Raw genomic sequence first — 51,444 nt, forward strand, 5'->3', positions numbered from 1 at the left:
GATTACGTCGCGCTCGTGCTTGCGGTGACCGCGATGGTGGGCGTCATCCAGCTCGCCGTCGGCGCGTTTCGCCTCGGCTTCGTCACCGACTTCATGTCGCCCTCCGTGCTGCTCGGCTTCACGAGCGGGGCGGCCGCGCTCATCGCCTGCTACGCGCTGCCCGAACTGCTCGGCCTCCAGCTCAACGCCCACGGGCCCTTCGGGCTCGTCGAGGCGGTGTTCACCTATTGGCGGCTCATCAACCCCTCGGCCGTCGCGATCGCCGTCGTCACCCTCGCGGTCACGTTCCTGGTGCGGCGTCTCGTGCGGCCGGCGCCCTTCATGCTGTGCGGGCTGCTGGCCGGCTGGGCGCTCTCGGAAGCGATCGTGCGGCTGTGGGGCGACGCCGACGTCGCGCTCGTCGGCGGGATCCCGGCCGCGCTGCCGGGCTTCACCCTGCCGATCCCGCCGCTCGGGCGGCTCGGCGAACTGCTGCCGATCGCGGGCGCGCTCGCCATCATCGCGCTCGGGCAGTCGGTCTCGATCGCGAAGGCCATCGCGGCGCGATCTGGCCAGCGCGTCGACGTGAACCGCGAATTCGTCGGCCAAGGCCTCTCCAACATCGCGGGCGGGTTCTTCTCGGCCTATCTGTCCTGCGGCTCGCTGAACCGTTCTGTGCCGAACTTCGAGGCCGGCGCCCGCTCGCCGCTCGCGGCGGTGTTCTCCGCGCTTTTCCTGATCGCGCTCGTGGCGGTGGCGGCCCCCTGGCTCACGCGCCTGCCGGCGCCGGCGATCGCCGCGCTCCTCGCCTACACGGCCTGGAGCCTGTTCGACGCCCGGCGTTTCGCCGAGATCGCGCGGATCAGCCGGGGCGAATTCGCCATTGCGGCCGCGACCTTCGCCGCCATGCTGGTCGCGCCGTTCCATGTCGCGATCCTGACCGGCGTCAGCCTGTCGGTGCTCGCCTATCTGCACCGCACGTCCCGGCCGCGCATCCATGCGCTCGCGCCGGACCGCGACACGGAGGCCGGGCGCCTCACCCCGCTCGACGAGCTCGCCGCGCCGGTCGAGTGCCCCCAGCTCAAACTCGTGCGCATCGAGGGCTCGGCCTATTTCGGCGCCGCGCAATATGTCGGCGACCGGCTGCACGAGATGCGCCAGCGCAGGCCGGGCCAGAAGCGGCTGCTCGTGATGGCCAAGAGCATGAACTTCATCGACATCGCGGGCGCCGAGCTCTGGGAGCTCGAGGCGAGCCGGCGGCGCCAGGCGGGCGGCGACCTCTATTTCCATCGCCCGCGAAGCGCCGTGATCGAGACCTGGAAGAAGTCCGGCTTCCTGACGCGGCTCGGTCGCGACCACCTGTTCGACTCCAAGCGCGAGGCGATCGCGACGATCTTCTCCCAGCTCGACCCGGCGATCTGCGCCGGCTGCACGGCGCGCATCTTCAAGGAGTGCGGCCCCGCGCCGGCCTCCGCGACGGTGGGTGACGCGCGCGGGGAGGGGACGCGGTGACGCTCGAACAGCTGCGCATCTTCGTCGCCGTCGCCGAGCGCGAGCACGTCACCCGCGCGGCCCACGACCTGCGCCTGACGCAGTCGGCGGTGAGCTCCGCGGTCTCGACGCTCGAGGGACGCTACGCCACCAAGCTGTTCGACCGCATCGGCCGCCGCATCGCGCTCACCGACGCCGGCCGCGTCTTCCTCGGCGAGGCGAGGGCCGTGCTCGCGCGCGCCGCCGCCGCTGAGGCGGTGCTCGGCGATCTCGCCGGCCTCAAGAAGGGCCGGCTCGCGCTCGCGGCGAGCCAGACGGTGGCGAGCTACTGGCTGCCGGCGGTGATCCACGCCTTCCAGGAACGGTTCCCGGGCGTGGCCGTCACGCTCGACATCGCCAACACCGAGATCGTGGCCGAGGCGGTGATGGACGGCGCGGCCGATCTCGGCGTGGTGGAGGGCGCGGTCGACGAGCCGGCGCTCGAGGCCACGCCCGTGGCCGAGGACGAGATCGTTCTGGTGGTCGGTCCGGGCCACCCCTGGGCCGACGGGCGGACGCTCACGGGCGTCGACCTCGTCAAAGCGCGCTGGGTGCTGCGCGAGCCGGGATCAGGCACCCGCGCGGTGCTCGAAGCGGCGATCGCGGAGGTGGGCGTCGGCGTCGGGGCGCTCGACGTCGCGATCGAGTTCCCGTCCAACGAGGCGGTTCGCGCGGCGGTCGAAGCCGAGGCCGGAGCCGCGGTCATGTCGCGGATGGTGGCCGCGGCCTCGCTCGCCTCGGGCAAGATGACGGAGGCCGCCTTCGCGCTGCCCAACCGCCGCTTCTTCGCGCTGCGCCGGCGCGACCGCTACGTCACCAAGGCCAGCACGGCGTTTCTGGAGATGATGGCCGAGATCGGCGAGGCGCCGTCGAAGCCGGCTTCGGCGCCCAGCCTGTAGCCCATTGGTTGCACGAACATTGGGCTTACGTCGCCGTGATATTTGAGTTCTTCTAGCTCCAGAGCGCCGCGCGCGCCGGATCCGAGATGTCGGCCGGCCGTGACAAGAGCGTCGACGAAAGCCGTCACGCTTCGGAGGGAGCCATGAACGAGATCGCAAAGCCCGAAACCTTTTTCGGCGCCTGCCCGCACGACTGCCCCGACACCTGCTCCATGCTGTTCGAGGTCGACGACGGCAAGCTCCTGAGCGTGCGCGGCAATCCGGACCACCCGATGACGCGCGGCGGCCTCTGCGTGAAGGTCAAGAACTACGAGGAGCGCCACTACCACCCCGACCGGCTGCTCTACCCGATGAAGCGGGTCGGCCCGAAGGGCTCCAAGCAGTTCGAGCGGATCTCGTGGGACGAGGCGCTCGGCACGATCGTGGAGCGCTGGACCGACATCATCGAGAAACACGGGCCGCAGGCGATCGCGCCCTACAGCTATCTCGGCCATCAGGGGCTGGTGCACGGCCTCAACGGCGGCGACGCCTTCTTCAACCGGCTCGGCGCCTCGGTGATGGAGCGCACCTTCTGCGGCGAGGGCTCCTGCACCGCCTGGCTGCTGACGCTCGGGCCGACCGCCGGCCTCGATCCGGAAAGCTACATCCACTCGAAATACATCGTCATCTGGGCGTGCAACTCGGTCTCCACGAACCTGCACCACTGGGCGATCGTCCGCGACGCGCAGAAGAAGGGCGCCAAGGTCGTGGTGATCGACGCCTATGCGTCCCGCACGGCCAAGAGCGCCGACTGGCACATCTGCCCCAAGCCCGGCACCGATGGCGCGCTCGCCATGGCGATCATCAACTCGATCATCGAACAGGGGCTCGTCGACCAAGATTATGTCGACAACTACACGGTCGGCTTCGAGGAGCTGAAGGAGCGCGCCGCGACCCGCACGCCCGAATGGGCGGAAGAGATCACCGGCGTCCCGGCGGCCGACATCAGAAAACTCGCCTATGAGCTCGCGACCGAACAGCCGGCGGCGATCCGCATGGGCGTCGCGCTCGAGCGGCACTATGGCGGCGGCCAGACCATCCGCGCGGTCTCCTGCATCCCCGGCCTTACCGGCGCCTGGCGGCATGTCGGCGGCGGCGTCACCCAGTTCCCGGTCTGGGAGCATCCCTACAAGTTCGACGTGATCTGCCGGCCCGACCTCATCCCCGAGGGCACGCGCGTGATCTCGAACCTCCAGATCGGCCGCGCGCTGCTCGGCGAGGGGCTCTCCGACGGCCCGCCGATCATGTCGCTGATGTGCTGGAACTCGAACCCGGTGACGCAGGCGCCCGAGACCGACAAGATCGTCGAAGGCCTGATGCGCGAGGACCTGTTCATGGTCTCGGCGGAACACTTCATCTCCGACACCGCGTCCTACGCCGACATCCTGCTGCCGGCCTCGATGGGCGCCGAGATGGAGGACATGATCCTCTCCTGGGGCCACCTTTACCTCACCTACAACACCAAATGCGCCGACAGCCCCGGCGAGGCGATCCCCAACAACGAGATCTTCCGCCGCCTTGCGGCCCGCTTCGGCTTCGAGGAAGAGAACTTCAAGTGGTCGGACACGGAGTGCCTCGAGCGCTATGTCGACTGGTCGTCCCCGGCCTGCGAGGGCGCGGACCTCGACTACATGAAGAAGCACGGCTACTGGCGCCTGAAGGTCGGCACCCCTGACGACCGCGCGCCGCACAAGGAAGGAAACTTCCCGACCGCGACGGGCAAATGCATGTTCATGGTCGAGGGCGCGAAGAACTTCGTCGCGCCGCCGTTCCGGCAGATGTACGAGGCGTTCCAGCCGGGCGAGGACCTCGATCCGCTGCCCGACTACATGCCTGCGCGCGAGAGCCACACGGCCGACCCCGAGCTCGCCAGGCGCTTCCCGCTCAACATCGTGAGCCCGAAGAGCCACGCCTTCCTCAACAGCTGCTACGCCAACATGAAGGACAAGCAGCAGGTGCAGGGCGAGCAGTTCGTGCTGATCAGCCAGGCCGACGCCGACGCCCGCGGCATCCTCGACGGCGACCGCGTGAAGGTCATGAACGACCGCGGCGCCTTCAAGGGCGTGGCGCGGATCTCGGACGACGTGCGGAACGGCATCGTGGTGGCGACGCTCGGCTACTGGCGCCAGCTCAACGACGGCACCGTGAACTCGATCTCCTCGCCGAAGTTCGGCGACATGGGGCACTCGCCGACGTTCTCGGACAATCTGGTAGAGGTCGCGCGGGCAAATTGAACGCCGCGGGGTAAGAAAAAAGGCCCCACCATTGTGGGGCCTTAGTCTTTTGACGATGCCGAGCGCTTATTTATAAAACTGAATGCTGACACCGTCGACCAGATCATCAAAGTTCATTATTTCAAGGTCTCGATAGTCTGAAGCTATTTCACGCCACATTTGAGGTGTGAAATCTGACCTGCGACCCACAACAAGCCATCTGCGCGGTTTGAGAACGCTGAAGCCATATCTATTTTCAAACCAGCGTCTATTGTTAGGATCGTCGAAATAGGAGGCATAAACCCTTGTCTGAGAAATATATGAGTTTAACCAAGATGCAAAACTCTCCCTGTTTAGTTCACCTACCACTCCCTTCGATGAAATATACGGGAGTTTGAATTCAACTATATCTGCAAATCCATTAGGTTGCACCACAAAAAAGTCAGGCTTTATTGGTGGCTTGGACTCGCTCTGCCACTCGCAGGTGAGTTCGGAGTGCGCGTCGGCTGCGCCAAAGCGCATCGTTATTAGGAACTTATTTTCATCTTGAGCAATAAAAGATGTTATTTTTGTTTCCCTATTTTCCCTATTTCCCCAAATCTCAATAAAGCGATTGATTATTGGCAATTTTCTATACTTATATTCGGTTGGAAGTGGATATCTGTAGTCAGCATCATGCTCAACCAGCTTATTCAGCGGACCTAAATTGAGTTTTATATTATAATAATCGTCATCTCTATCTTCGATAGAAATGGGAAGCGCATCAAGCCATTTAATATGTCTAGTAATTAATCCAGCATCATTTGCATCGAAAAATCTGCCATTCACTATTCGACAAAAATGGCCGGGCTCTAGAACCGGTTTAGGTGCATTAAGACTTATGATGCTCTCTTGTGCGGCAAAATTCCACCCCAATTCGTATAACTTATCGTGTCCTCTATTAGTTGGCCAAATATAATCTTGAGAAAATGTTGGCATCTTGAGTTCAAAATCGACCGTCGAGTCTGATCCAAATCCTATGATCTTTTCGAGGAGATTTCCTTTGTCATCAATAAGGTCAAAACATTTCACGTTCATATTTATACCGTCAGGCATCTCGTCAAATAATTCAGAACCTAGGTACTCGATCGCAATATGAGTCCTGCCGACATAAACTGCAATCTCTTTGAAGTTAACAAGAAATCCAGTTACGGACCCCCTTAATCTTGGGTCAGCCTCCACCTTCTTGCGTAAGGGACCCCAATAGCGCTTTGCGAGAGCTTCAAGGAAACCATTTACCGTTGGCCATATTGTTAGATCTCTGTCGAATTTATCCTTATCACTTTCATCCATAGAGCTGCTCCGGAGAGTTTTTCGCGATTGGTCATTAACATGAAGTCAGTTCGCCAACGCCACCATTAGTGGCCGTTCCAATGTCATGATTACAAAAGCTCTGAACCGATCACCCCATCAGCCACCGCCCCGCCACCAGCACCGCGGCGCCTGCGAAGAACATCGTCATTAGCCCCGCGCGCAACGCCACCAGCGCGGCCACGATGATCGCGCAGAACTCCAGCGGGCCGGCGGTGGTCAGCGCTGGCGCCACCAGCGTCGTCAGAACCGCGGCGGGGACGGCGTCGAGCGCGGCTTCGAGGCGCGGCGGCACGCGCTCGAGGCGCGACAGCGCCAGATGGCCGCCGATCCGCGTGAGATAGGTGACGACCGCGCCCGCCAGGATGATCCAGAGGGTCTGCGTCATCGCGCGCCGTCCTTGCGGGGAGGCCAGAGCGCGGCGAGCGCGACGCCGGCCAGGCCCCCGATCGAGACGTGCCAGGGCGAGCCGACATATCTGTAGGCGAGCATCGAGGCGGCGGCGCTTGCAAGCATCACCGGCCCCCAGAGCGGGCGGTCGCGAAAGCCCATCACGAGGCCGAGGAAGTAGATCGGCAGCAGGAAGTCGAGGCCGAGCGCGTGCGGGTCCTTGATCAGCCCGCCGAACGCGGCGCCGACCGCCGTCTGCGCCGTCCAGCAGGCCCAGAGCGAGAGGCCCATGGCGAAATACCAGCCGGGCTCGACCGGAAGCCCCGCGCCGGCCTTGCGCTCTCCTTCCGCATAGACCGGGTCGGTCAGCAGGAAGAAGGCGGCGGCTTGCCGGAGCTTCGGCCAGTGCGCGATGCGCCGGCCGATCGCGGCCGAATAGAGCACGTGGCGGAAGTTCACGGCGAAGATCGCGAGCACGATCAGCGCCGGATGGGCTTTTTGGCCGAAGAGCTCGACGCCCACCATCTGGCTCGCGCCGCCGAGCACCGCGGCGCTCATGAGCGTCGCCTCGAGCGGCGTGAGGCCGTTCGCGACGCCGAGCGCGCCGAACAGCATGCCGAAGGGCGCCATGGCGGTGACGACCGGCAGGCTGTCCTTCAGGCCGCGCAGCACGGGGCTTGGCGCATCGTCGGCGCGCATGGGCGAGGGGGAGGGCATGCGGAACTCCGGCGGGAAGGGCGGTTTAGCGCTCCGTTGGCCGGAAGGACACCCTGTGCGGGACTTCCCCTCCCCCTGGCGGGGAGGGGAGCGGAGGAGGCGCGGGAGACCTCAGCCCTTGGCGTCTTCGGCCGGTTCTTGGCCCGCGCCTTCCGCCTGGTCGGCGGCCTCTTCGGCCTCATGCATCATCAGCGTGACGTCGTTGGGCGTGAGGCCGTATTTCGCCATCAGCCGCAGCGTCATGGCGACGGCGCGGGGCGCGTCCTTGCGGTCCTCGTCGCTCGCCCAGCGGCGCGTGGTGCGCTCGTCGGTCTGGAAGAACTTGCTGGCGGAGGCGAGCGACAGGCCGACCTCCTGGAGGGCGGCGCGATATTCGGCGGGCGTCATGGGGCGTCTCTTTCTCGAAGCGCGCGAGCCTGCGCCGGTCATCCTGGCCGAAGAGCCCGGATCCGGAGCCGCGAGGCTCGCGCGGTTTCGCTGACGTCCGCGTTTCCGGCTCCCGGGTCAAGCCCTGGGATGACGGCGGAGGTTCAGGCGCTCTGTCGGCGCGCGATCCCGGCCCGGCTTCGGCCGCCCGGGGTGACGTCCATCGCCCTCAATGCGCGCGGGCGGTGACGAACTCGACCACGTCGATCAGCGCGCGGGCCTCCGGCTTCTCGCGGAAGAGGCCGAGCGCGTCGCGGGCGATCGCGCCGTAATGGCGCGCGCGCGCGATCGTGTCGTCGATCGCGCCGTGCTTGCCGAGAAGGCGGATCGCCTCCTGGAGATCGGCGTCGTCGGCCTCGCCGTTTTCGAGCGTGCGCTTCCAGAAGGCCCGCTCCTGCGCGTCTCCCCGGCGATAGGCCAGCACGACGGGCAGCGTGATCTTGCCCTCGCGAAAATCGTCGCCGACCTTCTTGCCGAGCTTGGCTTCGCGCCCGCCATAGTCGAGCGCGTCGTCGACGAGCTGGAACGCGACGCCGAGATTCATGCCGTAGGAGCGGGCGGCGGCCTGCTCCTCCTTCGGGCGGCCGGCGATCACCGGCCCGACCTCGCAGGCGGCCGCGAAGAGTTCGGCGGTCTTGCCGCGCACCACCGCGAGATAGTCGTCCTCGGTCGTCGCGGTGTTCTTGGCGGCGGAGAGCTGCATCACCTCGCCTTCGGCGATGACGGCGGCGGCTTCGGAGAGAATGCGCAGCGCCTCGAGGCTGCCGACCTCGACCATCATCTTGAAGGCCTGGCCGAGCAGGAAGTCGCCGACCAGGACGCTCGCCTCGTTGCCCCAGAGTTTTCTGGCCGCGAGCTTGCCGCGCCGCATGTCGCTGTCGTCGACGACGTCGTCGTGGAGGAGCGTGGCGGTGTGCATGAATTCGACGGCCGCGGCGAGGCGCACGTCGCCGTCGCCCTCATAGCCGCAGAGCGAGGCGGTCGCGAGCGTCAGCATCGGCCGCAGGCGTTTTCCGCCCGAGGAGATCAGGTGGTTGGCGACCTCGGGGATCATCGTCACGCTCGAGCCGGTGCGCGACAGGATGAAGGCGTTGACGCGCTCCATGCCCGGCGCGACGAGCGCGACCAGCGGCTCGATGCCCGCGGCGCCGTCCGCCGGCGGACGCTTCTCAAATGATGCGACTACGCCCAAACCTCGCCGCTCCTTCAGGCCGGCCCCTCACGAGGGCCGGACCGTATCGACCGCCCCATCAAGGAGCAAGCCGGAAAGGAGGGGGCGGAGCTGGGGCCCGCGTCAGCCGCCGATCAGCGCGCGGGCGGCGAGCAGCTTTTCGGAGGCGAGCACGAGGAGGAGCAGGGCGAACAGCAGGGCGGCGAGCTCGGTTCGCATTTTGGGCTCCCTCGACTTCATGCGGCGACGGCGATCTAAATGCCTGCGTCGGCGGGCCGAAGTTGGGCCGATATGGGGCCTTTTTCGCCTTATCGATGAAGCTTTGCTAACCACGTTTCCCGACCCGCCGCGAAAGGCCGCCTCGCCGTGCATGAGCTGATCCGCACCAACGACCTCGTCCTGCTCTCCTTCGTGCGCGCGGCGCTCGAGGACGAGGGGATCGAGTTCATCGTGGTGGACAACAACATGAGCGTGCTGGAGGGCTCGCTCGGGATTCTGGCGGCCCGCGTGCTGGTGCCGGAAGCGGACGCGGCGGAGGCGCGCAAGGCGCTCGGCGAGCGCGGGATCGCGCATGAGCTCAGGCCCGAGACCCCGTGATCGGATAGGCCCGGCGAGGCGTCATGAACGAAGAGGTCAGCGACGACGGATTTCTGGGCGGGCGGCTGCGCCTGCTCCAGCCCAGACGCGGACACCGCTTCGGCGGCGACGCCGCGCTGCTGGTCGCGGCCGCGCGCTCGCTGATGGTCGAGGGCGCCGTGGTCGCGGATTTCGGGGCAGGCGTCGGCCCGGTCGGGCTCGGCCTCGCGGCGACGGGCGCGGCGAGGGTCGCGCTGGTCGAGATCGACCCGACGCTCGCGGCGATCGCGTCCCAGAACGCGGCGCGCAACGGCCTTGCGGAGGCGGCGAGATCCTGCGTCTGCGACGTCGCGGATCTCTGCCGGCCGGGCGCGCCGCAGGAGATCGCCGAGGGCGCCTTCGACCTCGTCGCGGCGAACCCGCCCTTCGACGACGCTTCGCGCTTTCGCGCTTCGCCCGATCCGGCGAAGGCGCTCGCGCATCAGGACGACGGCCTGTTCGCGCAATGGGCCGAGGCTGCCCTGAGGGTGCTGAGGCCCGGCGGCGCGTTCGTCGCGATCCACCGTCCGCAGGCGCTCGGCGACATCCTGTCCGGGCTCGGGCGCGGCTTCGGCGACCTCCGGATCAAGCCGATCCAGCCGCGCGCCGACGCGCCGGCCGCGAGGCTGCTGGTCGCGGGCCGCAAGGGCGGACGCGGGCCGCTCGGTTTGCTCGCGCCGTTCGCCCTCCACGGGCCGGACGGCCGTTTCACGCCCGAGGCGGACGCCGCCCAGCGCGGCGAGAGCGTCGTGGAGCTGACCGGCTGAGCGGACACGGAAAAGGGCCGGCGCCCTTTCGGACGCCGACCCTTGCGCATGCGTGGCCGAGCGAGATCAGCGGCAGACGCGATAGCCGCGCTTGTTGATCCAGCAGCGGCGGCCATAGACCACGCGCGGCGCGATCACCACGCCGACGCGCGGGCCGCGATAGCCGCCACGATAGCCCCAGCCGGCGCGGCGATAGCCCCAGCCGCGGCGATAGTAGCCGACCGGCATGATCTGGGCGTGGGCAGTGTCGAGCGTCACGCCGACGGAGACCGGGGCGGCGGAGGCGGCGCCGGGGGCGAGGGCGAAAGCGCCGGCCGCGAGAGCGGCGCCGAGAACGTAATTGCGGACCATGACGTGGCTCTCTCCAAGGCGCCCGTGGGACGGCGGCGGGATCGTTGTCCGCCCGGTCGTCGTTCCCCCCTCCGCACCTTGCGAAGGCGAAAACGGGGCCCAATTGATCTGGAGGCTAGCGGCCGTCGTCTGAACCGGCGCCGAGCGGGTCGTTCAACAGGCGTTCATCGCCTCTGGTCGCCCCGTGACGCCGGCAGGCGCCGACGCTATCTCCTGAGCCCATGAACGCACCCAGAGACATCTCCCTGCGCGAAAAACTCAGCCCCTATCTCCCGTCATGGTTAAGCAAAGACCGACCCGTCGTGCCGGTGGTGCGGCTGCAGGGCGCGATCGGGATCGGCACGCCGTTCAAGCCCGCTCTGACGCTCGCCTCCGTGGCCGGCCCGCTCGAAAAAGCGTTCAAGACCAAGGGCGCGAAAGAAGTCGCGCTGATCGTCAACTCGCCGGGCGGCTCGGCGGCGCAGGCGCATCTGATCTACGCCCGGATCCGTGAGCTCGCGGAGGAGCACGACATCGGCGTCGCGGCCTTCGTCGAGGACGCGGCGGCCTCGGGCGGCTACATGATCGCCTGCGCGGCCGACGAGATCGTCGCCGATCCGGCCTCGATCGTCGGGTCGATCGGCGTGGTGTCGGCGGGCTTCGGCTTCGACCGCGCGATCGAGCGCCTGTCGATCGAGCGCCGGCTCTACACCTCGGGCGAGAACAAGGCGATCCTCGATCCGTTCAGCCCGGAGAAGGCCGAGGAGGTCGAGCGGCTGAAGGATCTCCAGCGCGAGATTCACGAGCTTTTCATCGCCCTCGTGAAGGAGCGCCGTGGCAAGGCGCTGGCGGAAGACCCGGACCTTTTCACCGGCGCGTTCTGGACGGGGCAGACCGGTCTGACGCTCGGCCTCGTCGACCGGCTCGGCGACGTGCGCAAGACCATGCGCGAGCGCTGGGGCGACAAGGTCGAACTCCGCCCGATGACGCCCAAGGTCTCGCTGCTGAAGCGGCTGACCGGCCGGGGCGGGCAGGGGGCCGAACTGACCTCGCTCGCCGCCGGCCTCGCCGAGGACGCCGTCTCCACGCTCGAGGCGCGCGCGCTCTGGGCGCGGTTCGGGCTTTAGCGGAAGCGCTCGGGCCGTCATGAGCGCGCCACCATCGCCGCCGACTCTCACCCCGTTGACGAAACGCCCTGCGGAGCCCAAGCCGAATGCCGCCCTTGATCGTTCTCGCCGCCGCGGCCGCCGGCGCCCTGTTCGGCGCGAAGGCGCTGAAGCGCGAATGGGCGCGCGTCAACGCCCGCCTCGACGAGGCCGAGCGCGCCGACGCCGCCCGCGACCGCACGGCGCGCCCGACGCTCAAGAAAGATCCGACAAGCGGCGAGTGGCGCCCCGAGTGACCTCGCGCCGTCGCCGGCCCTACGACGCCCTTCCACAAGGAGACTTAACCACCATGCGTTTCGCCATCCTCGCGGCCTTCGCGCTCGGCGCGGCCCTCGCGCCCGCCACGGCGTTCGCCCAGAACGCCAAGGGCCCGGCCAAGGCGTTCGAACGGCTGGACAAGAACAATGACGGCGTGGTCGACGCCGAGGAGGCCAAGGGCCAGGCCCAGAAGTTCTTCAAGCGCGTCGACAAGAACAACGACGGCGTGATCGACGCCGAGGAGTGGAAGGCCTTCGTCGAGAAGGCCGCCCAGAAGAACGACAAGGCCAAGGAGCGCGCCGAGAAGCGCCTCAAGCGCCTCGACCGCAACGACGACGGCAAGATCACCGAGGCCGAGGGCGTGCGGGCGCCGGGCTGGTTCAAGAAGGCCGACAAGGACGACGACGGCAAGGTGAGCAAGGCCGAGATCGACGCCTTCGCCGAGCGCCGCGGCAAGAAGGACGACGACAAGAAGGGCAAGAAGAAGGACGACGAGGCCGCGACCGAGCAGCCGAAGTCGGAGGCCCCCAAGACCGAGGCTCCCAAGACCGAGGCCCCGAAGACCGACGCGCCGAAGACGGACGCCTCCAAGCCCGCGCCGGCCGCCGGCGCCGCGTCCAAGCCCGCCGATCCGGCCGCCGACGACGACGATGAGGACGACGACGACGACGACGACGCGATGTGATCGCCTCGCCGCATCGCCCGCCGGCCGACGCGTTCGGCCGGCGGCTTGACCCTCCCGGGCGCCGCAACTAGCGTCCGCGCGCCTTCCGCCGCCCGGACCCGATGACCTTTTCCATGACCGACGACCCGCTGAGCCCCGCCCGCTCGTTCCAGGGGCTCATCCTCACCCTGCAGCGGTTCTGGGCCGCGCAGGGCTGCGTCATCCTGCAGCCCTACGACATGGAGGTCGGCGCCGGCACCTTCCATCCGGCCACGACGCTGCGCGCGCTCGGCCCGCGCCCCTGGAAGGCCGCCTATGTGCAGCCCTCGCGGCGCCCGAAGGACGGGCGCTACGGCGAGAACCCCAACCGGTTCCAGCACTACTACCAGTTCCAGGTCATCCTGAAGCCGAGTCCGGAGAACCTGCAGGAGCTCTATCTGGAGAGCCTGAAGGCCATCGGCCTCGACCAGAGCCTGCACGACGTGCGCTTCGTCGAGGACGACTGGGAGAGCCCCACGCTGGGCGCCTGGGGCCTCGGCTGGGAATGCTGGTGCGACGGCATGGAGGTGAGCCAGTTCACCTATTTCCAGCAGGTCGCGGGGGTCGACTGCTCGCCGGTCTCGGGCGAGCTCACCTACGGGCTCGAGCGCCTCGCAATGTACATCCAGGGCGTCGACCGCGGCTTCGACCTCAACTTCAACGGCCAGGACGGCGCCGACAAGATCACCTATGGCGACGTCTTTAGACAGGCCGAGCAGGAATACTCCCGCTTCAACTTCGAGCACGCCGACGTCGAGCTGCTGAAGCGCCATTTCCGCGACGCCGAAGGCGAATGCGAGGCGCTGCTGAAGGCGGGCGAGGCCGAGGGACGCCACCTCATGGCGATGCCGGCCTACGACCAGTGCATCAAGGCCTCCCACGCCTTCAACCTGCTCGACGCCCGCGGCGTGATCTCGGTGACCGAGCGCCAGAGCTACATCCTGCGCGTCCGCGAACTGGCGAAGGCCTGCGGCGCCGCATGGCTCAAGACGGAATCCGGCGGCGCGGCGGCGTAAGTTTTATACGAAAGCGGCTTCTCGTATAAAATCAATGGTGCTAATTGCACCCAGCGACATAAGTTCGGCGAAGAATTCTCGAAAACGCCGGTTTGGTATCAAACGCGGGCGCAGTTTTGCACCGATGGACAAAACGGCTTTCGGGTCTTCACCGGCGGGTTCGCTCGCGCCCACGATCGGCGGACAGTTCGCCTTCGTGCCGCATGATCTGCCCCCGGAACTCGATCTGTCAGCTCTTCTCGTGCCGCTGACGCAGGCCACGCAGGCGCTCGGCCAGCTCAACGGCGTCATGACGACGTTGCCCGATCCCTATCTGCTCATCCGGCCGCTCGAGGCGCGGGAAGCGCTCACCTCGTCGAGCATGGAAGGCACATACACGACAGTCGACGCCTTGTTGCTCGCCGAGGCGGGATTCGAGGGCGCCAGACAGACGGCCGACACGCGCGAGGTCCACAACTATGCAAGGGCGCTTCGCAACGCCATCAAGAGCCTCGACGAACTGCCTCTGTGCCTGAGAACGATCAAGTCGGCCCACGCCGATCTTCTCAAGGGCGTCGGCCGGGGCCGCGGCGCCGCGGCTGAAGCCGGCGAGTTCAAGTCCAGCCAGAACTGGATCGGCTCAGCTTCGATCAAGAACGCGCGATTCGTCCCGCCGCCGCCCCAGATCGCTCGCGATCGGATGCATGCGCTCGAACTCTATATTCAGCGGGAAGACCGCCAGGCGCTTCCCGCGCTGCTCGACGCAGCGCTCATCCACTATCAGTTCGAGACCATTCATCCGTTCGCCGACGGCAACGGACGCGTCGGCCGCATTCTTATCCCGATCGTCCTGGTCGACCGGAAGACGCTCAGTCATCCGGCGTTGTTCATGAGCCCCTATCTCGAGGCCCGGAAAGACGACTACATCGACCGAATGCTCCTCGTCTCCCAAGCGGGCCGATGGACGGACTGGATCGTCTTTTTCCTCGAGGCGGTCGAAGAAACGTGCAAGCAGACGATCGAAACTGCAAATACGCTGTTCGCGCTGCGGGAGCGATACAGGAAAAATCTTCAAGAAGCCGGACGGTCCGCGCTTCTCTTGAAAATAGTGGACTACCTGTTCATCAATCCGGTATTCACCACCCCGCAGCTTGCTGTGTTTTTGAGCATTACGTATAGGGCGGCGCAAAATAACATTGATATTGTAAAGAGTGTTGGTGCGATCGAGGAAGTTCCCGATACGTCGCACCCGAAATACTTCGCCGCGCGTGAGATCATGTCAACAATAGCATCTGGTCAGTAAATGCCCGACCTCCTTCTCGAACTCCTTTCCGAAGAGATTCCGGCGCGCATGCAGGCGCGGGCGGCCGACGACCTGAAACGCCTCGTCACCGACGCGCTCGTCGAGCAGGGGCTGGTCTATGAGGGCGCCAAGGCCTTCGCGACGCCGCGGCGGCTGACGCTCGTGGTCGGCGGCCTGCCGGCCCGCCAGCCGGACCGGCACGAGGAGCGCAAGGGCCCGCGCGTCGGCGCGCCCGAGAAGGCGCTCGAAGGCTTCCTGAAGGCCGCTGGGCTGAGCTCGATCGACGAGGCGACCGTCCAGTCCGACCCCAAGGGCGATTTCTACGTCGCGCGCATCCACAAGCACGGGCGGGCGGCGACCGAGGTCATCGCCGAGATCGTGCCGGCGGTGATCCGCGCCTTCCCCTGGCCGAAGTCGATGCGCTGGGGGGCCGGGACGCTGCGCTGGGTGCGGCCGCTCCATTCGATCGTCGCGACCTTCGGCTCGAGCCAGGAGGATCCCGAGGTCGTGGCCTTCGAGGTCGACGGGATCGTGTCGGGCGACGTGACGCGCGGCCACCGCGTGCACGCGCCGGATCCGTTCCGCGTGCGCCGCTTCGAGGACTACGAGGCGGGGCTGCTGAAGGCCCATGTGGTGCTCGATCCCGAGCGCCGCCGCGACGTCATCCGCGCGGACGCCCGCACGCTCGCCGAGGCCCAGAACCTCGAACTCGTCGAGGACGAGGGCCTGATCGAGGAGACGGCCGGCCTCGTCGAATGGCCCGTGCCGCTGATGGGCTCCTTCGACGAGGAGTTTCTGGAGGTGCCCGACGAGGTCATCCGCGCCACCATCCGGGCGAACCAGAAATGCTTCGTGCTCCGCCGCACGGGGCCCGCGCCGAAGGCCGCGCCGGAGGGCCGGGTCGGCGTCGGCTTCGGCTCGCTGACGCGGCGGCTCGCGTCCGGCGCCGCCGACGAGGCGGAGGCGCCGCAGAAGCCCGGCCGGCTCGCCAACCGCTTCATTCTCGTCGCCAATCTCGACGCGACCGACGACGGCGCCGCGATCATCCACGGCAATGAGCGCGTGGTGCGCGCGCGGCTCTCCGACGCCCGCTTCTTCTGGGAGACGGACAAGAAGACCAGGCTCGAGGACCGGCTCGAGAAGCTGAAGTCGATCACGTTCCACGAAAAGCTCGGCACCCAGCATGAGCGGGTGGAGCGCATCGCGCGGCTCGCCAGGGAGCTTGCGCCGCTGGTGGGCGCCGATCCGGAGAAGGCTGAAGTGGCCGCGCGCCTCGCCAAGGCCGACCTCGTCACCGAGATGGTGGGCGAGTTCCCCGAGCTTCAGGGCTTGATGGGCCGCTATTACGCCGAGGCCGAGGGGCTCGACCCGGAGATCTCGGCGGCGCTTGAGGAGCACTACAAGCCGCAGGGGCCGTCCGACCGCATCCCCGCCGCCCCGGTCTCGATCGCGGTCGCGCTCGCCGACAAGATCGACACGCTGGTCGGTTTCTGGGCCATCGACGAGAAGCCGACCGGCTCGAAGGACCCGTATGCGCTGCGCCGCGCCGCGCTCGGCGTGGTGCGGATCGTGCTGGAGAACGGGCTGCGGTTGCGGCTGCTCGAGACGCTGGGCGACGCGGTCGGCGCCGACCTGCTCGCCTTCCTGGCCGATCGCCTGAAGGTTCAGCTTCGCGACCAGGGCGCGCGGCATGATCTCGTCGACGCCGTGTTCGCCTCGAGCGCCGCGACCGCGAGCGACGATCTCGTGCTCGTCGTCCGCCGCGTCGAGGCGCTCGGGAAGCTGCTCGAGACCGAGGACGGAAAAAACCTGCTCGCAGGCTACAAGCGCGCCGCCAACATCCTGCGCGCCGAGGAGAAGAAGGACGGGGCGGGGGCCTTCGAGGGCGCGCTCGATCCCTCGTTGCTCGCCGACGACGCCGAGATCGACCTTTCGGCGACGCTCGACACGGTCGAGCCCGCGGCCGCCGAAGCCCTGCGGCAGGAGGATTTCGCCTTCGCGACCGGCGCGCTCGCGACGCTGCGGCCGAAGGTCGACGCCTTCTTCGACCAGGTGACGGTCAACGCGCCGGATCCGGCGCTGCGCGCCAATCGCCTGAAGCTGCTGGCGCACCTGCGCCACGCCACGCGCGCGGTCGCGGATTTCGACCGCATCGCGGGGTAGGGGCGCGCAGGCGGCCTCTGTCACGAGGCCGCCGATCGCTCCGCGCGATCCTCCACGCGTCATCCCGGCCGAAGCGCCGGGATCCAGACACGCGTCGCTTCGAGCGAAGCCGTCGCCGTCGACGCCTTCGTCTCGACCGCTGTCGGTTCTGGATCCCGGCTCAAGGCCGGGATGACGGGTGTGGTTCGAACGCCCTTCAGAACGTCTGCGGCGCGTTCTCATCTGCGCCCGCAACGCGCCGTCGATCGCTTCGCGCGCGACCCTCGACGCGTCATCCCGGCCTTGAGCCGGGATCCAGACACGCGTCGCTTCGAGCAAAGCCGCCGCGGCCGCCGACGCCCTCATCTCGATCGCCGTCGGTTCTGGATCCCGGCTCAAGGCCGGGATGACGGGTGTGGCTCGGGGCGCATCTCCAAAGACGCGCGGCGCGCGAGCGGCCCGAGGCGTGGGCCGGGCGCAGCGATCCTTGGCCAACAAAAAAGCGGCGCCCGGAAGCGCCGCCTGATGTCGTGATCGAAAACCTACGGAATTCCCCGATCACGGGGAATTCCGGGATCGGGCGCGTTCAGGTCCGCAGCTTGCCGGTTCCGGCGGCGTCCGCGGCGAGCGCTGCGGCGGCGATGGCGGGCTCGGGAAGCGTCCGGATCTGCGATCTCAGATGGGCGGTGGCGAACCCGCGATAGACGGCCTGTTCGAGCGCCGAGGCGACGCCCAGTCGATGTCTGTGGTCCACGATCGCGCTCCAGGCGCGGTCGGGATGGTCGCGGCTGAAAAGATCAGCGGCCAGCGTGTCGATGGCGTCCCGATCTGCGGGTTCTCCCATAGGCGTCCTCCGTGCTGACGGCTCCAACGGCCTCAACGTACGAAAGTTTCATAAGGCTGCGACATTTTTTTCACGCCTGAGGCGGAACGGCGCCGAAAAAACGCGTTCCAGAAGGCGGGTGCCGCGACTCAAGCCTTTGGTTTCGCTGAAGGGCCGGTCGAACCCGCGTTGCGCGAAAGTGATCGGCCGCTTGCTTTGGCGCAGGCGAAGTTCGAAACGGGCGGCGCCCCGACATACCGCACGGGCGCGAATCGCCGTTATTCGGCCGCCTCGTCCTCGGTCTCGCCGTCGTCCAGGAAGCCGCCGGACTGGCGCCGCCACAGATCGGCGTAGAGGCCGTCGCGCGCGATGAGATCAGCGTGGGTTCCCTGTTCGACGATGCGGCCGCGATCCATCACCACGAGCCGGTCCATGCGGGCGATGGTGGAGAGCCGGTGCGCGACCGCGATCACGGTCTTGTTCGCCATCAGGTCGTCGAGGCTCGCCTGGATCGCGGCCTCCACCTCGCTGTCGAGCGCGGAGGTCGCCTCGTCGAGCACGAGGATCGGCGCGTCCTTCAGGATCACGCGCGCGATCGCGACGCGCTGGCGCTGGCCGCCGGAGAGCTTCACGCCGCGCTCGCCCACATGGGCGTCGTAGCCGCCGCGGCCATGGAGGTCGGTGAGGCCGGTGATGAACTCATGCGCGGAGGCGCGTCGCGCCGCGGTCTCGATCTCGGCCTGGGGCGCGCCGGGGCGCCCGTAGGCGATGTTCTCGGCGATCGAGCGGTGCAGCAGCGAGGTGTCCTGCGTCACGACCGAGATCGCGCCGCGAAGGCTCTCCTGCGTCGCGTGCGAGATGTCGCGTCCGTCGATCAGAATGCGGCCTTGGGCCGGCTCGAAGAAGCGCAGCAGCAGATTGACGAGCGTCGACTTGCCCGCGCCGGACCGGCCGACCAGCCCGATCTTCTCGCCCGGCCGGATGTGGAGCGTGAGGTCGTCGATGACTTTCCGCGGCGTGCCGTAGCCGAAGGTGACGTTTTCGAGCCGGATGTCGCCCTTTTCGACCGCGAGCTCCTCCGCGTTCGTCCGGTCCGGCAGATCGAGCGGGCGCGCGATGGTGCCCACCCCTTCCTGCACCACGCCGACGTTCTCGAAGATCGCCGAGACCTGGAACGCCACCCAGCCGGACATGGAGACGATCTGCCAGGAGAGCGGCACCGCCATCGCCACCACGCCGACGCCGATCGCGCCCTGCGAGGCGAGCCACACCGACGACACCGCGATCGCCGCAACCAGCAGCGCGTTCAGCAGCTGCAGCGTCACCGCGAACATGGTGACGAGCCGCATCTGGCGCTGGAACAGATGGTTCAGGCTGTCCATCGACTCGCGCACATAGTCGTCTTCGTCGCGGGCGCGCGCGAACAGCTTCACGGTGAGGATGTTGGTGTAGCTGTCGACCACGCGGCCGGTGACCTGGCTGCGCCCTTCGGAAGCCGCGCGCGAGCGGTCGCGCATGCGCGGCACGAACCAGCGCAGCAGCGCGGCGTAGGCCACGAACCAGACGCCGAGCGGCAAAGCGAGCCACAGGTCGGCGTGAGCGAGCAGGATCAGCGCGGTCGTCCCGTAGACCACGATGTGCCAGAGCGCCTCGACGGTCTGCACCATGCTTTCGCGCAGCGCCGGCCCCGTCTGCATCACCTTGGTGGCGATGCGGCCCGCGAAGTCGTTCTGGAAGAAGCCCCAGGACTGGCGGACCACGTGATAATGCGACTGCCAGCGGATGAGGTTGGAGAGGCCCGGCCCGATCGCCTGGTTGGCGACGAGCCCGCGCAGGAAGAGCGTCGCGGGGCGCAGGATCAGCACGACGCCGATGAGCCCTGCGAGCGTCGGCCAGCCTTCGGCGAGCAGGCGCTCCGGCGGCGTCGAGGTCACGAGCGTGACGAGCCGCCCGATGAAATAGGGGATCGAGGCGTCGCCGAGCGCGAGCACGAGGCCGATGACCAGCAGCCCGGCGAAGAGTCCCTTGGCCTGCCGCAGGAAGTGCCAATAGAACGCGCCGAGCCGCGCCGGCGGCTCGGGCCGCTCGGGCGTCGCGGTCACGTCGATGAGGGACTCGAAGAAGCGGAACATGCGTCCGCTATGTGGGGCTGCGGCGAGGCGAGGGTATGGCGCCCCGAAACGACGACGGGCCCCGTGAGGGGCCCGCCGAATTCTCAAGTTTCGCGGAGGCGTCAGGCGAGCGCGGGCTTGCCCGACATCTCTTCGGTCTCCTTGGCCTTCAGCGCCGAGGAGTAGGCCACGTGCTGCTTCAGGATCGGACGGAGCGCCACGACCGCGAGGAAGGCCGCGAGCAGGTCCATGCAGGCCACGGTGTAGAGCACGGTGGACCAGGTGCCGGTCGCTTCCATCAGCAGGTTGCCGACGGGCACGAACAGCGCGCCGATGCCCTTGGCGCAGTAGAGCACGCCGTAGATCTTGCCGATGTGCTTGGTGCCGAAGGCGTCGCCGGCGAGCGCCGAGAACAGCGAGTACACTTCGCCCCAGGCCAGGAACACCACGCCCGACAGGATGAGGAAGGCGTAGGGGTTATGGCCGAAGTAGCCGAGCGCCACGATGCCGAAGCCCTCGAGCGTGAAGGCGATCACCATCGTCTTCTCGCGGCCGATGTTGTCCGAGATCCAGCCGAACAGCGGGCGCGAGATGCCGTTCATGATGCGGTCGAGCATCAGCGCGAGCGGCAGCGCCGCCATGGTGAAGAAGTAGAGGTTCACCGAGTAGTTCTTGACGCCGAGGTCCTGCGCGATGACGCCGAGCTGGGCGACCGCCATCATGCCGCCGGTGACGACGCAGATGAACATGAAGAACATCAGCCAGAACAGCTTGGTGCGCATGGCTTCGGTCAGCGTGTAGTCGCGGCGCGACTGAGCGAGCTTCTCGGAGACCTTGACCTCGCCGGTCTTGGGCGAGCGCAGGAACATGGCGGCGACGAAGGCCAGCACGCCCTGGAGGACGCCGAAGAACAGGAAGGTGGACTGGAAGCCAGACGACTGGATCATCGCGGCGATCGGCAGGATCGTGGCCGCCGAGCCCATGCCGTAGCCGCCGGCGGTCAGGCCGACCGCGAGGCCGCGACGGTCCGGGAACCACTTCAGCGCGTTGTTGATGCAGGTGGCGTAGATGCAGCCCACGCCGACGCCGCCCACGGCCGCGCCGAGGTAGAAGCCCATCAGCGAGGTGGCCTGCGAGTTCACGACCCACGAGAGGCCCATGAACACCGCGCCGAACGCCACCATGGCGCGCGGGCCGTACTTGTCGATGAAGTAGCCCTCGATCGGGGTGAGCCAGGTCTGCACCAGCACAAAGATCGTGAAGGCGATCTGGATCGAGGCGCGGTCCCAGCCGAAGGTCGACTGAATTTCAGGGACGAACAGCGTCCAGGCGTACTGGATGTTGGCGGTCGCCACCATGCAGACCACGCCGACCAAGATCTGAAGCCAGCGCGTCTTTTCAGAGACGTGGGGCTGGCCCGGCGCGCCGGATGCGGGATTTGACGCGACTGCGGTGGGACTCACTGGCGTTTCTCCTCGATTGTTTTCTGTTTTTCAGATTTTCTGGCGTCATGCATGCCAGCCATTCAGCTAGCTTGACGTCTTTTTGGCTCGGCCAACCGGCCGGCTAAGGCTTTCGGCGAAGTCTTCGGGCGCGCAGCAGGCCGTCGGCCGGGATGCGCGAAGCGCGGCGCAGTGACGCGGTAATGCCGTCTCCGATCGACCGGTCGAACACGCGTCACCCCCGACGTTCGCCGTGAAACTGGCCAGCCATGCGCCTCCGCATGTCTGGTATGCCAAACATGGCATACCAGTTTGTCGCAGGTAAAGACCGCCGAAGGGATTGAGAACAGACGATCGAGGCTCCGAGCTCCATCCCAAGAGAGCGTCGGAACGATCGTCAAAGCCGATCGCTCGATGCTCCGCAATCGTGTTTGTGACGCGCTGCGGCATCGGCCCATGCCGCGGGCGGAACTCGACAATTCGGCTCAGACGCGGTCCCGGTCTGCTGCGGCGCATCACCGCAGTTCGATGCGTGAAGCGAGATCGAACGAGTGGCCGCGGGCATCGCTTGCAGGTGCGCGTCACGAAAACGTGAAGGTTGTAATCGGCCGCTTATCCGCGACGCCCGGGCGTGGTCGCGGCGGCGGGCGCCTGCTCGCGGCAGGGCGGCTCCGCGAAGCCTCCCGGCTGGGCTCAGGGCCGTACGATCTGGACCATGACCTGGCGCCCGCCGCCGCTATAGGCCGCGGCCACGTCGCCGTTGGAGAGGACCGCCAGCCCGCCCCGCACGAGGGTCTTCATGAACTTGGTCTGTCGGGCGGCGGGCGCCTGTTTCAGCCCGTCGTCGAACCGGCGAAACACCAGGCTGCGAAACTGGCCGAATTCGCCGATGCAGTCCTCGCTGACGAGCAGGAAGCCCCCGCCGGGCAGACGCGTGGCCGTGACCGTGCCGATGATCAGGTTGCTGAGCGGGCTGCTTCCATCTGAGCAGCGGCATGTCGGCGTCGAAAACCTGGGCCAGAAGTTCGAAGCTAGTCGATCTGCGGGCGGGCGAAACAGTATAAATACGTATTCAGATGTATATGCGAGAAGCGCCGCCTGTCCGGGGCGGGGCGTCGCAAGAAGCCAAACTGTGCAGCGGTAGGGAAATACGTTGGCGCGGGTCGATCGCCGACATGCGCCGTCGCGCCTCCCGTCGGACGTCCCGGCCGGGCGGCTTGGCCGCCCGGCCATGGGTCACTGACGTCGGGACGACGTCTCAGTCGTCGCGATAGACGCGCTCGCGGCGCTCGTGGCGCTCCTGCGCTTCGATCGACAGCGTCGCGATCGGGCGGGCGTCGAGGCGGCGCAGCGAGATCGGCTCGCCGGTCTCCTCGCAATAGCCGTAGGAGCCGTCCTCGATCCGGGCGAGCGCCGCGTCGATCTTGGCGATCAGCTTGCGCTGCCGGTCGCGGGCCCGAAGCTCGATCGCGCGGTCGGTCTCCGAGGAGGCGCGGTCGACGAGATCGGGGTGGTTCTGGTTCTCGTCCTGCAGGTGCTCCAGCGTCTCGCGGCTCTCCCGCAGGATCTCGTCCCGCCATGCGAGCAGCTTGTCGCGGAAGTAGCGCTTCTGGCGCTGGTTCATAAACGGTTCGGCCTCGCTGGGCCGGTAGTCCTCTGCCAACTCGACGCTCATCTTCAGGGCCTTCTGCCTTGCCGCAGGCGGGGTGTCGGTTGCCGCGGAATATAGCGGTAACGCTATCGAGCGACAATCTATCTGTGCGTCATGAAACCTTTGAAATCACAGGCTATTTCGCTTCTACGCAGTTTACCGGACCCCGCCTCGGGGCCTTTTTGGGCTTATCGCCCGCGTTTGGCCAGCTCCACCTGGGCGCGCAACTCGATCGCCGACAACGCGTCGTCGAGGCCTGCGTCGTCGGTCGCGGCGCGGCGTTCGGCGAGGCTGTCGACCAGTCGCTTGAGGCTCGCCGGGTCGTCGCGGCCCTCGATCAGCGCGAGCTTCATCTCGTCGAGCGCGTCGAGCAGCCCGCGGCCGCGGCGGATTTCGCGTTTGCGGCGCTCCCTGGCGGTCTCGGGCGGGACGGCCTGAAGCGCGATCAGCGCGTCGAGCCCGGGCGCCGCGCGCAGGGGCGCGGCGCTTTTCGGCGCGGCGGCCTCGGCTCCCTCCGACAGGCTGAACGCGCCGGAGGCCGCGCCCGGCCGCGTCGGCCCCGAGCCGGCGACCACGCGCCCCAATCCGTCGATGCGCATCGTGAGCATCCCCTGAAGCAACAGGGGAACCATGGCCCGCGCATGGTTAATCCCGCCTTAACGTCCCGGCAGAAATTGCCGGGCGCGGCCGGTCTTGCCGGGCGCCGAAGAGCCTTCTGCCGGGCGCCGGACACGGGAATGCGCTCAGATCTCAACGATCCTGAAACCGGCACGGGCTTCGCATGGGAAACGGCGAAGTTCTCGTGGGGTGTTGGGTCCGTCCATGCCGTCGCTTTTCGATCGTCTCGTCGCAGGTCTGGCCGCCGCCGCGCTCGTGGTCTCGACCTCGGCCGCGGCCCATGCGGCCGACGCCGCCCCGGCGCCGCGCGCCCAGGCGGCGGGGCAGAGCGGAACGCGCGCCGCGACGATCCAGACCGTCTCGGTCAGCAAGCGCGCCTTCGCGGGCGAGGACGACGGCGGCCCGAGCCGCGGCGGCGTCCAGTCCCGCATCAAGGACCTGACCGACATCGAGGGCGTGCGCGAGAACCAGCTCGTCGGCTACGGCCTCGTGGTCGGCCTCAACGGCACGGGCGACTCCCTGAACGCCGCGCCCTTCACCCGACAGTCGCTGCAGTCGATGCTGGAGCGCCTCGGCGTCAACACCCGCGGCCAGACGCTCAGGACCAAGAACGTCGCGGCCGTGATGGTGACCGCGAACCTGCCGCCCTTCGGCACGCAGGGCACGCGCATCGACGTCACCGTCTCGGCGCTCGGCGACTCGACGAGCCTGCAGGGCGGCACGCTGATCGTCACCCCGCTGATGGGCGCCGACGGCGAGGTCTACGCCGTCGGGCAGGGCTCCGTCGCGGTGATCGGCTTCAACGCGCAAGGCGAGGCCGCGCAGGTGGTGCGCGGCGTGCCGACCACCGGCCGCATCTCGAACGGCGGCCTGATCGAACGCGAGATCCCGTTCGCGCTCAACAATCTGACAACGGTTCGGCTTGCGCTGCGCAACCCTGATCTGACCACCGCGCGCCGCGTCGCCGGCGCCATCAACGCCTTCATCGGCTCCGGCGTCGCCGAGCCGATCGACCCCTCGACCGTCACCGTCCAGGTGCCCAAGCAGTATCACGGCAACATCGTGCAGTTGCTGACCGAGGTGGAACAGCTCAAGGTCGAGCCCGACCAGCTCGCCAAGATCGTGATCGACGAGCGTTCGGGCATCATCGTCATGGGGCAGGACGTGCGCGTCTCGACCGTCGCGGTGGCGCAGGGCAACCTCACCGTCACCATCACCGAAAGCCCAATGGCGAGCCAGCCGGAGCCGTTCTCTGACGGCGAGACGGTCGTGACCCCGCGCACCGACATCACCGTCGACACCGACAAGGAGCGCCGCCTGGCGGTGCTCAAGGAAGGCGTCAACCTGCGCCAGCTCGTCGACGGGCTGAACGCCATCGGCGTCGGCCCGCGCGACCTCATCGCCATCCTGCAGGCCATCAAGGCCGCGGGCGCCCTCCAGGCCGAAATCGAGGTGATGTGATGGCGCTGTCGTCGCCCGCCGCCACCTCCTCGGCGGCCTCCGTGATGAATGCGGCGCTCGCGGCCCAAAAGGCCTACGGTGCCCACCCGGCCGCCAAGGCGCCGAACCGCGTCGACCAGACCGCGGAGGATTTCGAAGCCGTGTTCCTGACCCAGATGATGGAGCGGATGTTCGAAGGGCTCGGCGGCGACGGTCCGCTGGGCTCGGGCGAAGCCGGCGGCGCCTATCGTTCAATGCTCGCCGACCAGTACGGCAAGACCATCGCGGCCGCAGGCGGAATAGGCATCGCCGAGGACATCCGCCGCGAACTCATCGCGCTTCAGCAAGGAAAGACGTCATGACCCTCCGTCGCCGCTCCGTGCCCGCCGTCGTCGCCCGCGCGCCGATGACCCCGCAGGAAGCCGCCGAGCGGATCTCCCGGATCGCCGGCACGGTCGAACGCCTCACCGCCGTCATCGCCGAGGAGACCCGCCTCGTGCGCGTGGGCGCCTATGGGGCGGCCAACGAACTCGCCTCCGAAAAGGCCGAGCTGTCGGGCCGCTACATGCTCGACGTCGAGGGCCTGCGCGCGCAGGAGCAGGCGGTCGCGGCCCAGGACGCGGGCGCGATCGGCGAGGTGAGCGAGCTCCACGTCGCGTTCCGCGCGGCGCTCGAAGAGAACCTGCTGGTGATCGGCACGGCGCGCTCGGTCGCCGAGAGCCTGCTGCGCGGCGTCGCCGAGGAGATGGGCTCGAAGTCGCAGCCCAGCGTCTACGACCGGACCGGCGGCGGCTACGGAAAGCCCGCGGCGGCGGCGCCCATCGCCGTATCGCGCGGAGCGTGAACGTAAAATCTTAAGCAATCAGGACGTGTGGCGTTAACCCCATCTCCTAACATCGAATTAACAGGTCACGGCTATCCTCACGGTGAGCATCCCTCATTGGATGTCGCATTCGCCGTGGGGTTGAGGAGATGGACGCCTCGTTTGGAACAGTGACGACTTCGCTGGCGCCTGTGCGCCGAAGCCCGGAGTCCGTCCAGCCTGTCGCCGCTCCTGCGGCCGGTCCCGCGGAGATCACCGTCCGTCCCGATCTCGCGATGAACGCCCAGCGTTCGGTCGAGAAGGACGCGCAGACCGGCTCCCTGGTCTACCGTCTCGTCGACGTCGCCACCGGCTTCGTCGCGGTGCAGACGCCGAGCGAGTCGCGCCTCAGGCTCCGCGCCTATATCGACGGCGTGACGGCCCAGAGCGCGCCCGAGCCTGCGCTCGAAGTCACGGCCTGATCCTCTAAGCCTGAAATCCGGACCTCTCGAGCCTGCGGGGCTGGTCTCAGCCGCGCAGGCCTTCGGCGATGTTGCGGTTGATGTCGATCAGCGCCGGGAGCAGCTCGGGCTTCGGATTGATCTCGATCTCGCTCGACCGCCGCATCGAGAACATCGCGATGTTGCGAAGGTTCGTCTTGGTCGTGGCGTCGAGCGGATTTTCGGGCCGGCTGACCGAGCTCAGGAAAATCGTCCAGAGCTTGCGGTTGAACTCGGCGGCCTCGCGGGCCGCGTTGCGGTCGAAGGGCTCGGCCGCATGGGCCGCGGCGAACCGCGCCGCCGCCCTCAGGAGAAGCTGAGCCTCCCGCTCACGGGGACTCGCCGTCGTCTGCGCCATCCGCGCGTAGGCTTGCGCCCCGTTTTGCATGCTCGAAGATACTCGCTTCGTGCGCGACGAGTTTCCGCGCTTCCCGGAAGGCTTTGTAAAGCTGTCCGGTTAAGACGTGGTTATTCACCGCCTCGAAGAATGGGATCATGCTCGGCGCCGCCTTCATCGCGCCGCGCGCGAGTTCGGTGTAGGCGGGCAGGAGAGCGTCGGGCGAGCCGGCCAGATACATCATCTGCACCACATAGGCGATGCGCTTGGCGGGGGTGTCGGCCGCCTCTTCCCTGAGGATGTCGCGCTCGCGCAGCACCGGCTCTGAGCCGTCGATCATCAGGCTCGAGCGGGTCTGGCCGTTGGTGACGACCGACCGTCCGATGACGACGCGTTCGCCGGGCTTCAGATCGACCTTCAAAGTCATGTGATGCGGCTCTCGGCTTGGCGCTGCGGCCATGCGGCGTCCCAGACGAACATCGCATGGCCGCCGCGGTCTCGGACGCTACGCATAGCGCATGACGACGACAAAAGGGGAGACCGATCCCGACATGCCCGAACCCATGCGCAACTCCGCCTCCGATCCGATCGCGCCCGAGCCGCCGAGCCTTCCCTCGCCCTGGGCGAGCCCGGAGCGGATCGCGCTGATGGAGGACGCGCGCGCCTTCGCCCGCGATGTCGTGCTGCCGATCGCCGACCGGCTCGACCGCGAGAAAGGCGAAATGCCGCGCGAGCTGATCGAGCAGATGGCCGAGAAGGGCTGGTTCGGGCTCACGATTCCGGCCGAGCATGGCGGCATGGGGCTCGGCGTCTTCGAATACTGCCTCGTCTCCGAGGAGCTCGCCCGCGCCTGGCTCTCGGTCGGCTCGATCCTGGCGCGAGGGCAGGGGCTCGGCACGCAGACGCTCGACGAGGAGCGCCGGAAGACGCTGCTCGCCAAATCCGCGAAGGGCGAGTGGATCGGCTCGATCTCGCTGTCGGAGCCGGACGCCGGCTCCGATCTCGCGGGCGTCAGCACGCGCGCGGTGCGCGACGGCGACCACTGGGTGCTGACCGGCAAAAAGCGCTGGGCGGGATTCGCCAAGGGCGCGGACTTCATCGAGGTGCTGGCCCGCACCCGCGACCCGGAGGAGGGCGAGCCCCGGTCGGCGGGGCTCGAGCCGTTCCTGGTGGTCAAGGAGCCCGGACGCTTCCCCGCGGGCGTCGCCGGGACCGTCATCGACAAGATCGGCTATCACGGCTTCCTCACCTTCGAGCTCGAGCTCGACGGGGTGAGGGTGCCGGAAAGCGACCGGCTGACCGGGCTCTACGGCGACGAGGGCGCAGGCGCCGACGCCGGCGGCTTCGCCGCCGTCCAGCGCGGCCTCAACATCGCCCGCGTCCACACCGCCGCGCGGGCCGTGGGCGTGGCGCGCGCCGCGGTCGAGGACTGCCAGCTCTATCTCCAGGAGCGCGAGCAGTTCGGCCGGCCGATCGGCGAGTTCCAGGCGCTGCGCTTCGCGCTCGCCGACATGGCCGCGGAGGTCAATCAGGCCCGCGCCTTCTGGCGCCAGGCCGCGCATCTGCTCGACCAGGGCGAGGCCGCCGAGAGCGAGAGCGCGATGGTGAAGCTGCTCGCGACCGAGATGGCCGTGAAGGTGACCAATCAGGCGATGCAGCTTCACGGCGGCAACGGCTACACCACCGAGCGCCGCGTCGAGCGCTACTGGCGCGACGCGCGGCTGACGACGATCTTCGAGGGCACCAGCGAGATCCAGCGTCGCATCATCTCCGACCGCATGCTGGGCAAGGCGTGAGGGCGCGCGCCGGCGTGGGGCGCCGTCTCAGGGCTTGGCCTTGAGGAGCGCGCCCCTCGCGCCGTGCGGATCCTCGTCGCCCTCGTAGGGCGCGGCGGTGAAGCCGAGCGCGGCGTCGCCATTGGCGAGCGGGGCGAGCCGCGGCATCGTTTCGCCGGCCGCCGAGGTCTTCGTCAGGCGCGCGACCGGGCCCGGGACGCCGGCGGCGGAGACGAGCGTTCCGCGAATGTCGTTGTCGCTCTTGTCGTCGGACTTCGGCGTCAGCAGGTGCCAGGCGACGAGCAGCCCCGCGGCGGTGTCGGCGAGCGCATGGGCGCGCTCGAGGGACTTTTCCTTGACCGTGTCCTCGATCGCGATGCGCCCCGCCGGCTCGCCTTTGGCGGTCAGGAACCGGCCCCTGAGCGTCGTGTCCACGACGATCGGCACGTCGACCGCGCCCGAATAGACGTTCTCCTGCCAGGCGACCGCAAAGCCGCCTGCGGCGCGCGGCGCGATCCGGACGTTCTCGTGGAACCGGTCGTTCTGCTCGTCGAGCCGGATCGGCTGTCCCTTGGCCTTGCCGGCCGCCGAAAACTGCTGGGCGAGCACGCGGACCAAGTTTTGGTCGCGGCGGACATACGCCATGACGAAGCCGGCTCCCAGAGCGGCGATGGACAGGCTCGAAAAGCTGCTGTTCTTCGGCGCGGCGATCTTCGTCAATCCGCCCACGGCTCCGCCGGAAGCGTCGAAGATCCGGACGTTCATCGCGACCTTTCCGGTGTCCGACGCGCTTCGCCAGACGACCGCGAAACCGCCGCCGGACAGCGCAGCGACGGACGGGCTCGTGGAATTGAGCAGGGGGTCGGCCGAGACCTCGATTTCGGCCGAGACCAGCCGTCCGTCCGGCCGGGCGACGCGCGCGAACACCGCGCCGCGCAGCCCCGTGCCGGCGGTCCAGGCGGCGGCGACGCTTCCGTTCTTCAGAAGCGCCATCGAGGCCTCGGACACGCCGAACTCCGAATGGCCCCGGAACGAGAGCTGCGACGGCCGGCCCGGCGCGCCGTCGGCGCCGACGGGCCGCACGAACAGGTCCTTGCCCTCGGCGTAGGCGTAGAGCGCGCCGCCGGCTTTGAGGCCGGCTACGGCCCTTGCGCTCGACATGGCGCCGGCGCCGACCTCGAAGGCCTTCGTCGGGGTGACCTTGGGTCTGGCGTCGGCCGCGCCGACGCTTCCCAGCGCGACGCCTAGGGCGGCGCCCGTGAGGCGAAGACGGAGAGAAACGAGCATCACGCCCCCGCGATCCGCGACTGATCGCGGATTTTGGCGCGCCGGGCGCGGAAATGACAATCGTCCCTTGGTTCCTGTTCCGAGGCGTCCGGCCGACGCTCGCGACAGCGCTCAAACGAAGACGGGCGGGACCCGATGTCCCGCCCGTCTTCGGAGGCCTTTCAGATGGCGCTCTGGCTTACCGGAGAAGCTGGAGGACCGCCGATTCCTGCTGGGTCGAGATCGACAGCGACGAGACGATGAGCTGCTGGCGGGTCTGCAGGGTCGCGAGGTTGGCGGCTTCCTCGTTGGTGTCGGCGGCGGTCAGGATGTGGGCGCCGTCGTCGAGGGTGCCGATCATGTCCTTGGTGAAGACCTCGCGGGTCTGCACGATCTGGAGCTGCGAGCCGAACTTCGAGGACTGCGCCTCGATGGTCTGGAAGGCGCCGTCGAGCCGGTCCAGAACTTCCTGGATCGAGCCGGAGTCGTAGAACTGGCTGTCGGAGATCGCCGCGAGACCGATGCCGTCGGCGTCGAAGGTCACGCCCTTCACCTCGAGCTTCGACGAGCCGTCCTCGTTGAAGATCACGTCGAGATCGTCGCCCATCAGCAGGTTGACGCCGTTGTAGTTGGCGTCCTTGGCGAGGTTGTTGATCTCCTTCATGGAGTCGTTGAAGTCGTCGGCGAAGTTGGCGCGCTTGAGCGCGGCCGCCTCGTCGAGGACCGGCGCCGAGAAGGCGCTGTTCGTGAACGGCTTGCCCGCGCCCACCACCGAGCCGCCGATGTCGAGCGGGGTGGAGTTGGCGATCGAGTTGTCGGCCGAGATCTTGAGCGAATGGGTGTTGATGTCGAAGGTGGCGTCGAGCAGCACGTTGTTGTCGTCGAAGAACTTGTTCAGCTCCTCGATGCTGTCGACCTGGCCCATCGCCGAGCCGAAGATCACCGAGACGTTCTGGCCGTTCTTGTCCTTCACCACGAGGCTCTTGCCGTCGAGGACGCTCGGCGTCGTCGTGGCGGCGAGGCCGGTGTTGGTCTGGTTCCCGAGGCCGGTGCCGTCGGTCGTGTTGTTGTTCGTGTCGGTCTCGGTGTAGCCGGTGATCGCGATCGAGGAGCTGGCGCCGGCGGTGTTGGACGAGATGGTGACGGCGTTGCCGGCGCCGCCGACGCTGACGTTCGGGCCGAGCTTGGCGCCGAGGATCTGGCGCAGCTCCGCGGGGCTGTCGATCACGTTGTCGCCGTTGCCGGCCGCCTGCACGGCCGCCTGGTCGATGGTGATCGGGGTCGCGGCGCCGCCGTCGACTGCGATGTTGAAGGTCAGCGTGTCGGCGGCGTCCGTCAGCGTCGTCGCCGAACCGAACGTGAAGCTGACCTGGCCCGACGTCGGCGAGTTCTGGACCGCGCCGCCGAGCAGGTTCTTCGAGGTCGCGCCGTCGCCGAGGTCGCCCGAGGTCACGGCCGCCTTCTCGGAGACCGCGAGCGGGGACTGAAGCGCGGCTCGCGCCGTCGCCTTGAGGCCTTCGACGATTTCGGTGATGGCCCGGATGCCGTTGTCGGCCGCCTCGAGCGTCTTGATCGAGTTCGCCACGCTGTCGAGCAGGCTCGAGAGGTCGGACGACCTTCGATCGAGCGCGTTCGCCGTGAAATAGCTCGCTGGATTGTCCAGCGCCGAGTTCACCTTCTTGCCGGTGGCGAGGCGCTCTTCGGTCTGGTTGAGCAGCTCGGTCGTCGACTGCAGCGTGCGCAGGTTCGAACGAACGGCTGAATTGAGAACCACGTCGGCCATGGCCAAATCGCTCCAGTCGGGAGACGCCTCCGATGGGCGCAATGGCCAAAGTAGTCTGTTAACCTTAATCAGGAGTTAATGGTTAACGGCTTCCTGTTCATTCGCCGTCAAGCCTTGAAAACTGAGCAAAAGAAAAGGGCGGAAGCCGAAGCTTCCGCCCTTCTTTCGTTTCGGAGGAGGCGTCGATCAGCGGAGAAGCTGAAGGACGTTCTGCTCCTGGCTGGTCGAGATCGACAGCGCCGAGACGATGAGCGACTGGCGGGTCTGGAGGGTCGCCAGGTTCGCGGCTTCGGCGTTGGTGTCGGCCGAGGTGAGGGCGGCGGAGCCGTCCTCGAGCGTGCCGATCATGTCCTTCGTGAAGTCCTGACGGGTCTGGACGATCTGCAGCTGCGAGCCGAACTTCGAGGACTGGGTCTCGAGCTTCGACGAGACGTCGTCGAGAGCGCTGAGAACGTCGTTGATCGAGTTCGAGTCGTAGAAGTCGATGTTCTGCAGGTCGCCGAGCTGGAGGCCCGTGGCGTCGAACTGCACGCCCTTGACGTTCAGGTTGGACGAGCCGTCCTCGTTGAACACGATGTCGAGGTCGTCGCCGTTCAGAAGGTTCACGCCGTTGTAGCTGGCGTCCTTCGCGAGCGTCGAGATCTGCTTCAGCGCGTTGTTGTAGTCCTTGACGAAGCTGTCACGGACGTCCTTGCCGGCGCCGCCCACGACGGGCGTCGAGAAGGTCGCCGCGCCGTTGAAGGCCTGGCCGGTGGCGACAGCCGAGCCGGTCAGCGTCGCCGGGGTGGAGTCGGCGGCGGCGTTCGTGGTCTGCAGCGTCAGCGTGCCCTTCTTGGTCGCGGGGTCGACGGCCACCGTGCCCTGAAGGTCAATGTTGTTGTCGTCGAAGAACTTGTTCAGCTTGTCGAGGGTGTCGATGCCGCCGCGCGAGAAGGTCACGGTGCGGTTGACGCCGTTCTTGTCCTGAACCGTCAGCGACTGGTTCTGCAGGTTGACGTCGGTCGGGGCGGTGCGCGCCGTGGTGCCGGCGGTGAGGCCGAGCTTGGCGAGCGTGCCGGTGCTGCCCGAGAGCGTCAGATCCTGGTTGGTGCCGGTCGAGATGCTGATCGCGCCAGCGGTGACCGACGACGCGGTCGAGGCGCCGGTGATGCTGTCGATCTTCTGGATCAGGGTCGTGACGTCGTCGGTGATGTTCACCTGGTTGCCGGTCGCGCCCGAGGACACGAAGTCGATCTTCGTGCCGTTGACCGTGATCGACTCGCCGGCGGCGATGCCGCTGGCCAGGCTGTCCGACGTCGTGCTCGCAGCGCCCGAGAGCTTGGTCGCGCCGGTGATGGCGACGGCCGTGGTGCTGTTGTTGTTGAGGACGGCGGTGCCCGTCGCCGAGTTGTTGGTGAAGGTGCCGCCGATCAGGTTCGACTCGGACAGGTTGGCGATCGCGGCCGAGGTGACCGACGCCTTCGAGGTGACGGCCTGGGTCGACTGCACGGCGCTGCGGGCGGTGGCCTTGAGCGACTCGACGACTTTGCTGATGGCGGTGATGCCGTTGTCCGCGGCCTTCAGCGTCTGGACCGAGTTCGAGACCGAGTCGAGCAGGTTGTTAAAGGTGCTCGCGCGGCGGTCGAGGGCCTGAGAGGTGAAGAAGCTCGCCGGATTGTCGAACGCCGAGTTGACCTTCTTGCCGGTCGAGAGGCGTTCTTCGGTGCGGTTCATGAGGTCCGTCGTCGACTGCAGGGTGCGCAGGTTCGAGCGAACGGCGGAATTGAGGGTGATCTCAGCCATGGTAGTTCTCCTGTCCTAGGAGTTTTGAAGCGCCTCGTCCTGAAGCACGTGCGGACAATCGGGCCCGGCCCTCTAAGCAGGAGTTAATTCGACCTCCGGGATTCCACGGCTTCGCGCCAAAGCGAGCCGTATGGTTAATGGAGCGTTTTCAAGGCCTTGGCGTCATGTTTGGCCGCATGGCCGCGACGGTCGCCCAGCCCCAAGAAACGCAGGCATGCCAGGCCAAAGGCGACATACAAAATACTAAATCAATAGACATTATATAAAAACTTGCTAGCGTCCGCCGTCCTGCGGTTTTGGGGGGAGCGCGGACGTGGAACCACTCACTCGGCGGCGGTTGCTCGTTAACGGAGCCGAGGCCGCGGCCGGCGCGGCCCTCGGCGCGGCGGCGATGGCGGCGCCTGCGGTCGCCAGGGCCCCGAAAGGCGGCGACCGGCCGAACGTCTTCTTCGTCGCGATCGACGACATGAACGACTGGACCGGGTGGCAGGGCGGCTATCCGCTCGCCTCCACGCCCAATCTCGACCGGCTGGCGGGGCAGGGCGTCGGCCTCCACCGCGCCTATGCCGACGCGCCGGTCTGCCAGGCGGCGCGCGCCGCGGTCCTGTTCGGGCGCTATCCGTGGCGCACCGGCATCTACACCAACGCCTGCTTGAACTGGCCGCGGGTCGCGCCCGACCGCGTCTCGCTCGTGCGCGCCTTCAAGGACGCAGGCTACCTCACGACCTACACCGGCAAGATCCATCACATGGACTGGCGCTGGAACACAGCGCCCAACGATCCCGCCTCATGGACCGACCCGCTGCCGCGGCCGCAATGGGCCGACACCGGCAAGGAGCCGCTGATCTGGCGGGCCGAAGGAACGCGCGAAAAGACCGAGGACATGCGCTGCGCGAGGCTCATGGTGGAGAAGCATCTCTCCAAACGCCACGACCGGCCGTTCTTCGCCGCCTTCGGCCTGCGCAAGCCTCATCCCAAATGGGTCGCGCCGCAGACCTATTTCGACCGCTTCCCCCAAGCCGACGAGATGCCGTACCCGCTCGGCGCGCTCGACACGCTTCACAGCGCGATGGCCAGGAACGAGGACGTCAAGGATCTGCCCGAGGCCGGGCGCGCGATGGCGCGGCAGCGCTATTCGGACCATCTCGACATCGCGGGCAAGGGCGCGTGGAAGGCCTATGTGAAGGGCTACCTCGCCTGCATCGCCGAGGCCGACGACGCGATCGGCGTCGCGCTCGACGGGCTGGCGAAGGGCCCGAACGCCTCGAACACGATCGTCGTGGTCTGGAGCGACCACGGCTGGCAGCTCGGCGAGAAGTGCACGTGGCAGAAGTTCACGCTCTGGGAGCGCGCTTTGCGCGTGCCGGTGATCTTCGCCGGCCCGGGCGTGAAGCCGCGGGCGAGCCGCGCGCTGTTTTCGACCACCGACCTCTACAAGACCCTGACGAGCCTGGCCGGCGTCGACCGTCCCGACGACATCGACGGCGCCGACCATGCGGCGTTCCTGAAGGGAAAGGCCAAAAGCGCGCGCGACGCGGTGGTCTCGTCCTGGGCCTTCGACGTCGACGGAGACGATCCGGCGAAGATCTCAAAGGCGCGGCGCGACCTGCATTTCTCGGTGCGCACGGAGAGCCACCGGCTGATCGCCTACGGAAACGGCGACCTCGAGCTCTACGACCACCGCGTCGATCCTTACGAATGGACCAATCTGGCGGAGCGAAAGAGCGAGCGGGACCGGGTCGCGAAGATGCTGGAGCGCGTCCCCAAGACGCCGGCGCCGCCGGCCCTTGGCGCGAAGTCGTCCGAGGTCGCGGCGGCCGACGACGACGACTGAACCGGGCGAGGGGGCGTTTTCCGCCGCGGCTGCGTCTCCCGCCGCCGTCACGCCCGGCGGCGGCCGGGCATCCACGACTTTCTGGGATCGTGGAGCTCTGCGCCGAAGTCGTGGATACCCGCGCTGCGCGCGGGCATGACGGTCCCTCCGCCGTCAGCCCCGGCGCTTAGCACGCCCGCTCACGTCGGCCTCACGTCGTTCAGAGGAAGTTGACGAGCGAGAGCTGGCTGAGGTTCGCGGCCACCTGATAGCTCGCCTGCAGCTGGTTCTGCAGCGACAGGATCTTGGCCGCGACCTCTTCCTTCGACACGTCCTCGACGTTCGAGATCAGGTTTTCGGCCATGGTCTTGGACGCCGAGTGGCGCGTGTTCGCGGCCTTGATGGAGGTCGAGACCTGCGCGAGGTCGACCGCCATCGTCTGGATGTCGCTCGAGGCCTTGGCGTCGCCGAGCGTCGAGACCGTGCGGGTGGCGAGCGCCGCATAACGCCCCTTGGCGTCGGCGTCGTCGGCCGAGAACGTCATGGCGGAGAACACGGCGAGCGTCTGCACCACGCGGCGCGGCCCGTCCTCGTTCGCCCGCGCGCCATAGGCGACGCTGATGCCGTCGTCGATCTTGGCCGCGGCCGTGAGGCGCGGGTCGCCGGCGGCGTCGTCGCCCACATACCAGGCGACCGTCTTGTCGGCCGTGCCGGTCGAATCGAGCGAGGTCGCGGACTGGAGCGCCGCGATGCGCTCGGCGTCGCTTGCATAGGTCCCGTCGAAGCCCGCGACGCGCGAGGGCTCGGCGCCCGGCGCGACGTCGAAGAACTCGGTTCCGGCCTGCATGGCGGACGCCGAGGTGAGCTCGGTCGAGGCCGCGGTCTTGAGCGCGCCGTCGAAGGCCGCCTGCATGTTGGCCGCGGTCTCCTCCGGGGTCGCGCCGATGCGGAACTCGCCCCTCTGGAGCGCGGAGGAGTCGTCGGCTCCCTTGGCCGAAAGCGTGATCTCGGTGGTGGTGCCGTCCGGCATTGTGAGGCCGACGCGCGCCTGGTCGCCGACGTTCGGCTGGCCCGTGAAGCCGAGCGTGACCGCAGGCGGCGTGCCCGTCGGGCCGCTCGCGACGCCGTTGGTCATGGACGAGGAGAGCGAGGTGATCTTGAAGCCGAACGGCCCGGCGCCGGTCTCCGACACCGAGAAGCTTCCGCCGGAGGCGGCCGAGACCGACAGCCGTCCGCGCCCGTCCGCGCCGAGATCGGCGAGCTTGCGCTCGGAGATCACGGTCCGCAGGCCCGCCTTCTGGCCGTCGTCGGCGAGCATCGCCTCGGCCGAGATCACCGGCTTCACGTCGGTCGAGCGGCCGGAGAACGCGTAGCGGCCGCCGACGTCGAGATTGAGCGCGGCGATCGCCTCCTTGAGGTCGACGGCCGCCTGGCTCTGCGCGATCGTGACCGAGCCCGACGTCAGCATGAACTCGTTCGGGTCGGTGAGCTTGTATTCGGCGGCGAGGTCGTCGAGCCGCTCGAGCGTCGTGTTCATCAACGAGACGCGCGTGTTCACCGTCGCGTTGACCGACTGGTAGGACGCGATCTGGCCGAGCTTCGAACGCATCGCGAGCGAGGTCGCGGCGCCGTCGCCCAGGCCCGCATAGCTCTGCGAGGCCTTGCCGGTCGCAAGCTGCACCGACAGGCTGTCGAGGTTCGAGTTGATGTCGGCTAGCGCTCTGGTGAGGCTTGGCCGTCCGATGCCGCTTGCGGCGTAGGGCCCGATCGACGTCATGAGCGCCCTCAGATGTTCATCAGCATGTCCATCATCTCCTTCACGGTGGAGATGACGCGGGCGTTCGCCCCATAAGCGGTCTGGAGCTGGATCAGGCGACCCATCTCCTCGTCGGTGTTGACGCCGGAGGCCGCCGAATAGCTGTCGGTCAGCGTCGAGACGACGAGCGACTGGCCGTCGGCGACGCGGGTCGCCGACGCGCTCGCGCTCGCCTGGTTGGCGATGACGCCGTTTGCGAACTCCGCGATCGAGCCGGTGAAGGGCCGGTTCGTCGAGCCGAGGCCGCTCGAGGCCGAGAAGCTGCGGTCGGCGGTCAGCGCGTCGCGCAGATATTCGGCGCGCGCCGGATCGCCGGCCGCGGTCGTCGCGTCATAGGCCACGAGCTTGGAGTCGTCGGCCAGAAGCGCCGGATTGACCGTGATGCGCGCCGCGAAGCCCGCCTGCTGCGAGCCGCCGTCGAGGCTGCCCGAAAAGGGCTTGGAGCCCGAGCCGTCGACGAACAGCGGAATCGCGAGCCCGTCGCCCGACAGCGCCGTGGCGGTGAGCTTCGAGGAGCCGCCGGCGATCATGAGCGCCGGATCACCGGAGGTGAAGGCGAAGCCGGTCGCGCTCGCGCTCGCGTCGATCGCGATCCCCTTGGCCGCAAGCGCCGCGTCGAGGTCGGCGGCGGCGGTCGGGGAGGAGAAGTCGACGCCGATCACCGTGTCGTTCGGGTCGGCGGTGAGCGCGTCGTCGAGCGGCAGGGCCGACGGGTCGCCGACATTGACGATCGTCACCGACTTCGTGACGCCGCCTGACGTGTAGGAGACGCTCAGCCGGTCGCCGGCGAGCGCGTTCTGCGTCGTGAGGTCGACGCCGCCCGTGATCGCCGTTCCCGCGACCGTCTTCGAGCTGAACGCCTGCGCGAGGTTGGCGGCGAGCTCGTCGAGCTGGCCTTGCGCCTGCGGCAGCGTCTTGTCGCGCAGATCCGCGAGCGACTTCAGCGCGCCGGACCGCAGCGCGCCGTCGGCGAGAAGGTCGGCGGAAAAGCCGGAGGGACGGGTGAGCTTGATGGTTCCGAGCGAGCCGTTCGCGACCGAGTCGCCGGCCACGATCGTCGAGGTCGGCTCGAATTCGAGCGTCGCCGCGACCCCGCCCTCGAACAGCGACAGCCCGCTCTGCGTCTTGATGCGGAGCTGCCCGTCGGCGAGCTCGTCGATCTTGACGTCCATGAGGCCCGACAGCGCGTCGATCGCCTGGTCGCGCTGGTCGAGCAGCCCGGTCGGCGTCTGCCCGTTGGCGCGCGCGACGGTGATGTCCTTGTTGAGCTTCTCGATGGTCTTCAGCGCCGCATTGGCCTGGTCGACCCCCGACTTCATGCCGAGATCGGCCTGCGAGCGGAGCGCCTGCACGTCGGTCGAGGCGGCGTTCAGCTGCTGGGCGAGCGTCTGCGCCGCGGCGAGGACGCCTGCGCGCGTCGCCTGATTGTCGGGCGTCGTCGCGAGCGCGTCGAGCGAGCTCGAGAAGTCCGAGACGAGCGTGTCGAGCGAGAGGTCGCCGCCGGGCGTGCCGAAGGTGGACTGGAGCTGGGAGAGATAGGTGGCGCGGGTCGAGGCGTAGGCCGCGCCCGAGGACTCGGTCCGGAGCTGGCGCTGCAGATAGGCGTCGAGCTCGCGGCGGATGTCGTCGACGCGCACGCCGGTCGTGACGCCGCCCGCCACCGACTGCTCGGTGACGAGGCTGCGCTTGACGTAGCCGACCGTGTTGGCGTTCGCGACGTTGGACGCCACGAGGTCGAGCCCGGCCTGGCTGGCCTTGAGCCCCGACAGGGCTGCGCCGAGCGCGCTCGACAGACCCATTGCCCGTCTCCCGGACTGTCCGGCCGCGCACGTGGCGAGGCCGTTTCAGGACAAAAGGAGACGAAGCGAAAGAAGCCGATTGAGCGTCTTCCGCTCCGTCTCTGGCGAAACGATGATGCCTTACTTTGCCGTCGAGGTGATTTACCTCAGCGGATCATGCTTAACGTTTCCTGAAGCATGTCGTCTGCGGTGGAGACCACGCGCGTGTTGGCCGAGTAGGCCTGCTGGGTGACGATCATCTTCGTGAACTCGTCCGCGATGTCGACGTTCGACAGCTCGATCGCCGAGCCGACGATCGCGCCGGACGCGTCGCCGCTGAGCGGCGCGCCGGAGGCGACCGTCTGGGCGTAGGCGCCGCCGTCGAGATGGGCTAGGCGGTTCTCGGCCGTGAAGGTCACGACCGGGACCTCGAACAAGGTGCGGGTCTTGCCGTTCGAATAGGTCACGTTGACCTTGCCGCCGTCCGCGATCTCGACGCTCTGGGCGGTGCCGGAGGCGTTGCCGTTCTGCGAGATCGCCTTGGTGGTCGTCGTGCCGTTGCTGTCGGCGTACTGGGTCAGCCCCGTGCCGCTGTCGACGCTGACGTTCCCGATGTTCGCGCCGTTCAGCGTCATGCCCGTGATGGTGGTCGAGCCGCCGACCGGCGAGGTCAGCGCGCCCTTGGCGTCGAAGCTGTAGTCGCCGACCTTGGTCCAGGCCGTGTCGGTCCCGGTCGCGTTGGTGTCGGACTGGTAGAACATCGCCCAGGTGTCTTCGGTCGGCGGCGTCGCCGTCGGGTCGCCGTTCGCGGTCTTGCCCCAGCGGAACTGCACGTCATGCGCGCCGCCGGTGCTGTCGTAGACCGTGATGGCGTCGCCCGGGATCGTGCTCGCCATGAACGCCGTGCTCTGGTCGGCCGTCACGTCGCCGGTGATCGTGCCGTCGAGCAGCCAGGAGTTCGGGTCGGCCGCGTCGTAATTGGTGGTCTGCGGCTCAGTCGGCAGGTTGGCCCGGTAGTTGATCGAGCTGGTGACGGTCGCCGGATAGCTGTCGTTCTGCAGGCGGATCGGCTCGGGCGTCGAGCCGACGCGGTTGCCGGTGACCGGATCAACCGCGATGCCCTTCAGGTAGTAGCCGGCGCCGTTGACCAGATAGCCGTTGCGGTCGAACTCGAAGTCGCCGCGGCGGGTGTAGAGGTCGCCGCTGAAGTCCTGCGAGCCGTTCTGGTCGCCGAGGCTCGAGGCCACGATCAGGAAGCCCTGTCCGTTGACCGCGATCGAGGTGCCAGAGTTCGCGGGCTGCACCACGCCGCCGACATCGTTGGTCTGGCGCGAGAACGCCTGCACCGAGCCCGAGACCTGGCGGCGGAAGTTGAGGTCGCCGCCGAGCACGAGGTCGGCGAAGGAGGTGTCGGTCCGCTTGTAGGCCGCGGTCTGCGAGTTCGCGATGTTGCCCGAAATGTTGTCGAGCGCGAAGGACTGGGCCTGAAGCCCGCTCACCGCGGTCTGCAGAGCGTTGAAGATACCCATTGCCGTCTCCAGAACAGCGACCCCGGACGTGGGCCCCATGGCGCCACGAAAATTCCCGAGATCCCCGGAGCAAGCCGTGGGCCATATTGAAAATCGTTTCGAATCAAAGCCTTATTGGATGGGCGCTTTCGCCGGGTCCATGTAGCCGTTGCCGGGCGGCAAGAACTGCCGGGGCGAAAGCGCCGGGCGCGGCGAGCCTCCATGACACGCGCGTGATCCGTCGTGATTTGATCTCGATCGTCTGGGACATATCTGCCGCCGTGAACGGGACCAGTCGCCATGCGGCGGCTCGCGCCCGACGACCTGACCTTCGGCCAAGGAGCTTCGACATGGCGTTTCCGTACGCTGGCAGGAAAGCGCTGATGGCGGCGGCCGCGGTCGCGGCGGTGGCGGCGGGCGGGGCTTCGCTCGCGCTCGCGCAGTCGAAGAAGCCCTCCGAGGTCGTCGCCTCGGAGAAGCAGTCGTTCTCGATCGAGACGGTGGCCGAGGGGCTGGAGCGGCCCTGGGGCCTCGCCTTCCTGCCCGACGGCAAGATGCTCGTGACCGAAAAGGCCGGGCGCCTGCGCATCGCCTCGCCCGACGGCAAGCTGTCGGCGCCGGTCACCGGCATGCCCAAGGTCGACGCGCGCGGGCAGGGGGGCCTGCTCGACGTCGCGGTCGCGCCGGACTTCGCCGACACGCGCTTCGTCTACTTCACCTTCTCCGAGGCCGGCGAAGGCGGCGTCAACGGCACGGCGCTCGCCCGCGGCAAGCTCGCGGCCAACGGCGCGCGGCTCGAAGACGTTGAGGTGATCTGGCGCCAGGCCCCGAAATACGCCTCCACCAAGCATTTCGGCTCGCGCATCGTCTTCGCCGCCGACAACACGATGTTCGTGACGACCGGCGAGCGCTCGGACCGCGAGTTCCGCGTCAAGAGCCAGGCGCTCGACGAGACGCTCGGCAAGATCGTGCGCCTCACGCGCGAGGGCCAGCCGGCGGCCGGCAACCCCTTCGCCGACGACCCGAAGGCCAAGCCCGAGATCTGGTCCTACGGCCACCGCAACGTTCAGGGAGCGGCCATCAACCCGGCGGACGGCAAGCTCTGGACGACCGAGCACGGCCCGCGCGGCGGCGACGAGCTGAACCGCCCCGAGCCCGGCAAGAACTACGGCTGGCCGGTCATCACCTACGGCAAGGAGTATTCCGGCACCGACATCGGCCCTTCCGAGAAGGAGGGCATGGAGCAGCCGGTGCACTATTGGGTGCCCTCGATCGGCGCCTCGGGCCTCGTCTTCTATACGGGCGACGCCTATCCGGCCTGGAAGGGCTCGGCCTTCGTCGGCGGCCTCGCTATCCCGACGCTCGCGCGGCTCGAGCTCGACGGGGCCAAGGTCACGCATGAGGAGCGCCTGCTCAACGACCTCGGCGAGCGCATCCGCGACGTCCGGCAGGGCCCGGACGGGCTGCTCTACGTCCTCACCGACAGCGAGGAAGGCGGCATCCTGCGCCTGAAGCCGGAAAAGGCGAAGGCGCGGAGCTGAGCGTCGCGTCGACCGCCTAAAGCGGAGCGCGGCATGGCCGCGATCCGCCGTGGCGTGGTCGGGGCGCGGCCTATTTCCGCCCCATGATCTTCCCCGCGACGCTGCCCATCGGGAAAGCGGGACCGGTGTCGACCTTTCTGCCAGGCGACACGTCCTCGTGGCCGAGGACGTCGGCGAACCCGTACTTCTGGTGCAGCGCCACGCCGATCTCGATGACGGCCTCGATCTGATCCGCCGTGTAGCGCTGCCAACCCGCCGGCGTGTTTTCGTGCTTGTGGGTGGCGACGATCACGTCGGCGTCCGGCACGACGTTGTTGGCCCAGTTGCGCCACTTGCCGTCCGCGCCTTTGCTCAGCCTGCCGGCGTTCGCGATCTCGATCCCGATCGAATATTTGTTGAGCCCGTCGAGCCCGCTCCAGGAGCTCTTGCCGGCGTGCCAGGCGATGCGGTTGAACTCGACCATCTGGGTCGTCGCGCCGTCGCGGTCGATCACGAGATGGGCGGAGGCCTGCGCCGCCGGGTTCTGGAACCAGCTGATCGCGCCGTCGGCCCTCAGGCCCGCGGTGTAATGCAGGATCAGGTAGAGCGGCTGAAGCGCCGCGCCCCGGTTCGGGCTCGCCACGAAGGGCGCCGGCGCGCCGTTCGCCATCAGCCGGTGATTGTTGACCGAAAACACCATGCGCTCTCCTCCGCGGGCTGGGACGCGCGCCGATTGCGGCTGCGTCTCGAATATCCGTTTAAGTTGTGCAAACTTACAAACACAACTTTAGAGAGCGATAGGGCGTGCGAACACGTACGTAGTCGGGCCCGGCGTCGCCGGCCTCGTCGGACGGAAACGCCGACGGCCGCCGGGGGGAGCCGGCGGCCGCGGTCGGGCGGACGTTTCGGGCGGGTGGACGCCCGAAAGGCCGCGGTCCGCGGGAGCTGGGTGGAGCCGCTCCCGCGAAGTTCGATGCGTCGGATGGGTCAGAAGGGCAGCAGCACGTCCATCACCTGCTGGCCGTAGCGCGGCTGCTGCACGTCGGTGATCTGGCCGCGGCCGCCATAGGCGATGCGGGCCTGGGCGATCTTCTCCGACGGGATCGTGTTGTCGGCGTCGATGTCCTCGGTGCGCACGATGCCCGCGACGATCAACTCGCGGATCTCGAAGTTCACCCGGATCTCCTGCTTGCCCTCGATGACGAGCGAGCCGTTCGGGAGCACCTGGGTCACGACCGCGGCGACGTTGGTGGTCAGCGTCTCCTTGCGGTCGACCGAGCCTTCGCCCGCGCTCGAGGAGCTCGAGGAGGCGTTGGCGAGGTTCGAGGGATCGAACCCACCCGGCATGATCTTGGCGACCTTGGTCTCGAAACCGAGCAGGTTGTTGACGCCGGACTGCTCGGCGTTGGTGCGCGAGCGCTTGGTGGCGTTCTCGATCTCGGCCTTGTCGGCGATGTTGACCTTCACGGTCAGCAGGTCGCCGACCTGCTTGGCGCGAGGATCCTTGAAGAAGCCCTTGGCCCCGCCGCGCCACAGCGAGTTCGGCGCGTAGGAGACCGGCACGGCTTCGGGCATCGGCATCGACACCTTCTTGTAGCCGGGCTGGGTGGTCGGGTTGTCGATCGCCGACAGCGCCGGCTCCTTGCCGATCTGGGAGAGGCGGTCGGCCGTGTTGCAGGCGGCGAGCGGCGCCGCGGAGCAGGCGAGCAGGGCGAGAAGGGCGAGGCGACGCCCGGAAAACTGACGCGTGGACATGGGAGCCTTCCTCAGCGACGGGCGAGGGCGGTCGGGGCGGAGGTCACGGTCACTTCGGAGGGACCGGTGACCACGCCGTTCACGACGCGCTTCGATTGCAGGTTCTGGACGGTGATGAGGTCGCCGGCGGCGCCGGCGGCGAGCGCCTTGGCCTTGAGCGAGAGCGAGACGCCCGACGTGGCGTAGATGAGCGTGACGAAGGCGCCGCGCTCGACATGCTGCGGGCGCATCAGGTCGCCCGAGCGCAGCGGCTGGTCTTCGCGAAGCGCGCGCTTGGCCGCGAGCCCCGCGACCTCGGTCGGGCGAAGCGCGTCCTGCGCCTGCGCCTTGGGGCGGCGGTCGGCGCGCACGTCGGCGGCCGAGACGATGTCGCCGCGCGACAGCGCGCGGGAGAGCGTGGCGACCTCGACGGTCTCGACGGCCGCGCCGGTGACGCGGATCGGCGCCGTCCCGCGGGCCGCGCCCGCGACCTGGAGCAGCGCGTCGAACCGGCCGGTCTTGAGATCGACGACGAAGCGCGCGACCTCGAGCGCGCCGGAGACGCCGGCGTCGAGATGGACGGCCGCCATTTCCGGATCGAGCGTGGTCTCGACGGCCTCGACGTCGCAGCCATAGTCGGTGGCGGCGCGCGCGGTGATCGCGCCGGTCATCTGCTCGAGGCTGACCTCGCGGCTCGCGCGGGTGACGAACACCTCGCGCACGCCGTTGGCCTCGACGCCCTGGACGCCGGCGCGGCGGGCGGCGGCGATGGCGGCGGCGGCCGGCAGCGGGCCGGTCTGGCCGGGATCGGGCGCGCGGAACAGCGCCACGCCCTCGAGGCCGTGGGCGCCGTCGATCAGGTCGCCGACGGTGACGATCTCGCCCGAGACCAGCGCCTCGGCGCGCAGCGTCGGCTGCGCGAAAGCGGGCGAGGAAAGCGCAGGCAGGGCGAGGACGGGGAGAAGCGCGAGCGCGCAGGCGAAGCGGGTCATGGTCCTCACCGCATCATCGACGAAGCGTTCTGGAGCATCTGGTCGGCCGAGGAGATCACCTTCGAGTTCATCTCGTAGGCGCGCTGGGCGGCGATCAGGTCGGAGATTTCGGTCACGGCGTTGACGTTGGACTGTTCGAGATAGCCCTGCAGCAGCGTGCCGAAGCCTTCGCCGCCGGGAACGTCCTGGAGCGGCGCGCCGCTCGCCTCGGTCTCGAGGAACAGGTTGTCGCCCTTGGCCTCGAGGCCCGACTTGTTGATGAAGCGGGCGAGCTGGAGCTGGCCGAGCGCCTGCGGCGCGGTCTGGCCCGCCACCGTCGCCTCGACCTGGCCGGCCGCGCTGATCGCGACCGAGATCGTGTTGTTCGGCACCGTGATGCCGGGCGAGACCGTGTAGCCGTCGGCGGTCACGAGCTGGCCGTTCGGGTCGAGCTCGAACGAGCCGTCGCGGGTGTAGGCGGTGGTGCCGTCCGGCAGCTCGACCTGGAAGAAGCCCTCGCCGCGGATGGCGACGTCGTAGGTCTTCTCGGTCGGCGAGACGGTGCCCTGGCTCATGACGCGGGGCGTGGCGACGAGCTTCACGCCCGAGCCGATGTCGACGCCGGTCGGCAGCACGGTGCCGGCGTCCGAGCTCGACGAGCCGACGCGGCGCATCGACTGGTAGAGCAGGTCCTGGAACTCGGCCCGCTGGCGCTTGAAGCCGGCGGTGCGCATGTTGGCGATGTTGTTCGAGATGAGCTCGACGTTGAGCTCCTGGGCCGCCATGCCCGAAGAGGCGGTGTACAGCGCGCGCATCAGGCGGCTCCTGCGGTGTTGGAGGCGGCGGTCACGACGGCACCTCGGCGAGCTTCTCGATCGCGGCGCGGCGGATCTCGTCCTGCTTTGACAGGAGCGAGGTCACGCTCTCATAGGCGCGGGTCACCTCGACGAGGCGGCTCATCTCCGCGACCGGCTTGACGTTAGACTTCTCGATCGCGCCCTGGACGATGCGGACGCGGGCGGTGGCTTCCTGCGGCTCGGCGTCGGAGCGGAACAGGCTCGCGCCTTCCTTGGAGAGGTCCTGCAGGCTCGAGAACCGCGCCACGCGGAGCTTTCCGCGCACGCCCTCGTTGGTCGAGATCGTGCCGTCGGAGGAGATCGTGAGCCCGCGCTCGTTGGGGCCGAGCTGGATCGGGCCGGAGGTCGAGAGCACGCGGGCGCCCTCCGACGTCACCAGCACGCCCTGCGAGTTGATCTGGAACGCGCCGTTGCGGGTGTAGCGGGTCCCGCCCGCGCCCTCGACCACGAAGAAGCCCTCGCCGTCGATCGCGACGTCGGTGTCGGCGCCTGTGGTCTGGATCGCGCCGGCGGTCTGGTCGTGCCAGGTGGCGAGATCCTCGACGAAGGACAGCGTGCGGTCGCGGCGCTGGAACGTGTCGTCCCGCGCCTTGGGCATCAGATACTCGCCGAACGTCATCTCCTCGGCCTTGAAGCCAGAGGTGTTCATGTTGGCGACGTTGTTCGAAATCACGTCGAGCTCGCGCCGCAGGGCGACCTGCCGCGACAACCCGACAAGAGAGGCGTTTTCCACCACACGCTCCCGAGCCGCTGTCTTAACGACGTTCGCCTGTCCTTCCCCGACCTGCGATCCGTCGCCAGAACCATTGCAGCCGGCGTGCCAGATGGATGAATCGTTCGAATTTGAACGAAAATTCAGAGAAACCCACCCGGCAGAAACAGGTCGCGGCCGCCCGCCCGGCGCAATTTGCCCGGCAGCTTTTGCCGGGTCGCAAGGCTTCGTTAACCTTTGGGACCTATCCGTTAACCATGGCCGGCGAACCCGTCGGCGGCGACGGAGCGCGGCGTCATCCACGCCGCGGAGGCTTTGACATGGCGGACGAGAACGAAGCCGGCGCGGCCGCCGAGGGCAAGCCCAAGTCGAAGAAGAAGCTCATCATCATCGCGGGCGCCGCGGCCGCCGCGCTGCTCATCGGCGGCGGCGGCGCGTTCTTCATGATGAAGGGCGGCAAGGAGGACGGCCACGGCGAGGCCCACGCCGAGGCCTCGGGCGGCCACGGCGAGGAGAAGGCCGAGGGCGGCCACGGCGGCGGCCATGGCGAAAAGGGAGCCGAGACCGCAGGCGCGGCCTTCGTCGACCTGCCGGAGATGACCGTGAACCTCGCCACCGTCGACCGCGAGAAGCAGCGCTACGTGCGCCTGTCGGTCGCGCTCGAGGTCGACGAGGCGAAGTCCGCCGAGACCATCAAGCCGATGATGCCGCGCGTGCTCGACAGCTTCCAGACGCATCTGCGCGAGCTCCGGCCCGACGACATCCGCGGCTCCTCCGGGGTGTATCGCCTCAAGGAAGAGCTGCTGCGCCGCGTCAACACCGCGGTGGCGCCGGCCAAGGTCGACGCCGTTCTGTTCAAGGAAATCATCGTCCAGTAGGGCGGCGGGGCTTAAAGTTATGGCCGGCGGAACCCAGAGCGACGACGACATTGCGGCCGAATGGGAGGCCGCGCTCTCCGAGCAGGGCGGACCGGCCGCGGCCGATTCGGCCGACTGGAACGCCTCGGCCGAGCCGCCGAGCGCCCGCAAGGCGGTCGACCGCGTGCTCAACCAGGACGAGGTCGACGGCCTTCTCGGCTTCGACCCCAATGCGCTCGGCCTCGCGGACCAGTCCGGGATCCGCGCCATCATCGATTCGGCGCTCGTCTCCTACGAGCGCCTGCCGATGCTCGAGATCGTGTTCGACCGGCTGGTCCGGCTGCTCACGACGAGCCTTCGCAACTTCACCTCCGACAACGTCGAGGTCTCGCTCGACGGGATCAAGTCGGTGCGCTTCGGCGACTATCTGAACTCGATCCCGTTGCCCGCCATCCTCTCGGTGTTCAAGGCCGAGCAGTGGGACGGCTTCGGGCTGATGACGGTGGACAGCGCGCTCACCTATTCGATCATCGACGTGCTGCTCGGCGGGCGGAACGCCTCGGTGAAGATGAAGGTCGAGGGCCGGCCCTACACCACGATCGAGACCTCGATCGTCCAGCGCATGGTCGAGGTCGTGCTCGAAGACGCCGAGGCCGCGTTCCGGCCCGTGACCCCGGTCAGTTTCTCGTTCGACCGGCTCGAGACCAATCCCAAGTTCGCCACCATCACCCGGCCGGCCAACGCCGCGATCCTCGTCACGCTGCGCGTCGACATGGAGGAGCGCGGCGGCGTGATCCACATCGCGATTCCCTACGCCACCATCGAGCCGATCCGCGACGTGCTGATGCAGCAGTTCATGGGCGAGAAGTTCGGCCGCGACGCGACCTGGGAAGGGCATCTGGCGACCGAGATCTGGGCCGCGCGCACCGAGGTCCACGCCGTGCTCTACGACCAGCGGCTGCCGCTCAAGACCATCCTCGACCTCGACGTCGGCGACACGCTGATGCTGGACGTGAAGCCCGACGCGCTCGTCGAGCTGCGCTGCGGCGACGAGGTGCTGACCCATGCGCGCATGGGACGCTCGGGCGAGAAGGTCGCGATCCAGATCGCGGCTCCGCTGCGCCCCTCGCGCACCACGCTCGCGGCCTTCGAGGCGGCGGGCCAGATCCGCAAGGAGGCCTCGTGATGGAGAACGTGGTCGGGCTCGCGATCGAGTCGCTCGTCGCCGTCCTGCTGATCGCCACCATCGCCTATTGCGCGGTGCTCGACCGCAAGCTCCGGCGCCTGCGCGCCGACGAGACCACGATGCGCGACACCATCGTCGAGCTCGTCACCGCGACCCATGCGGCCGAGCGCTCGATCGCGGCGCTGCGCGCCACCGTCTCTCAGAGCGAGGAGACGCTCGCCGACCGTCTCGGCCGCGCCGAGACGCTGTCGGAGCAGATGGCCGGCCAGCTCGGCGAGGGAGAGGCGGTCATCGAGCGCATCGCCAAGATCGCCAAGGCCGCGCGCGACCACGCCCAGCGCGAGGCCGAGACCGCCGAGGTCGAGCGCGTCAAGGCCGCCCGCGAGGAGATCCGCCAGGAGGTGCGCCGCCGCGCCGAGGCCGAGGCCGAGGCCCAGCGCGCCGCCGAGGAGGCGCGCCGCGCCGCCGAAGCCGCGCTCAGCCCCTCGGCCGCGGCCGCCGCCGCCGCTGAAGTCTTCTCCAACCGCATTCGTGCGCTGAGCATGGGGAGCGCCTCGTGAGCGCTGCGTCCCGCATCCGGCTGATGCCGGTCGTCATCACCGCGGCCGCGGCTTTGCTCGGCCTGAAGGCGATCGGGATCGCGACCCACACCAGCTATCTGTTCGTGCCGCCGGCCGCCGCCGCGAGCGCCTCGCACGGCGCCGAAAAGCCTGCGGTGGCCGACGACCACGGCGCCAAGGAAGGCGCGCCCGTCCAGCCGCGTCCGGTCGAGAAGCCGCCGGTCGACGCGAAGGGCGAGCTCACCGTCGAGGAGAGCTCGCAGAAGGCGCTGACCGAGGCGCTGTCGAAGCGGCGCGAGGCGATCGACGCCCGCACCAGCGAGCTCGACATGCGCGAGGCCACGCTCAAGGCGACCGAGAAGCGGCTCGACGATCGCCTCAACGAGCTGAAGCGCCTCGAGCAGGCGATCGGCGACGCCGACAAGCGCCGCGCCGAGCTCGAGCAGACCAAGTTCAAGGAGCTCGTGATCCTTTACGAGGGCATGAAGCCCAAGGAGGCCGCGCGCATCTTCGAGAAGCTCGACGCCCAGGTTCTGCTCGACGTCGCCTCGCGCATGAAGCCGCGCACGCTTTCGGTGGTGATGGGCGTGATGGAGCCCGACGCCGCGCAGAAGCTGACCGTGGCGCTCGCCCGCCGCGAGGCCTCGCCGCCCATCGCCGAGACCGCCTCGGTCTTGCCCGCGGAGCTGCCCAAGATCGAGGGCCGCCCGAACCGCTGAGGGCGCGATGACGGCGGCGGGCGTGATCTCCGAGTTCCGCCACCGTCATGCCCGAGCTTTGCTCGGGTATCCACGACTTGGGCGTAGCGCTCGGCGATCCCGGAAAGTCGTGGATGCCCGGCTGCCGCCGGGCATGACAGTGTTGAGTGTGATCGGCTAGTTCCGCCACCCGTCATGCCCGAGCTTTGCTCGGGTATCCACGACTTGGGCGTAGAGCTTCACGTTCCTAGGACGTCATGGACGCCCGCCCGCCGCCGGGCATGATGGCGGCGGGCGTGATCGGCGAGATCCGCCACCCGTCATGCCCGAGCTTCGCTTGCGTATCCACGACTTGGGCGTAGTGCTCGACGCTCCCGGAAAGTCGCGGCCGCCCGGCCGCCGCCAGACGTTGCGCGCACTCACGAAAGCCAGCAGCATCTGCGGATGTACGCCGCCTTCGCCTACATCATGACCAACCGGAAGGACGGCGTGCTCTATGTCGGCGTCACGAACGACCTTGTCCGCCGCGTCTTCGAGCATCGATCCGGCGCCGCCGAGGGTTTCACCAAGCGCTATGGCCTCAAGGCGCTCGTCTGGTTCGAGGCGCATGACTACATCCGCGCCGCGATCGCGCGCGAGAAGGACCTCAAGCACCTTCGCGGGCGAAGAAGGTGCGCCTGATCCACGACGCCAATCCTGACTGGCGCGACCTCTGGCCGGACATCTGCGCGTAAACCGTTCCACCCGACATGCCCGAGCTTCGCTCGGTATCCACGACTTTGGCGTAGCGCTCGACGATCCCGGAAAGTCATGGACGCCCGGCTGCCGCCGGGCATGACGGCGGCGGATGTGATCGGCCGATTCGGCCATCCGTCATGCCCGAGCTTCGCTCGGATATCCACGACTTCGACGCAGCTCTCGACGATCCCAGAAAGTCGTGGATGCCCGGCTGCCGCCGGGCATGACGGCGGCGGGTGTGATCTGCCGATTCCGCCACCCGTCATGCCCGAGCTTCGCTCGGGTATCCACGACTTCGGCGTAGCGCTCGACGCTCCCGGAAAGTCGCCGACGCCCGGCCGTCGCCGGGCATGACGGCGGTGCATGCGCGATCTCATCGCGTTCGACCTTGAAGCTTCGGGGTCGCGGTAACGTCTCGCCAACGGCTTTCTGTCTTTAGTCGCTCTCTGGACAAGGCGGCGGACGCGCCGCCGTGATGCGACGGGAGCGGGACAGGTGGCGTTTCGGACGCGCGCGGCGATGGCCGGCCTGACGCTCGCGCTCGCGATCGGCGTCTCAGCGCCCGCGATGGCGGCCGCCACGGGCGCCGTCTCGGCCGCGATCGCGCCCGAGGGCTACGCCCGCATCTCCTTCGCGTTCGACCGGCTGCCCAAGCCGAACGTGCGCATCGCGAACTCCATCCTCATCGTCTCCTTCGACGAGCCCGTGACGCTCGACGCCGAGGGCCTGGCGCGCGGCCTCGGCAAGCTCGCGAGCGTCGTGCGCCTCGATCCGGACGGCACCGCGATCCGCATCGCGCTGCAGACGCAGGTCAAGCTCGCGGTCAACGAGGCCGGCGAGACGCTGTTCGTCGACCTGCTGCCGCCGAGCTGGAAGTCGCTGCCGCCGCCGCTGCCCGCCGACGTGATCGCGAACCTCACCCGCGAGGCCCGCGCCGGCCGCGAGCTCCGGGCCGAAGAAGCCCGGCGCGCCGCCCGGCCGCTCGCGCGGCTGACGCTCGAGGGCGCGACCCATCCGACCTTCAACCGGCTCGTGTTCGGCCTCGGCGGCGACGTCGACGTCGACTTCAAGCGGCTCGGCGACAAGGTGCGGGTCGTGATCGGCGCGTCCTATCGATTCGACGCCCCCGCCGCCCGCGCGCTCCTGCCGCTCGACTTCGCGGGGCTCACCTCCGAAAAGCTCGGCGACAAGATCGTGGTGAACGTGCCGGCCAAGGGCGCGGGCGAGGCGAGAGGCTTCCGCGACGGCGACGACTTCATCCTCGACATCGACCGTCCCGCGCCGCGCGCAGAGGGGGCCGACGCCGGCCACGCAGAGACGGGCCACGCCGAGACCGCGCATGACGCGGCCGCCGCGGCCTTTCCGGCGACGCT

The 51,444-nt window shown here is 68.2% G+C and carries 47 protein-coding genes and 2 pseudogenes (1 of these 49 running past the window's edge); 24 read left to right on the forward strand and 25 right to left on the reverse strand.

The window, feature by feature from the left end; translation table 11 throughout:
- From ACFOWB_RS05530 to ACFOWB_RS05540, 3 genes are all read left to right on the forward strand, one after another.
- Nucleotides 1–1,491, forward strand: partial view of a SulP family inorganic anion transporter gene (locus ACFOWB_RS05530; RefSeq protein ID WP_378146145.1) — the 3' portion only. It extends 279 nt beyond the left edge of the window; the window shows 1,491 of its 1,770 coding nt (coding positions 280–1,770); its start codon lies beyond the left edge, outside the window; its stop codon occupies nucleotides 1,489–1,491.
- Nucleotides 1,488–2,408: a LysR family transcriptional regulator gene (locus tag ACFOWB_RS05535; protein WP_261404242.1), complete on the forward strand. Its 921-nt coding sequence runs from the start codon at nucleotides 1,488–1,490 to the stop codon at nucleotides 2,406–2,408. The genes ACFOWB_RS05530 and ACFOWB_RS05535 overlap by 4 nt, the downstream gene beginning before the upstream one ends.
- Nucleotides 2,409–2,551: 143 nt before the next feature.
- Nucleotides 2,552–4,681, forward strand: a complete 2,130-nt coding sequence (locus ACFOWB_RS05540) for a molybdopterin-containing oxidoreductase family protein (RefSeq protein WP_378146147.1) — start codon at nucleotides 2,552–2,554, stop codon at nucleotides 4,679–4,681.
- A gap of 66 nt (nucleotides 4,682–4,747) precedes the next feature.
- Here ACFOWB_RS05540 and ACFOWB_RS05545 read toward each other — a convergent pair whose 3' ends face one another.
- The 5 genes from ACFOWB_RS05545 to ACFOWB_RS05565 all read right to left on the reverse strand — a co-directional run bounded on the left by ACFOWB_RS05545 (nucleotide 4,748) and on the right by ACFOWB_RS05565 (nucleotide 8,735).
- Nucleotides 4,748–5,992, reverse strand: coding sequence for a DUF4263 domain-containing protein (locus ACFOWB_RS05545; protein ID WP_261404241.1), 1,245 nt, complete (start codon nucleotides 5,990–5,992; stop codon nucleotides 4,748–4,750).
- Between the two features lie 109 nt (nucleotides 5,993–6,101).
- Entirely contained in the window at nucleotides 6,102–6,398 is a 297-nt protein-coding gene (locus ACFOWB_RS05550; protein WP_261404240.1) for an AzlD family protein, read from the reverse strand.
- Complete coding sequence (locus ACFOWB_RS05555; protein WP_378146150.1) at nucleotides 6,395–7,117, reverse strand: AzlC family ABC transporter permease; 723 nt, start codon at nucleotides 7,115–7,117, stop codon at nucleotides 6,395–6,397. Before ACFOWB_RS05555 ends, ACFOWB_RS05550 begins: the two co-directional genes overlap by 4 nt.
- 111 nt (nucleotides 7,118–7,228) lie before the next feature.
- Nucleotides 7,229–7,504 (reverse strand): hypothetical protein, encoded by a 276-nt coding sequence (locus ACFOWB_RS05560; RefSeq protein WP_261404239.1) that lies wholly within the window; start codon nucleotides 7,502–7,504, stop codon nucleotides 7,229–7,231.
- Between the two features lie 208 nt (nucleotides 7,505–7,712).
- Entirely contained in the window at nucleotides 7,713–8,735 is a 1,023-nt protein-coding gene (locus ACFOWB_RS05565; RefSeq protein WP_261404238.1) for a polyprenyl synthetase family protein, read from the reverse strand.
- A gap of 345 nt (nucleotides 8,736–9,080) precedes the next feature.
- On the opposite strand from ACFOWB_RS05565, the gene ACFOWB_RS05570 reads away from it, so the two are divergent.
- Nucleotides 9,081–9,311 (forward strand): putative signal transducing protein, encoded by a 231-nt coding sequence (locus ACFOWB_RS05570; RefSeq protein ID WP_261404237.1) that lies wholly within the window; start codon nucleotides 9,081–9,083, stop codon nucleotides 9,309–9,311.
- A 23-nt stretch (nucleotides 9,312–9,334) separates the two neighbouring features.
- A complete protein-coding gene (locus ACFOWB_RS05575) occupies nucleotides 9,335–10,096 on the forward strand; it encodes a tRNA1(Val) (adenine(37)-N6)-methyltransferase (RefSeq protein WP_378146154.1) in 762 nt (253 codons plus the stop codon).
- 66 nt (nucleotides 10,097–10,162) lie between these two features.
- Here the strand turns inward: ACFOWB_RS05575 and ACFOWB_RS05580 are convergent, their stop codons facing one another.
- A complete protein-coding gene (locus tag ACFOWB_RS05580; RefSeq protein ID WP_261404235.1) occupies nucleotides 10,163–10,447 on the reverse strand; it encodes a hypothetical protein in 285 nt (94 codons plus the stop codon).
- A gap of 221 nt (nucleotides 10,448–10,668) precedes the next feature.
- Between ACFOWB_RS05580 and ACFOWB_RS05585 the strand changes: the two genes are divergently transcribed.
- From ACFOWB_RS05585 to glyS, 6 genes are all read left to right on the forward strand, one after another.
- Nucleotides 10,669–11,553: a S49 family peptidase gene (locus tag ACFOWB_RS05585; protein ID WP_378146156.1), complete on the forward strand. Its 885-nt coding sequence runs from the start codon at nucleotides 10,669–10,671 to the stop codon at nucleotides 11,551–11,553.
- Nucleotides 11,554–11,639: 86 nt separating this feature from the next.
- A complete protein-coding gene (locus ACFOWB_RS05590; RefSeq protein WP_378146158.1) occupies nucleotides 11,640–11,828 on the forward strand; it encodes a hypothetical protein in 189 nt (62 codons plus the stop codon).
- 53 nt (nucleotides 11,829–11,881) lie between these two features.
- Nucleotides 11,882–12,535 (forward strand): EF-hand domain-containing protein, encoded by a 654-nt coding sequence (locus ACFOWB_RS05595; protein ID WP_378146160.1) that lies wholly within the window; start codon nucleotides 11,882–11,884, stop codon nucleotides 12,533–12,535.
- A gap of 113 nt (nucleotides 12,536–12,648) precedes the next feature.
- Nucleotides 12,649–13,569 (forward strand): glycine--tRNA ligase subunit alpha, encoded by a 921-nt coding sequence (locus tag ACFOWB_RS05600; protein ID WP_378146162.1) that lies wholly within the window; start codon nucleotides 12,649–12,651, stop codon nucleotides 13,567–13,569.
- A 124-nt stretch (nucleotides 13,570–13,693) separates the two neighbouring features.
- The gene (locus ACFOWB_RS05605) at nucleotides 13,694–14,851 is read left to right on the forward strand and encodes a Fic family protein (protein WP_378146164.1); all 1,158 of its coding nucleotides are present in this window, start codon (nucleotides 13,694–13,696) and stop codon (nucleotides 14,849–14,851) included.
- Nucleotides 14,852–17,014 (forward strand): glycine--tRNA ligase subunit beta, encoded by a 2,163-nt coding sequence (gene glyS, locus ACFOWB_RS05610; RefSeq protein WP_378146166.1) that lies wholly within the window; start codon nucleotides 14,852–14,854, stop codon nucleotides 17,012–17,014.
- 565 nt (nucleotides 17,015–17,579) lie between these two features.
- Here the strand turns inward: glyS and ACFOWB_RS05615 are convergent.
- From ACFOWB_RS05615 to ACFOWB_RS05640, 6 genes are all read right to left on the reverse strand, one after another.
- On the reverse strand, nucleotides 17,580–17,837 hold the full coding sequence (locus ACFOWB_RS05615; RefSeq protein ID WP_261404231.1) for a hypothetical protein: 258 nt from the start codon (nucleotides 17,835–17,837) through the stop codon (nucleotides 17,580–17,582).
- A gap of 257 nt (nucleotides 17,838–18,094) precedes the next feature.
- Nucleotides 18,095–19,948, reverse strand: coding sequence for an ABC transporter ATP-binding protein (locus tag ACFOWB_RS05620; RefSeq protein WP_378146168.1), 1,854 nt, complete (start codon nucleotides 19,946–19,948; stop codon nucleotides 18,095–18,097).
- A 101-nt stretch (nucleotides 19,949–20,049) separates the two neighbouring features.
- Nucleotides 20,050–21,285 carry an oxalate/formate MFS antiporter gene (oxlT, locus tag ACFOWB_RS05625; RefSeq protein WP_378146882.1) on the reverse strand — a complete coding sequence of 412 codons (1,236 nt, stop codon included), beginning with the start codon at nucleotides 21,283–21,285 and terminating at the stop codon, nucleotides 20,050–20,052.
- Between the two features lie 777 nt (nucleotides 21,286–22,062).
- Nucleotides 22,063–22,602, reverse strand: a complete 540-nt coding sequence (locus ACFOWB_RS05630; protein ID WP_378146170.1) for a hypothetical protein — start codon at nucleotides 22,600–22,602, stop codon at nucleotides 22,063–22,065.
- A 25-nt stretch (nucleotides 22,603–22,627) separates the two neighbouring features.
- On the reverse strand, nucleotides 22,628–23,044 hold the full coding sequence (dksA, locus tag ACFOWB_RS05635; RefSeq protein WP_261404228.1) for an RNA polymerase-binding protein DksA: 417 nt from the start codon (nucleotides 23,042–23,044) through the stop codon (nucleotides 22,628–22,630).
- A gap of 164 nt (nucleotides 23,045–23,208) precedes the next feature.
- Entirely contained in the window at nucleotides 23,209–23,619 is a 411-nt protein-coding gene (locus tag ACFOWB_RS05640; protein ID WP_378146172.1) for a flagellar assembly protein FliX, read from the reverse strand.
- A gap of 223 nt (nucleotides 23,620–23,842) precedes the next feature.
- Between ACFOWB_RS05640 and ACFOWB_RS05645 the strand changes: the two genes are divergently transcribed.
- The 4 genes from ACFOWB_RS05645 to ACFOWB_RS05660 all read left to right on the forward strand — a co-directional run bounded on the left by ACFOWB_RS05645 (nucleotide 23,843) and on the right by ACFOWB_RS05660 (nucleotide 26,362).
- Nucleotides 23,843–25,099, forward strand: coding sequence for a flagellar basal body P-ring protein FlgI (locus ACFOWB_RS05645; RefSeq protein ID WP_261404226.1), 1,257 nt, complete (start codon nucleotides 23,843–23,845; stop codon nucleotides 25,097–25,099).
- On the forward strand, nucleotides 25,099–25,440 hold the full coding sequence (locus tag ACFOWB_RS05650) for a rod-binding protein (protein WP_261404225.1): 342 nt from the start codon (nucleotides 25,099–25,101) through the stop codon (nucleotides 25,438–25,440). Before ACFOWB_RS05645 ends, ACFOWB_RS05650 begins: the two co-directional genes overlap by 1 nt.
- A complete protein-coding gene (locus ACFOWB_RS05655; protein WP_261404224.1) occupies nucleotides 25,437–25,922 on the forward strand; it encodes a hypothetical protein in 486 nt (161 codons plus the stop codon). Before ACFOWB_RS05650 ends, ACFOWB_RS05655 begins: the two co-directional genes overlap by 4 nt.
- A gap of 254 nt (nucleotides 25,923–26,176) precedes the next feature.
- Entirely contained in the window at nucleotides 26,177–26,362 is a 186-nt protein-coding gene (locus ACFOWB_RS05660; RefSeq protein WP_378146175.1) for a hypothetical protein, read from the forward strand.
- 46 nt (nucleotides 26,363–26,408) lie between these two features.
- Here ACFOWB_RS05660 and flaF read toward each other — a convergent pair whose 3' ends face one another.
- Entirely contained in the window at nucleotides 26,409–26,738 is a 330-nt protein-coding gene (flaF, locus tag ACFOWB_RS05665) for a flagellar biosynthesis regulator FlaF (RefSeq protein ID WP_261404222.1), read from the reverse strand.
- Nucleotides 26,710–27,144, reverse strand: coding sequence for a flagellar biosynthesis repressor FlbT (locus tag ACFOWB_RS05670; RefSeq protein ID WP_261404221.1), 435 nt, complete (start codon nucleotides 27,142–27,144; stop codon nucleotides 26,710–26,712). Before ACFOWB_RS05670 ends, flaF begins: the two co-directional genes overlap by 29 nt.
- 136 nt (nucleotides 27,145–27,280) lie before the next feature.
- On the opposite strand from ACFOWB_RS05670, the gene ACFOWB_RS05675 reads away from it, so the two are divergent.
- The gene (locus ACFOWB_RS05675) at nucleotides 27,281–28,513 is read left to right on the forward strand and encodes an acyl-CoA dehydrogenase family protein (protein WP_378146884.1); all 1,233 of its coding nucleotides are present in this window, start codon (nucleotides 27,281–27,283) and stop codon (nucleotides 28,511–28,513) included.
- A gap of 27 nt (nucleotides 28,514–28,540) precedes the next feature.
- Here ACFOWB_RS05675 and ACFOWB_RS05680 read toward each other — a convergent pair whose 3' ends face one another.
- From ACFOWB_RS05680 to ACFOWB_RS05690, 3 genes are all read right to left on the reverse strand, one after another.
- Nucleotides 28,541–29,779 carry a hypothetical protein gene (locus ACFOWB_RS05680; protein ID WP_378146178.1) on the reverse strand — a complete coding sequence of 413 codons (1,239 nt, stop codon included), beginning with the start codon at nucleotides 29,777–29,779 and terminating at the stop codon, nucleotides 28,541–28,543.
- 178 nt (nucleotides 29,780–29,957) lie between these two features.
- Nucleotides 29,958–31,541 carry a flagellin N-terminal helical domain-containing protein gene (locus tag ACFOWB_RS05685; protein WP_261404218.1) on the reverse strand — a complete coding sequence of 528 codons (1,584 nt, stop codon included), beginning with the start codon at nucleotides 31,539–31,541 and terminating at the stop codon, nucleotides 29,958–29,960.
- A 186-nt stretch (nucleotides 31,542–31,727) separates the two neighbouring features.
- Nucleotides 31,728–33,323, reverse strand: a complete 1,596-nt coding sequence (locus ACFOWB_RS05690; RefSeq protein ID WP_261404217.1) for a flagellin N-terminal helical domain-containing protein — start codon at nucleotides 33,321–33,323, stop codon at nucleotides 31,728–31,730.
- A gap of 313 nt (nucleotides 33,324–33,636) precedes the next feature.
- Between ACFOWB_RS05690 and ACFOWB_RS05695 the strand changes: the two genes are divergently transcribed.
- Nucleotides 33,637–35,157, forward strand: coding sequence for a sulfatase (locus ACFOWB_RS05695; RefSeq protein ID WP_261404216.1), 1,521 nt, complete (start codon nucleotides 33,637–33,639; stop codon nucleotides 35,155–35,157).
- Between the two features lie 199 nt (nucleotides 35,158–35,356).
- Here the strand turns inward: ACFOWB_RS05695 and ACFOWB_RS05700 are convergent, their stop codons facing one another.
- The 3 genes from ACFOWB_RS05700 to ACFOWB_RS05710 all read right to left on the reverse strand — a co-directional run bounded on the left by ACFOWB_RS05700 (nucleotide 35,357) and on the right by ACFOWB_RS05710 (nucleotide 40,259).
- Nucleotides 35,357–36,913 carry a hypothetical protein gene (locus ACFOWB_RS05700; protein ID WP_261404215.1) on the reverse strand — a complete coding sequence of 519 codons (1,557 nt, stop codon included), beginning with the start codon at nucleotides 36,911–36,913 and terminating at the stop codon, nucleotides 35,357–35,359.
- Nucleotides 36,914–36,921: 8 nt separating this feature from the next.
- Nucleotides 36,922–38,751 carry a flagellar hook-associated protein FlgK gene (gene flgK / locus ACFOWB_RS05705; RefSeq protein WP_261404214.1) on the reverse strand — a complete coding sequence of 610 codons (1,830 nt, stop codon included), beginning with the start codon at nucleotides 38,749–38,751 and terminating at the stop codon, nucleotides 36,922–36,924.
- 146 nt (nucleotides 38,752–38,897) lie between these two features.
- Nucleotides 38,898–40,259 carry a flagellar hook protein FlgE gene (locus ACFOWB_RS05710; RefSeq protein ID WP_261404213.1) on the reverse strand — a complete coding sequence of 454 codons (1,362 nt, stop codon included), beginning with the start codon at nucleotides 40,257–40,259 and terminating at the stop codon, nucleotides 38,898–38,900.
- 329 nt (nucleotides 40,260–40,588) lie between these two features.
- On the opposite strand from ACFOWB_RS05710, the gene ACFOWB_RS05715 reads away from it, so the two are divergent.
- The gene (locus ACFOWB_RS05715) at nucleotides 40,589–41,779 is read left to right on the forward strand and encodes a PQQ-dependent sugar dehydrogenase (RefSeq protein ID WP_261404212.1); all 1,191 of its coding nucleotides are present in this window, start codon (nucleotides 40,589–40,591) and stop codon (nucleotides 41,777–41,779) included.
- A 70-nt stretch (nucleotides 41,780–41,849) separates the two neighbouring features.
- Here ACFOWB_RS05715 and ACFOWB_RS05720 read toward each other — a convergent pair whose 3' ends face one another.
- The 5 genes from ACFOWB_RS05720 to flgF form a co-directional block, all read right to left on the reverse strand.
- A complete protein-coding gene (locus tag ACFOWB_RS05720; RefSeq protein WP_378146183.1) occupies nucleotides 41,850–42,458 on the reverse strand; it encodes an N-acetylmuramoyl-L-alanine amidase in 609 nt (202 codons plus the stop codon).
- 287 nt (nucleotides 42,459–42,745) lie between these two features.
- The gene (gene flgH, locus ACFOWB_RS05725; protein ID WP_261404209.1) at nucleotides 42,746–43,513 is read right to left on the reverse strand and encodes a flagellar basal body L-ring protein FlgH; all 768 of its coding nucleotides are present in this window, start codon (nucleotides 43,511–43,513) and stop codon (nucleotides 42,746–42,748) included.
- An 11-nt stretch (nucleotides 43,514–43,524) separates the two neighbouring features.
- Nucleotides 43,525–44,484 (reverse strand): flagellar basal body P-ring formation chaperone FlgA, encoded by a 960-nt coding sequence (flgA, locus tag ACFOWB_RS05730; RefSeq protein WP_261404208.1) that lies wholly within the window; start codon nucleotides 44,482–44,484, stop codon nucleotides 43,525–43,527.
- Between the two features lie 5 nt (nucleotides 44,485–44,489).
- Nucleotides 44,490–45,278 carry a flagellar basal-body rod protein FlgG gene (gene flgG / locus ACFOWB_RS05735; protein WP_378146185.1) on the reverse strand — a complete coding sequence of 263 codons (789 nt, stop codon included), beginning with the start codon at nucleotides 45,276–45,278 and terminating at the stop codon, nucleotides 44,490–44,492.
- A 31-nt stretch (nucleotides 45,279–45,309) separates the two neighbouring features.
- Nucleotides 45,310–46,053: a flagellar basal-body rod protein FlgF gene (flgF, locus tag ACFOWB_RS05740; protein ID WP_261404207.1), complete on the reverse strand. Its 744-nt coding sequence runs from the start codon at nucleotides 46,051–46,053 to the stop codon at nucleotides 45,310–45,312.
- 299 nt (nucleotides 46,054–46,352) lie between these two features.
- Here flgF and ACFOWB_RS05745 point away from each other — a divergent pair, with 299 nt between their 5' ends.
- The 6 genes and pseudogenes from ACFOWB_RS05745 to ACFOWB_RS05770 all read left to right on the forward strand — a co-directional run.
- Nucleotides 46,353–46,910, forward strand: a complete 558-nt coding sequence (locus tag ACFOWB_RS05745; protein ID WP_261404206.1) for a flagellar basal body-associated FliL family protein — start codon at nucleotides 46,353–46,355, stop codon at nucleotides 46,908–46,910.
- 19 nt (nucleotides 46,911–46,929) lie between these two features.
- A complete protein-coding gene (gene fliM, locus ACFOWB_RS05750) occupies nucleotides 46,930–48,075 on the forward strand; it encodes a flagellar motor switch protein FliM (RefSeq protein ID WP_261404205.1) in 1,146 nt (381 codons plus the stop codon).
- Nucleotides 48,075–48,635, forward strand: coding sequence for a DUF6468 domain-containing protein (locus ACFOWB_RS05755; protein WP_261404204.1), 561 nt, complete (start codon nucleotides 48,075–48,077; stop codon nucleotides 48,633–48,635). The genes fliM and ACFOWB_RS05755 overlap by 1 nt, the downstream gene beginning before the upstream one ends.
- Nucleotides 48,632–49,354 (forward strand): MotE family protein, encoded by a 723-nt coding sequence (locus ACFOWB_RS05760; protein WP_261404203.1) that lies wholly within the window; start codon nucleotides 48,632–48,634, stop codon nucleotides 49,352–49,354. The genes ACFOWB_RS05755 and ACFOWB_RS05760 overlap by 4 nt, the downstream gene beginning before the upstream one ends.
- 423 nt (nucleotides 49,355–49,777) lie before the next feature.
- Nucleotides 49,778–50,067 (forward strand): annotated as a pseudogene (locus ACFOWB_RS05765) (GIY-YIG nuclease family protein).
- A 499-nt stretch (nucleotides 50,068–50,566) separates the two neighbouring features.
- Nucleotides 50,567–51,444 (forward strand): annotated as a pseudogene (locus ACFOWB_RS05770) (hypothetical protein); the annotation flags it as partial.

Origin of the sequence: Chenggangzhangella methanolivorans, from assembly GCF_042648545.1 — a bacterium.
Taxonomy (GTDB): Bacteria; Pseudomonadota; Alphaproteobacteria; order Rhizobiales; family Methylopilaceae; genus Methylopila; species Methylopila methanolivorans.

What these genes read in the sequence shown, in the direction of transcription:
- ACFOWB_RS05540 (WP_378146147.1), top strand. Translation starts at nt 2,552, where the DNA reads ATGAACGAGATCGCAAAGCCCGAAACCTTTTTCGGCGCCTGCCCGCAC.
- ACFOWB_RS05545 (WP_261404241.1), bottom strand. Translation starts at nt 5,992, where the DNA reads ATGGATGAAAGTGATAAGGATAAATTCGACAGAGATCTAACAATATGG.
- ACFOWB_RS05550 (WP_261404240.1), bottom strand. Translation starts at nt 6,398, where the DNA reads ATGACGCAGACCCTCTGGATCATCCTGGCGGGCGCGGTCGTCACCTAT.
- ACFOWB_RS05555 (WP_378146150.1), bottom strand. Translation starts at nt 7,117, where the DNA reads ATGCCCTCCCCCTCGCCCATGCGCGCCGACGATGCGCCAAGCCCCGTG.
- ACFOWB_RS05560 (WP_261404239.1), bottom strand. Translation starts at nt 7,504, where the DNA reads ATGACGCCCGCCGAATATCGCGCCGCCCTCCAGGAGGTCGGCCTGTCG.
- ACFOWB_RS05575 (WP_378146154.1), top strand. Translation starts at nt 9,335, where the DNA reads ATGAACGAAGAGGTCAGCGACGACGGATTTCTGGGCGGGCGGCTGCGC.
- ACFOWB_RS05580 (WP_261404235.1), bottom strand. Translation starts at nt 10,447, where the DNA reads ATGGTCCGCAATTACGTTCTCGGCGCCGCTCTCGCGGCCGGCGCTTTC.
- ACFOWB_RS05585 (WP_378146156.1), top strand. Translation starts at nt 10,669, where the DNA reads ATGAACGCACCCAGAGACATCTCCCTGCGCGAAAAACTCAGCCCCTAT.
- ACFOWB_RS05590 (WP_378146158.1), top strand. Translation starts at nt 11,640, where the DNA reads ATGCCGCCCTTGATCGTTCTCGCCGCCGCGGCCGCCGGCGCCCTGTTC.
- ACFOWB_RS05595 (WP_378146160.1), top strand. Translation starts at nt 11,882, where the DNA reads ATGCGTTTCGCCATCCTCGCGGCCTTCGCGCTCGGCGCGGCCCTCGCG.
- ACFOWB_RS05600 (WP_378146162.1), top strand. Translation starts at nt 12,649, where the DNA reads ATGACCGACGACCCGCTGAGCCCCGCCCGCTCGTTCCAGGGGCTCATC.
- ACFOWB_RS05605 (WP_378146164.1), top strand. Translation starts at nt 13,694, where the DNA reads ATGGACAAAACGGCTTTCGGGTCTTCACCGGCGGGTTCGCTCGCGCCC.
- glyS (WP_378146166.1), top strand. Translation starts at nt 14,852, where the DNA reads ATGCCCGACCTCCTTCTCGAACTCCTTTCCGAAGAGATTCCGGCGCGC.
- ACFOWB_RS05615 (WP_261404231.1), bottom strand. Translation starts at nt 17,837, where the DNA reads ATGGGAGAACCCGCAGATCGGGACGCCATCGACACGCTGGCCGCTGAT.
- ACFOWB_RS05620 (WP_378146168.1), bottom strand. Translation starts at nt 19,948, where the DNA reads ATGTTCCGCTTCTTCGAGTCCCTCATCGACGTGACCGCGACGCCCGAG.
- oxlT (WP_378146882.1), bottom strand. Translation starts at nt 21,285, where the DNA reads ATGGTGGCGACCGCCAACATCCAGTACGCCTGGACGCTGTTCGTCCCT.
- ACFOWB_RS05630 (WP_378146170.1), bottom strand. Translation starts at nt 22,602, where the DNA reads ATGGCCGGGCGGCCAAGCCGCCCGGCCGGGACGTCCGACGGGAGGCGC.
- dksA (WP_261404228.1), bottom strand. Translation starts at nt 23,044, where the DNA reads ATGAGCGTCGAGTTGGCAGAGGACTACCGGCCCAGCGAGGCCGAACCG.
- ACFOWB_RS05640 (WP_378146172.1), bottom strand. Translation starts at nt 23,619, where the DNA reads ATGCGCATCGACGGATTGGGGCGCGTGGTCGCCGGCTCGGGGCCGACG.
- ACFOWB_RS05645 (WP_261404226.1), top strand. Translation starts at nt 23,843, where the DNA reads ATGCCGTCGCTTTTCGATCGTCTCGTCGCAGGTCTGGCCGCCGCCGCG.
- ACFOWB_RS05650 (WP_261404225.1), top strand. Translation starts at nt 25,099, where the DNA reads ATGGCGCTGTCGTCGCCCGCCGCCACCTCCTCGGCGGCCTCCGTGATG.
- ACFOWB_RS05655 (WP_261404224.1), top strand. Translation starts at nt 25,437, where the DNA reads ATGACCCTCCGTCGCCGCTCCGTGCCCGCCGTCGTCGCCCGCGCGCCG.
- ACFOWB_RS05660 (WP_378146175.1), top strand. Translation starts at nt 26,177, where the DNA reads ATGAACGCCCAGCGTTCGGTCGAGAAGGACGCGCAGACCGGCTCCCTG.
- flaF (WP_261404222.1), bottom strand. Translation starts at nt 26,738, where the DNA reads ATGGCGCAGACGACGGCGAGTCCCCGTGAGCGGGAGGCTCAGCTTCTC.
- ACFOWB_RS05670 (WP_261404221.1), bottom strand. Translation starts at nt 27,144, where the DNA reads ATGACTTTGAAGGTCGATCTGAAGCCCGGCGAACGCGTCGTCATCGGA.
- ACFOWB_RS05675 (WP_378146884.1), top strand. Translation starts at nt 27,281, where the DNA reads ATGCGCAACTCCGCCTCCGATCCGATCGCGCCCGAGCCGCCGAGCCTT.
- ACFOWB_RS05680 (WP_378146178.1), bottom strand. Translation starts at nt 29,779, where the DNA reads ATGCTCGTTTCTCTCCGTCTTCGCCTCACGGGCGCCGCCCTAGGCGTC.
- ACFOWB_RS05685 (WP_261404218.1), bottom strand. Translation starts at nt 31,541, where the DNA reads ATGGCCGACGTGGTTCTCAATTCAGCCGTTCGTTCGAACCTGCGCACG.
- ACFOWB_RS05690 (WP_261404217.1), bottom strand. Translation starts at nt 33,323, where the DNA reads ATGGCTGAGATCACCCTCAATTCCGCCGTTCGCTCGAACCTGCGCACC.
- ACFOWB_RS05700 (WP_261404215.1), bottom strand. Translation starts at nt 36,913, where the DNA reads ATGACGTCGATCGGGCCCTACGCCGCAAGCGGCATCGGACGGCCAAGC.
- flgK (WP_261404214.1), bottom strand. Translation starts at nt 38,751, where the DNA reads ATGGGTCTGTCGAGCGCGCTCGGCGCAGCCCTGTCGGGGCTCAAGGCC.
- ACFOWB_RS05710 (WP_261404213.1), bottom strand. Translation starts at nt 40,259, where the DNA reads ATGGGTATCTTCAACGCTCTGCAGACCGCGGTGAGCGGGCTTCAGGCC.
- ACFOWB_RS05715 (WP_261404212.1), top strand. Translation starts at nt 40,589, where the DNA reads ATGGCGTTTCCGTACGCTGGCAGGAAAGCGCTGATGGCGGCGGCCGCG.
- ACFOWB_RS05720 (WP_378146183.1), bottom strand. Translation starts at nt 42,458, where the DNA reads ATGGTGTTTTCGGTCAACAATCACCGGCTGATGGCGAACGGCGCGCCG.
- flgH (WP_261404209.1), bottom strand. Translation starts at nt 43,513, where the DNA reads ATGTCCACGCGTCAGTTTTCCGGGCGTCGCCTCGCCCTTCTCGCCCTG.
- flgA (WP_261404208.1), bottom strand. Translation starts at nt 44,484, where the DNA reads ATGACCCGCTTCGCCTGCGCGCTCGCGCTTCTCCCCGTCCTCGCCCTG.
- flgG (WP_378146185.1), bottom strand. Translation starts at nt 45,278, where the DNA reads ATGCGCGCGCTGTACACCGCCTCTTCGGGCATGGCGGCCCAGGAGCTC.
- ACFOWB_RS05745 (WP_261404206.1), top strand. Translation starts at nt 46,353, where the DNA reads ATGGCGGACGAGAACGAAGCCGGCGCGGCCGCCGAGGGCAAGCCCAAG.
- fliM (WP_261404205.1), top strand. Translation starts at nt 46,930, where the DNA reads ATGGCCGGCGGAACCCAGAGCGACGACGACATTGCGGCCGAATGGGAG.
- ACFOWB_RS05755 (WP_261404204.1), top strand. Translation starts at nt 48,075, where the DNA reads ATGGAGAACGTGGTCGGGCTCGCGATCGAGTCGCTCGTCGCCGTCCTG.